Raw genomic sequence first — 57,671 nt, 5'->3', positions numbered from 1 at the left:
AGATGATCGTGCCCACCGCCGCGCTGATCCAGGTTGCGGCCAGGGCGGTCCATGCGGTCGACTCGATGCCGGGAACCAGTCGGATAGCGACATACATGATCAGGGCCTGTCCGACCAACGCGGTAAGCAGCACCGCCAGCCAGCCCACCCGGGCGGAGATCTCCACCAAGGCCGGGCGGAGCACGAGGCCGACGATGCCGGCCACTGCTGCCACGGCGGCATAGGCCCACCAACTGCTTGCGGAGAACCCCGGCAGCAGCGCGCCGGTGACGATCAAGGCTACAGTCGAACCGCCCCAGGCAACGGCCAGCCTCGCGAGGTCTGCGATTCGGACGCCGCGGGCGCGGGTATCGCGCGTCGGCATTGTCCCAGTATGGCCGGACAGGCCTGTCCGGCACTCATCCTCACGGGGTGAGAATGACGGTGGGAAGGATCAATCCGCCAGCGGAGGCGTCCGGTCCGCGATTGCTGCGGGAGGCTCTCGGCGACGCGACGCGAGGCGGCTGCGGAGACGGCAGCGCACGGCTGCCGCGCTCTCGCCGGGACGGGTTAGTCGTCCTCGCCCTTGTCCCACGCCTCGTTGCGCGCTTTGACCTTTTCGAGCGCGTGTTCGGCTTCCTCGCGGGTCTTGTACGGTCCGATCAGCTGGCTCCAGTCGGACATCGCGTCTTCCTCGATCTCGTGAGTGTTGACGTTGTACCAGTATTCGGGCATTGGTGCTCCTTCGTGCCCCGGAGAGTCTCCGGGCTCTAGTCCCGGCTGAAGTTGCGGAAGATAGTCCGGCATGGTTCAGCTTGTTCTACAGGCTCAATTCTTCCGGGCTGCGTTTTACGGGCTCTGATTTCCGGGCTTGTGTTTTCTGGGCTGCGTTTTACGGGCTCTCTTTTCTGGGCTTTGCCCGCAGGCTTATATGATCAATCTATGCCTTCTCTAGCCTCAACTGCACCCATCGGCACGCTTGTCCCGGGGACAGTGAGCCCGCAACTTCCAGTACCGCCGTCCATCCCGCGTCCGGAGTATGTGGGCAAGCCGGGTCCTGCAAAGTTCACGGGATCCGAGGTCAAGTCGCCGGAGACCATCGAGAAGATCCGGATCGCCGCCAAAATCGCGGCACAGGCCATCGTTGAGGTCGGCAAGCACATCGCCCCCGGCGTCACCACCGACCAGCTGGACCGGGTAGGCCACGAGTTCCTCCTGGACCACAAGGCGTATCCCTCCACCCTTGGCTACCGCGGCTTTCCGAAGTCACTATGCTCCTCGCTCAATGAGGTCATCTGCCACGGGATCCCCGACAGCACGGTGGTCCAGGACGGCGACATCCTCAATATCGACATCACGGCGTTCATCGGCGGTGTGCATGGCGACACCAACTACACCTTCGTGGTCGGCGATGTCGACGAGGAATCCCGCCTCCTCGTCGAGCGCACCCAGGAATCGCTGAACCGCGCTATCCGGGCAGTAGCCCCGGGACGCGAAATCAACGTGATCGGCCGGACCATCGAGTCCTACGCAAAACGCTTCGGCTACGGCGTGGTCCGCGACTTCACCGGACACGGCGTGGGCGAAGCTTTCCACACGGGGCTGATCATTCCGCACTACGATGCCGCCCCCGCATACAACACCGTCATGGAAACGGGTATGGTGTTCACGATCGAGCCGATGCTGACCCTGGGCACCGTTGACTGGGACATGTGGGCCGACGACTGGACCGTTGTGACCCGCGACCACAAGCGCACCGCACAGTTCGAGCACACCCTGCTCGTCACGGAGTCCGGCGCTGAGATCCTCACCCTGTCCTGACCCCTGCTCCACACGGCACTTCCCCGGAAGATCCACATCTTCACCCGCCGGCCCTGGCCGGTCCCCTAGCCCGCCCCTGCCACGAACGGAATGATATTGGCCAAGAAGGACGAGAAGTCGAAAAAGAACGCCCCCCTGATCGGCATTGACATCGGCGGGACCGGTATCAAGGGCGGGATCGTGGACCTGAAGAAGGGCAAACTGATCGGCGACCGCGTGCGCTTCCCCACGCCGCAGCCCTCCACCCCCGAGTCCGTGGCCGAAGTCGTCGCGCAGGTCGTCGCGGAGCTCACCGCCCGTCCCGACGCGCCCGACGGCGGCAGCCCCGTGGGCGTCACCTTCCCGGGCATCATCCAGCACGGTGTGGTTCACTCGGCCGCGAATGTGGACAAGTCGTGGCTGGAGGCCGACATCGACGCCATGCTCACGGCGCGTCTCGGGCGCCCCGTCGAGGTCATCAACGACGCCGACGCCGCCGGCCTCGCCGAGGCCCGCTTCGGCGCGGGCGAAGGGGTCGCCGGCACCGTGCTGGTGATCACGCTGGGCACCGGCATCGGTTCGGCCTTCATCTTCGACGGCAAGCTGGTTCCCAACGCCGAACTCGGTCACCTGGAGATCGACGGCTTCGACGCCGAGACCAAGGCCTCCGCCGTGGCCCGTGAGCGCGACGGCCTCAGCTGGGAACAGTACAGCGTGCTGCTGCAGCGCTACTTCTCCCACGTGGAGTTCCTGTTCTCCCCTGAGCTGTTCATCGTCGGCGGCGGCATCTCCAAGCGTGCCGACGAGTACCTGCCGCACATGAAGCTGCGCACGCCGATCGTCCCGGCCGAGTTGAAGAACGACGCCGGCATCGTGGGCGCAGCCATCGAGATTGCGCTGAAGCACAAGCTGGCCAAGTAGCACATCGCCAGATAGCCAAAATGAGCTATCACTCCGGGTCGTTCTGAACGCTGGGAACGACCCGTAGTGATAGCTCATTTTTGGTGGAGCCGGTGGTGGCTGCGGCTTCCCCTCCGCTGCCACCACCGGAGTCTGTGGCGGGTGTTAGGACCTGGTGAGGTGGACGCCAACACCGGGCCAGGAATTTACGACGGCAAGTTTACGACGGCGCTTGGAGCGGGCTCTTCTTCGGGTTCTTGCCGTCCCGGCCCTTGGACTCGGCCTCATGGCGAAGCAGGGAAATCGCGGCTTCGAAATCCTCCAGCGATTCGAAGGCCTGGTAGACGCTGGCGAACCGCAGGTAGGCAACCTCGTCGAGGCGCTGCAGCGGTTCCAGGATTGCCAGCCCGACTTCGTGGGCTTCGATTTCGGCGGCGCCGGAGCCGCGGATTGCCTCCTCGACCTCCTGCGCCAGCATGGCGAGGTCGTCTTCGGTGACCGGACGGCCCTGACAGGCTTTGCGGACGCCATTGATGACCTTGCTGCGGCTGAAGGGCTCGCCGACGCCGGAGCGTTTGATGACGGTCAGGCTGGTGGTTTCCACCGTGGTGAAGCGGCGGCCGCATTCGGGGCACTGCCGGCGGCGTCGGATGGCGGAGCCGTCGTCGGCGATCCGGCTGTCCACCACGCGCGAATCAGGGTTACGGCAGAACGGGCAATACACGTCGATTCCTCCCCGGTCGCAAGCCTGAACGGAGCACAGCGCCGTGTGCCTCCGCCATCAGTTTACGACTAGATATAGCTGAATAACAAGCCTGTAATTACTACATGTAGTGGTCTGGGCCGGTGGTTACCGGGCGGCGAAGCGCGCCGTGACTGCCTCGCCGTGGGCCGGCAGGTCTTCTGCGCCGGAGAGGCTGACGATGTGCCCGCTGACCTGCTCCAGCGCGGAGCGGGAGTAGTTGATCACCTGGATGGCCCGCAGGAAGGTGGTCACATTCAGTCCGGAGGAGAAAGCCGCCGTGCCGCTGGTCGGCAGCACGTGGTTGGAGCCGGCGCAGTAGTCTCCAAGGCTGACGGGGCTGTAGTCCCCCACGAAGATCGCCCCGGCGCTGCGGATCCGGGCCGCCACGCGGGCGGCATCCGCGGTCATGATTTCAAGGTGTTCCGCGGCGTACGCGTCGCAGGCGGCAATGCCCTGCTCCAGGTCCTCCACCAGAACGACGCCGGACTGCGGGCCGGAGAGGGCCTCTAGGACGCGGCTGGAGTGCTTGGTGGCAGCGGCCTGGCGTTCGAGTTCCACGCGGACCTCGGCCGCAAGGGCCTCGGAGTCGGTGAACAGGACCGATGCCGCCTTGGGGTCGTGTTCGGCCTGGCTGATGAGGTCCGCCGCCACGAGGGCCGGACTGGCGGTGGAGTCGGCGAGGATCGCGATCTCAGTGGTGCCGGCCTCGGAATCGATCCCCACGACCCCCTTGACCAGCCGCTTGGCGGTGGCCACGAAAATGTTTCCCGGACCGGTCACGACGTCCACGGGATCGATCCCGGGAAGGTCACCGGCGTCGGACGCCCCGGCGGGGATGCCATAGGCAAAGGTGGCGATGGCCTGTGCCCCGCCGATTGCGTAGACCTCCTCGATGCCCAGCAGGCAGGCCGCGGCCAGGATCGTGGGGTGCGGCAGGCCGTCGAAGTTCTTTTGCGGCGGCGAGGCCAGCGCAATGGATTCGACGCCGGCTGCCAGGGCCGGGACGACGTTCATGATCACCGAGGACGGGTAGACCGCCAGTCCGCCGGGGACGTAGAGCCCCACGCGCGCCACCGGCACCCAGTTCTGGCTGACGACGGCGCCTTCGCCGAGTTCGACGTCGACGTTTGCCGGGCGCTGGGCATCCGCGAAGCTGCGGGCCCGCCGGATGGATTCCTCGAGTGCAGCGCGCACGGCAGGGTCCAACCCTTCCAAAGCCGCGCGGAGTGCCTCGGCCGGGACACGGGGGTGGATCTGCTCGACGCCGTCGAACGAGCGTGCGAGCTCCCGGAGCGCGGCGAAGCCGCGCGTGCGGACGGCGGAGATGATGTCCAGGACCTTGTCCTCGGCGTCGGCCATGGTGCCGGCCTGGGCCCGGGGTACGGCGGCACGGAGCCCGGCGAGGGACAGTTGCCGGCCGCGCACGTCCACCGTGCGGAAGTTGAGGGCGGCGGGAATCGGGGTCACAGGGCTGTCAGGAGTTAGGCTCACCCGATCATTTTACGTGCCCCGCCGCGGCGCTCCGACGCTGTGACGCGTCCCGGGCGCGCGGCCGCCGGCCTGAAACCTGGCCGGGCGCCGGGCTTGGGGTTCAGGAGCGGGCTTTGCCGCCGGAGCCCGGAAAGAGGCTGTTCAGGAAGATGGCCAGGGCGATCGCCGCCGGCCAGATGGCGAGGACCGCGTAGGAGCGCAGTGAGAAGGCGACGCTGGCGCTGGCCGAAGTATCGGCCGCTGCTCCCCACCACTGGGCGCTGAGCAGACCGGTTCCCCACGCGAGGAGCGAGCCGGCAGCCCCGGCCAGTACCACCAGGACTACGGTGCCGGGCGCCGGCTGTGCATGTTTGGAGCCGGCGACGAACGACCCGGCAATGCAGCCGGCGAGCAGGCACAGCCCTGCCAGCACGAGGTCCCGGGGCAGCCAGGTTGCCGTATTGGTGCCGGTGGCGAGGTCCGGGTTCCTGGTCAGCAGGTTCAGTCCCGACGGCGCCAGAAGCCACCACAGCAACCCCAGGGGAATGCCGGCCGCCGCGATGACCGCCGCTTTCCGCCACGGGGTTCCGGCGTGTCCTGGCCGCCGCACGGGTTTCATCTCGGGGGGCAAGGGCAGGGGCCGGTCCGGGTGCGCGGGCTCCCCGGTGTGCTGAACGGGGCCGTCTACTGCGGGCTGTGTCATGCAACAAACGGTAACAAGGATTCCCCGGCCCGGCACATGACGCCGCGTGGCAGCACATGACGAGGGAGGTAAACAAATGTCCCGCTCGATCGCAGGCGGAATACGCTGGCAGTAGGAACCATGACATATGTGCAGCAGGGAGTTGGATCGCAGTGGCCACAGATGACGGAATCTTCGAGGGGACATTCAAGGAAATGTTCCGCCGGCATGCGGCCGGCGTGGCGATTATCACCGCCAACTACAACGGCGTCCCCTTCGGATTCACCGCGACCTCCGTGGCTTCGCTGTCCGCCAAGCCGCCGCGCTTCACGTTCAACATGGCCAGGACCTCAAGATCGTGGCCGGCCGTGGCGAACACGAGCTTCATTGGGGTCCACATGCTCGGGCTGGAGAACCAGGAACTCGCCGACCGCTTCGCCCGGGCCGGCAACCGGTTCGACGGCGACCACTGGGAGCTAGGGCCCCACGAGGTCCCCGTGCTCAAGGGCGTCACCGGCTGGCTGATCGGGAAGGTCCAGATGCGGCTCTCGTTCGAGAACAACGCCGTCGTGGTGGTCGAGGTAGTGGAGGGCCAGGTCGGGGACGACGGCGCTCCCCTGCTCTACCACGCGGGTGCGTACAGCCAGCCCGTACCGCTCGACTACGAGATTTGAAGCCCGTGGCGGTCAGCCCGCCGGTCCGGCGAGCTGACCGCGCCGGTTGGCCAGGCTAGATTTCCGCGCTAATTGTCCAGGCACGTCGGGCCGAGCAGCACCTTGAGGTCGCCAAACAGGGACGGACTTGGGTTGACGCGCAGGTGCACCGGCAGGCCCATGACCTCCACCCGGGTGTCACCTTGCAGGTGCAGCCGGACCTCGGAGTTTCCGCGGTGGGTGCGCAGTACGTCTCCCAGCTCAGTGACGACCGCCTCGGTGGCCTTATGCGTGGCCATGGTGATCACCACGGGTCCGTTCTGGCTGTCGCTGAGGTCCGGCACGGAAAGTTCCATGCAGTTCAAGGTGACGGCACCGTCGTCGCGCCGTTGCAGGCGGCCCTTGACCACCACGATCAGGTCCTCCGCCAGCACCGAGGCGATAGGCCCGTAGACCTGGCCGAAGAACATGACCTCCATGGAACCGGCGAGGTCCTCGATTTCGGCGCGGGCGTAGGCGTTGCCGCTGGCCTTGGCGATCCGGCGGCTCAGCGAAGTGATCATGCCCGCGATGGTCACGATCGCGCCGTCCTGCGGGCCGTCCTCGGCGATGATCGACGTGATGGACCGGTCAGCATGCTGGCTCAGGAGCCCTTCGAGCCCCTGCAGCGGGTGGTCGGAGACATACAGGCCGAGCATGTCCCGCTCAAAGGCCAGTTTGTCCTTCTTCTCCCATTCGGGAAGATCAGGGATTTCCGTGCTGAGGGAGGCCTCGGGCTCCTGGTCCTCAAAGCCGGCGAAGAGGTCGAACTGGCCGATCGCCTCGTTGCGCTTGAGGGTGATGACGGAGTCGATCGCTTCTTCGTGGATCATGGCCAGGGCCCGGCGATGGTGGCCCAGCGAGTCGAAAGCGCCGGCCTTGATCAGCGACTCGATGGTGCGCTTGTTGCACACCACCGCCGGGACCTTCATGAGGTAATCCTTGAACGAGGAGTACGCGCCTTCCTTCTCGCGCGCCGCCACCATGGCCTCGACGGCGTTCACGCCGACGTTGCGGATGGCGCCCATGCCGAAGCGGATGTCGTTGCCGACCGGGGTGAAGTTGAGGGCCGACTCGTTGACATCCGGCGGCAGCACGGTGATGCCCATGCGGCGGCATTCGTTGAGGTAGATCGCCGACTTGTCCTTGTCGTCGCCCACGGACGTGAGCAGGGCGGCCATGTACTCCGGCGCGTAGTGCGCCTTCAGGTACGCGGTCCAGTAGGAAATGACGCCGTAGGCGGCCGAGTGCGCCTTGTTGAAGGCGTAGTCGGAGAAGGGCAGCAGGATGTCCCAGAGTGTCTTGACCGCGGCCATGGAATACCCGTTGTCCTGCATGCCCTGGGAGAAACCGGCGAACTGCTTGTCCAGCTCGGATTTCTTCTTCTTGCCCATGGCGCGGCGCAGGATGTCGGCTTGGCCGAGGGTGTAGCCGGCGAGCTTCTGCGCCACGGCCATGACCTGCTCCTGGTACACGATCAGGCCGTAGGTGCCGCCGAGGATTTCGGAGAGCGGCTCTTCAAGTTCCGGGTGGATCGGAATGACTTCCTGGATCTTGTTCTTGCGCAACGCGTAGTCCGTGTGCGCGTTCGCTCCCATGGGACCAGGCCGGTAGAGGGCCAGCACCGCGGAGATGTCTTCGAAGTTGTCAGGCTTCATCAGTTTGAGCAGGGACCGCATGGGTCCGCCGTCGAGCTGGAAGACGCCCAGCGTGTCGCCCCGGGCCAGCAGCTCGTAGGACGCCGTGTCATCCAGCGCCAGCGTTTCGAGGTCGAGATCGATGCCCCGGTTCATCTTGATGTTTTCCAGGGCGTCGGAAATGATCGTCAGGTTCCGCAGGCCCAGGAAGTCCATCTTGATCAGGCCGAGGCCTTCAGACGTCGGATAGTCGAACTGGGTGATGACCTGGCCGTCCTGGAAGCGGCGCATGATCGGAATCACGTCGATGATGGGGTCCGAGGACATGATGACACCGGCCGCGTGCACGCCCCATTGCCGCTTCAAGCCCTCAATGCCCAGTGCCGTCTCGAAAACCTTGGCGGCTTCGGGGTCGGTGCTGATCAGCTGGCGGAAGTCGCCGGCTTCGCTGTAGCGCTTGGCCTCGGGGTTCTGAATGTCGGCCAGCGGAATATCCTTGGCCATCACGGCCGGCGGCAGTGCCTTCGTCAGCTGCTCGCCCATGCTGAACGGGTAGCCCAGCACGCGCGAGGAGTCCTTGAGGGCCTGCTTGGTCTTGATGGTGCCGTAGGTGACGATCATCGCCACGCGTTCGTCGCCGTATTTCCGCGTGACGTAGTCGATCACTTCGGAACGGCGCCGGTCATCGAAGTCGACGTCGAAGTCAGGCATGGAAACGCGGTCCGGGTTGAGGAAGCGTTCGAAAATCAGGCCATGGTGCAGCGGGTCGAGGTCGGTGATGCGCATGGCATACGCCACCATGGAGCCCGCGCCGGAGCCACGTCCCGGACCCACCCGGATGCCGTTGTTCTTGGCCCAGTTGATGAAGTCAGCCACCACGAGGAAGTAGCCCGGGAAGCCCATCGAGGTGATGACTTCCAGCTCATAGTCAGCCTGCTTGCGGACTTTGTCCGGGATGCCCTGGGGATAGCGGTACTGCAGTCCCTTGTCGACTTCCTTGACCAGCCAGGACGTTTCGTCCTCGCCCTCCGGGCAGGGGAAGCGTGGCATGTAGTTGGCGCCCGTGTTGAACGACACTTCGCAGCGCTCGGCGATCAGGAGCGTGTTGTCGCACGCCTCCGGATGGTCGCGGAACAGCTCCCGCATTTCCTGCGGGGACTTCAGGTAGTAGCCGCTGCCGGAGAAGGCAAAGCGGGAACCCCCGTTGTCGTAGGTCGGCTCCAGGAGCGTGGAACCGGACTGGATCGCCAGCAGGGCCTCGTGCGCCTTCGCGTCGTGCTCGTGCGTGTAGTGGAGGTCGTTCGTGGCCACGAGCGGCAGGTTCAGTTCCTTGGCCAGGCGCAGCAGATCGCCAGTGACCCGCCGCTCGATGTCCAGGCCGTGGTCCATGAGCTCGCAGAAGTAGTTCTCAGCGCCGAAGATGTCGCGGAACTCGGCCGCGGCCTCCACGGCCTCCCGGTACTGCCCCAGCCGGAGCCTCGTCTGGACTTCGCCGGACGGGCAGCCGGTGGTGGCGATCAGGCCTTCGGAGTAAGTGTTCAGCAGTTCCCGGTCCAGCCGAGGCCACTTGCCGAAAACCGAGTCCAGGGAAGCGATCGAGGAGGCCCGGAAGAGGTTCCGCATGCCCACATTGTTGTAGCTGAGCAGGGTCATGTGCGTGTACGAGCCGCCGCCGGAAATGTCGTCCTTGCGCTGGTGCTCCTCGCCCCACCGCACGCGGCTCTTGTCCGTGCGGGCGGTCCCGGGAGTCACATACGCCTCGACGCCGATAATGGGCCTGATGCCCTTGTCCGTCGCCCGTTTCCAGAAGTCGAAGGCGCCGAACAGGTAGCCGTGGTCCGTCGTGGCCAGGGCCGGCATGCCGAGCCGCTCGGTTTCGTCGAACAGTTCACCGAGCCGGGCGGCGCCGTCCAGCATCGAGTACTCGGTGTGGTTGTGGAGATGGACAAACGAGTCGTTGCTGGAAGTCACCGCACCATTCTAGTGCCGTGCCGCGGCGGCGGCGTGCAGCCACGACGGCGGGGCTCAGGCCTGCCCGGACTCCAGGACCTCGAGGGCATACTTCAGATCCTGCGGGTACTCGCTGGTCACGGTGACCCGCTCCCCCGTCCGCGGGTGATCGAAGGACAGTGACCGGGCGTGCAGCCATTGCCGGGTCAGTCCCAGGGTGGCGGCCAGCCGCGGGTCCGCGCCATAGGTGAGGTCGCCGGCGCAGGGGTGGCGCAACGCGGAGAAGTGCACGCGGATCTGGTGGGTGCGGCCCGTTTCGAGGTGCACCTCCACGAGCGAGGCTTTCCCGAAGGCTTCCAGGACCTCGTAGTGGGTGACGGAGTCACGGCCGTCCTCGATCACGGCGAACCGCCAGTCGTGGCCGGGGTGGCGGCCGATGGGGGCGTCAATGGTGCCCGCCAGCGGGTCCGGCAGGCCCTGGACGACGGCGTGGTATACCTTGTCCACGGTTCGTTCTTTGAAGGCCCGTTTGAGGACGGTGTACGCGTTTTCGGTCTTGGCCACCACCATGACGCCGGACGTGCCGACGTCGAGCCGGTGGACGATCCCGGCGCGTTCGGGGGCGCCCGACGTCGAAATCCGGTAGCCGAGTCCGGCGAGGCCTCCCACCACCGTGGGGCCTACCCAACCGGGCGAGGGGTGGGCCGCCACGCCGACCGGTTTGTCAATGACAACGAACTCGTCATCGTCCAGCAGGATCTTTAGGCCGTCCACTACTTCCTCCACGATTTCCAGGGGGTCCCGGCGGTCCGGCACCACGACGTCGAGCACGGTGCCGGCGGTGAGCTTGAGGGATTTCCCGACCCTCTTGGCGTTACTGCTGACATTGCCTTCGGCGATGAGGACAGCAGCCTGGGAGCGGGAGATGTCCATCATTTTGGACAAGCCTGCGTCCACCCGGGCGCCTGCCAGGTCCTCCGGGACGGTGAATTGCCGGTATCCTGCAGGCTCAGAACCGGGCTCCCCGGCCGGGCTCTCGAGGCTAGACATCTCCGGGTCAGACATCCTTGGCCACCGCATCCTTCGTGTGGCGCGAGCCGTCCAGCGAAATCCCGCGCAGCGTGAGCAGACAGATGATCACGACGGCGGAGACGACGGCGGAATCGGCGATGTTGAAGATCGCGAAGTTCGGCAGCTGGATGAAGTCCACCACATGGCCCATCGCGAAAGACGGCTCGCGGAAAAGCCGGTCCGTCAGGTTGCCCAGTGCACCGCCGAGCAGCAGCCCGAGCGCCAGCGCCCACCAGAGCGAGCCAAGCTTGCGCAGCTGCATCAGGATCGCGACGGACACCGCCGCCATGATGATCGTAAACACCCAGGTGACGTTTTCGCCGATCGAGAACGCCGCCCCGGAGTTGCGGATGTAGAACCAGTGCAGCAGCGGCGGAAACACGGGGATCCGCTCGCCCTCTGTCATGGTGGTGGTGACCCAGAGCTTGGTCAGCTGGTCAAACACGTACGCGAACACCGCGAAGGCAGCGAACAGGACAAACAGCTTCGCCCGGCGCGGCCGGGTATGCACGGCCTGTGCGGCTTCAGTGGGCTGTGCGGCCTCAGTGGGCTGTGCGGCCTCAGCGGGCTGCGTGGCGTCTGGTGATGGTGCGTCAGTCATAGGGCTTTCGTTCGGGAGCCAGTACGGAGACCGGGGTATGGGCCCCGGCATGCCGGCACCGGAACCGGTGGCGGCACCGTACAGGAAGAAACAGTGCAGGAATGAAACAGTGCAGCAAAATGAAAAGCCGGCGGCCGAGGAGTCCTCAGCCACCGACTTTCAGAATACTTGGCTTTTGCCTTAGTTCGCTTCGCCAACCTCAGCGGCGGCAACGGAGCCGCGGGCATCGAGGTCACGCAGCTGGCCCTCGATGTAGGCCTTCAGGCGTGAGCGGTAGTCCCGCTCGAAGCCGCGCAGCTGTTCGACCTTGCGCTCCAGCACGGAGCGCTGCTGCTCGAGGGCACCCAGGATCTTGCGGGACTTTTCCTGAGCATCGTTGACGAGGCTGCTGGCCTCGATCTGTGCTTCAGCGATGATCTTGTCCCGCTGCTGCTCGCCGTCGGCGATGTGCTTGTCGTGCATCTGCTGCGCCATGGCGAGCAGGCCGGCGGCCGACTCGGAAGCCGGGGTGACCGCGCTGCGGGCCGGTTCGACTGCCTGGGCTGCCTGGGCGGCCTTGGCGGCCTGCTCGGCTTCCTTCTTCTTGGCGGCTTCAGCGGCCGCCTTTGCCTTGGCCTCGGCCTCGGCCTTGGCGGCGTCTTCCTTTTCGGCCTTGACGGGCGCCGGGACCTTTTCCACCACGGGGGCGGCGGCTGCGGAGCTGGCAGGCGTGCCGGCGCCGAGTTCGGCGAGCTTCTTGCGGAGCTCGTCGTTCTCCTGGTTCAGGCGCCGGAGTTCGACGACGATCTCGTCCAGGAAGTCATCTACCTCGTCCTGGTCGTAGCCTTCGCGGAACTTGGTCGGCTGAAAGCGCTTGTTGACAACGTCTTCTGGCGTCAAAGCCATCTGGTCACCTCGTTGGTCTAGTTAGTCAGTAGGCCTTCCGGCCGTCAAAACTACGGTACCTAAATATGGTCTGGTTCCTCTAATTCAACACCGCAGTGTCAAACCGGAGTTTCTAGCAGTTCGGGCCTTGGCCCGGGTCAGTCGCCTGCGTGGCCGCGGCGGCTGTTTATGCTGCGGTCGGCCGGGCCTACACCAGGCTCTTCACGATCCCCATCGCCAGGCTCACGACAACGAACAGCAGCAGGAACCCGATGTCGAGCGAAACACCGCCCAGCCGGAGCGGCGGGATGAGCCGGCGCAGGAGCCCGAGGGGCTTGTCCGTGACCGAATACACGGCGTGGGCAGCGACGAGCGCCATACCGCGCGGCCGCCAGTTCCGGGCGAACATCTGTACCCAGTCGTAAACCAGGCGGATGATCAGGGCCACGAAGAAAAGCAACAGTGCGATATAGACGAGCCCGAAAACAATTCCCATGAGCTAACTCATATCTCCATGTTCATTCCGGATACCGCAGTGTCCTAAGGAAAGTACCGCTTCTATTTCAACACGAATAATTCCGCACGGATGCCAGGCGGGTGTCCCCGCCTGGCATCCGTGCGGAATTACCGTCTCTAGCTTTGGTTGAAGAAACTGGCCTGCGTCTCGCTGACCTTCTTGTCATCGCCAATGACTTCGATGTACGACGGCGAGAGCAGGAAGACCTTGTTCGTCACCCGTTCGATGCTGCCGCGGAGGCCGAAAACAAGGCCGGCGGAGAAGTCCACGAGGCGCTTGGCATCGGCTTCGCCCATGTCGGTGACGTTCATGATGACGGGGATGCCGTCGCGGAAGCTTTCGCCGATGAGTTTGGCGTCGTTGTAAGACCGCGGATGGATCGTGGTGATCTGCCGGAGGCCGGTGGTCTCTTCGCGGCTCGATGCCGCACGCTTGATGGGTGTCACAGGTGCGCGATATTCCTCTTCAGCGGCGTAAGGCTCTTCCCGGGGGACCTCGCGGACGGGCGCGGGCGCACGTCGTTCCTCGCGGTCCTGCTCCATGGATTCGTCCTCATCCTTGTGCGGTGTGGGGTGCTCAGACTCGTAGTGTTCGTCGCCGTCGGCGAGCCCAAGATAGATCATTGTCTTGCGCAGAGCGCCAGCCATGCTCGACTCCTAATCTTGTCCGTAAGCGGGCCGCTTAATGACTAGACAGCCTTGGAATCCCCGCCGATACCTTCCAATACGTCGAACTTACCGCAGGCCCGGACGCGGACCGAGAATATCGGAGCCAATGCGCAGGTGTGTCGCCCCGAACCGGATCGCCTGCTCGAGGTCCTGGCTCATGCCGGCGGAAATTCCCGCGGCTTCCGGAAATTGTTCGCTCAACCGCCCGGAAATGCCGGCCAGTTTCTCGAAGGCGGCTGCCGGGTCCGCACCGAGCGGGGCCACGGCCATGACGCCCGCGAGCCGGAGTCCCGCGGCGCCGGCCAGCTGTTCGGCCAGTGCGGGAACGTCGTCGGGGGCTGCGCCGCCGCGGTGCACGCCGGCGTCGTCCTCAAGACTGACCTGGATGAAGCACTCCAGGGGCGGCCGCCCTGTGCGATCGCTTTCGACCGCCATCGCCTTGGCCAGGGCCGTGGCCAGGCCGGCCCGGTCCACGGAGTGCACGGCCCCGGCGTATCTCACCACGGACTTGGCCTTGTTGCTTTGGAGCTGGCCGATGAAGTGCCAGTTCAGGCCGAGGTCCTCCAGTTGCGCTGCCTTCCCCGCGGCTTCCTGATCCCGGTTTTCCCCGACGTCGGTGACCCCCAGCGAAGCAAGCCGCCGGACGTCCTGGGCCGGGTGGAACTTGGTGACGACAATCAGGCGGGGCGGCGTCGACTGCCGGCCCGCGGCCGCGACGGCGGCGTCGATCCTGCGGCGGACGGCCGAAAGGTTGGCCTCAAGCTGAAGCAGCCGGGGACCCTCCAGCACGTCGTCACGGTTCTCCCCCGATATTTCCCCCGGACGGCCAGCCGGCCCTGCGACCTGGCCCTCGACCGGCTCAGTCATGGCCCTGCGCTCTCTTTCCGTGTGTCGTGTCCGTCCACACCAGTCCGGCGAAGCGGCCGGTGTGGGGGTTACGGCGGTAGGAAAAAAGGTTCCCGTCCTCAAGGGTGCAGCCCCCGGAGTATTCCACCGCGACGTCCGCTGCCTCCAGCTGGCTCCGGACGCCTGCCGGCAGGTCCAGGCCCGGCGTGCCGGTGGAGGTGGTGCACCACGTGGCGGGGACGGCCGCGGCAACGTCGGAGCGCAGACCGTCGGGGACCTCGTAGCAGCGGCCGCAGACGGACGGGCCGATCCAGGCGCTGATGCTGTCCGCGCCGAGCTCACGCAGGCGTGCGACGGCGGCCGGCACCACTCCGGCGGCCACCCCGGGGCGCCCGGCGTGGACTACCCCAAGGGCGGGGGCGCCGGCCGGGCCGTCGCCGACCAGTACCACCGGCACGCAGTCCGCCACCATGACCGCCAGCGGCTCGGTCAGGGAGACCATGGCGTCGGCGGTGGGGGCGGCCGGTTCGTCCGCTGCGGTGTCCGATTTGCTGTCCGCTGCCGCGGGGCGGGCATCGCCCGTGGCGGTGCCGCCGCTGATGGTGGCGACGTCAGCGCCGTGGACCTGGTTCATGTACCGGAAGACGCGCCCGCCGAGTCCCGCGGCCGCCTCGAGCTCCTTGCGCCGGCGGCGGACCGCGCGGGGGTCGTCGCCAACGTGAAGTGCCAGGTTCCCGGCTCCGGCGTCGGTGAAGGCCACCCACACGCCGGGCCGGACTTCAGCCTGCCAGGAAAACAATCAGACCACCGCCGTCAACATGTCAGGAATTCTTGCGTTCATACGATCCACCGTAACCCGGCGAAAAGCAGCATGGCACCGCCGTACGGCAGTGCCATGCTGAAGCCGAACGATTTACTTGAGGAAGTCGGGGACATCCAGGTCATCGGAGTGGCGGCCGGACAGATCCGGCTCCACGACGGCCGGGAGGTCGACGTCGAAGCCTGAGTCGGCCGGTACCGCGGAGGGACGCTGCTGGCCCCAGCCGCCGTAGCCGGAAGCGCCCACGGTGGCGTGCAGCGGCTGGACCTGGGCGGAGGCGGGTGCCTGCGCCGGAGCCGGGGCCGCGGACGTGGGACGCTGCGGCGCGGCCGGCAGGGACTGGTCCATGGACGGCGAGGTGGCCTTGACGTCGTCGAAGCCGGCGGCGATGACGGTGACGCGTGCCTCGTCGCCGAGGGCGTCATCGATCACGGCGCCGAAGATGATGTTGGCCTCGGGGTGGGCGACTTCCTGGACCAGGCGGGCTGCTTCGTTGATTTCGAAGAGGCCGAGGTCCGAGCCGCCCTGGATGGACAGCAGGACGCCGTGGGCACCGTCGATCGATGCTTCGAGCAGCGGGGAGGCGATGGCGAGCTCCGCGGCCTTGACGGCCCGGTCCTCGCCACGGGCCGAACCGATGCCCATGAGCGCGGAACCGGCGCCCTGCATGACGGACTTGACGTCGGCGAAGTCGAGGTTGATCAGGCCCGGGGTGGTGATGAGGTCGGTGATGCCCTGGACACCGGAGAGCAGGACCTGGTCGGCGGAGCGGAACGCGTCCAGGACGGAGACGTTGCGGTCGCTGATGGAGAGCAGACGGTCGTTCGGGATCACGATGAGCGTGTCGACTTCGTCGCGCAGGGCGTCGATCCCGGCTTCGGCGGAGCCGGCCCGGCGGCGGCCTTCGAAGGTGAACGGACGCGTCACGACGCCGATGGTCAGGGCGCCGAGGGAACGGGCAATCCGGGCTACGACGGGCGCGCCGCCGGTGCCGGTGCCGCCGCCCTCGCCGGCGGTAACGAAGACCATGTCTGCGCCCCGGATGACCTCTTCGATCTCATCGGCGTGGTCCTCAGCAGCCTGCCGGCCAACCTCAGGGTTCGCGCCAGCACCGAGTCCACGGGTCAGTTCACGCCCGACGTCGAGTTTGACGTCGGCATCGCTCATCAACAATGCCTGGGCATCGGTGTTGATGGCGATGAATTCGACGCCGCGAAGACCGACCTCGATCATGCGGTTGACTGCGTTCACGCCACCGCCGCCGATGCCGACGACCTTGATGACGGCCAAGTAATTCTGCGGAGCTGCCACGTTACGTGTCCCTTGTTCGTGTACTAATGCGAAAACTGATCGAGCGGTGCTTGAAGCTTTGAACCTTAACCTTCGAGTTGAAGGTTATAGTTATGTCAAGTAACTCATGTCTGTGACGGTATTTCCTATGCCGGGGACATTCAATAACCGGGGCCGCGTGTCGCGGTAATACCGGGCAAATAGCCCCTGTATGTAGTCCTGCCGGGTGCTGGACGTCTCCTGGGCGTCCCTTCGGCCGGATTCCCGCCGTCACCGGAACCGTGCCGGGCAGCCGGGACCGCGGCCGGACTTGCCCGAACGGACCCCGGACTGGTCCCGCACCGCGGCGGAAGCGATGGCTGGCTATCGCGTGACGGGGTGCCGGGGGACGCTGACATCGTAGACCTTCACGGGATTCGCAGGGTCTGCCGGGACCTTCAGGAGGGCTGCGAGGACCCGCGCTTTCAGCTCCTTCTCCCCCGCGTTGCCCCAGACAATCGTCTGCCCGTCGACGAGTCTGAGCTCGACCGCGTCGGCGGAGGGGGCGGAGGCGTTGGAGAGCCGTGCGAGGACATCCGCCGGCAGTGCTCCCAGCACCGCGGTGATGGCCTGGAACAGGTCCTTGGGCAAGGTGCCGCTGCCGCCGTCGATCACCGGGAGCGAGACCGAGGTTGGATCCTTGGTGGTGCTGAGCTGGACGCCGTCCACGTCCACCAGCTGGAACGTGTCGCCCTGCTTGACCAGGGCCACCGGAATGCGCTCGGTGACGTGCACCTGCAGGGTGGAGGGCGGCAAGGCCTTCACCCTGACGTCCTTGATCTGGACCAGCGGCTTCAGGAGTGCGACGACGTCGTTCTCGCTGATCTGCGGCAGTGGCTTGCCCTGGAGCGGCGCCAGGGCGGCCTGGACCTGATCTGCACCCAACAGCCTGGTGCCCTCGACGGTGACCGTCCGCAGGGCAAGCACGGGCGAATAGACGGCGGTCGCGACGATCCCGGCGATGAGCACGGCGATGATGCCAATGGTGCTGAGCAGGATGCGTTTGCGCCGTTTGCCCTTGGGCTCCGGGAAGGACAGCACCTTGCCTGAGCCGGTGTCCGGCATGCCCTGCGGGCTCTGGGGGGACTGCGGGTTCTGAGGATTCCTAGGGTTCTGCGGCTTCGGCGCGTATCCGCCCGCCGTGTCGCCGGCGCTCTTGGACGCCGAAATGACGTCAGTGCCGGCCCCGCCGGACGGCGGCCGGGAACCGGGTCCGGAGGCATTCGGCCCGGAGGCATTGGTCCCGCCCCGGTAGGTGGGGCGCCTCGTGCTAGCCACCGGCGGCCTCGACCGTCAGGGCATCGACGATCTGCGGCCCGTAGGCCGTGACGTCACCCGCGCCGGCCGTGAGCACGATGTCCCCCGGCGCAGCGGCCGCCAGCACCGCCTGCACGGCTTCCGCGCCGGGGCCGACGAGGCTGCCGCCGGAGCCCAGGTGTTCGGCGATCAGCCCGCTGGTGACGCCGGGAATGGGATCTTCCCGGGCCGGATAGATGTCCAGGACCAGGGCCGTGTCCGCCGTGTTGAGCGCCTCGGCGAATTCGCGGGCGAATTCGCGGGTCCGGGAAAACAAGTGGGGCTGGAAGAGCACGTGGACTTTGTGCTGCCCGGCCACGGACCGAGCGGCGGACAAGGCTGCGCGGACTTCCGTCGGGTGATGGGCGTAGTCGTCGTAGACGCGGATGCCGCGCCCCTCCCCTTTGAACTCGAAGCGGCGCGAGGCGCCGGAAAAGTGCGCGAGTGCCCCGGCAGCGGTTTCCGGCGCGACGCCGAGTTCGATCGCCACCGCGAACGCTGCGGCGGCGTTGAGCGCGTTGTGCCGGCCCGGAACCTGGAGTTCGACGTCGAAGGTGCCCGCCGCCGTCGTAATTCCGATCCGGCCCGGTCCGGTCTCGTGCAGCCGGACAGCGGCGTCCGCCGCCGTCCCGTACAGGACCACACGGGTGTTGCCGCGGGCCGCTGTGCGTTCGGCGAGGGCTCTGGCGCCGGGGTCATCCGCGCAGGCCACCAGCACGCCGTCCGCGGGCAGCAGGGCCGTGAAGCTGTCGAAGGAGGCATAGACGGCGTCCGCGGTGCCGTAGAAGTCCAGGTGGTCCGGCTCGACGTTGGTCACCACGGCGATCGCCGGGCGGTAGTTCAGGAAGGAACCGTCGGACTCGTCCGCTTCGGCCACGAAGATCCGTGAGGTGCCGTGCGCCGCGTTGACGCCGAGGGCCGGAACGTTCGCGCCAATGGCGAAGGACGGGTCCAGTCCGGCACCCTGCAGCAGCACGGTGATCATGGAGGTCGTGGTGGACTTTCCGTGGGTCCCGGCGACCGCCACCACGGTGTCGTCCGCCATGGTGGCGGCCAGGGCCTCGGAGCGGTGCAGCACGGGGATCCCGGCGGCTCGGGCGGCGACGAGTTCCGGATTGTCGGGCCGGATCGCTGAGCCCGCGACCACTGTCTGGGCGTCGCCAAGGTTGCCGGGCGCGTAACCGACGGCGATCCGGGCACCGGCGGCTGCGAGGTCGGTCATGACCGGGAGCGCCTTCGCGTCGGAGCCGCTCACCGGGATGCGGCGGGCCACCATGATGCGGGCGACGGCGGACATGCCGACGCCACCGATGCCGATGAAGTGCACGCGGCCGAGCGATGCCAGGGAACGCGTGCCGTGTTGGGGCTGGGTCATAGCTTTACCGCTTCCTGCTGTGCTGGTTCCTGCTGTGCTGATTCGACGTCGCAACCTCGAGGACGAGATCGGCCATGCGCCGGTCTGCGTCCCGGATGCCGAGGCTTTCGGAACTGGCGGCCATCCGGGCCAGCCTGTCCTTGTCCAGCAGCAGGGGGATGATGTTGTCGCGGATCCAGTCAGCGGAGAATGCTTTGTCGTCCACGATCAAGGCGCCTCCGGCGGCCACCAGGTCCGCGGCGTTCAGTGCCTGCTCGCCGTTTCCGATGGGCAGCGGGATAAAGACGGCGGGGACTCCCACGGCGGCGACCTCGCATACCGTGGCGGCGCCGGCCCGGGCCAGCAGCAGGTCCGCCGCAGCGTACACGGTTTCCATGCCGTCCACGTATTCGACCTGCCGGTAGCCGGCAGCCTCGAGCGGTTTGCCGTCGGCGTCGTGCACCGACTTGCCGCGACCGGTGATGTGCAGGGTCTGCACGCCGGCCTCGGCGAGGGCCCCGACCGCCGCGGCGAGGGACCGGTTGATGCTCTGGGCCCCTGAGGAGCCGCCCGTGACGATCAGCGTCGGTTTGTCCGGGTCCAGCCCGAGCGCCTGCCGCGCCCCCGCCCGCGCAGCAGCGCGGTCCAGGCCCGAGATCTCCGGGCGCATCGGCATGCCCACGTGGCGGGCGCGGCCGAGTTTGGTCGCGGCGAAGGCAACCGCCACGTGGCCTCCAAGCCGGGCGCCGACCCGGTTCGCGAGGCCGGGGCGGGTGTTCGCCTCATGGACCACGATCGGGATCTTCCGGCGCCGGGCCGCCAGGTACATCGGCGTGCACACGTAACCGCCGACGCCTACCAGGACGTCAGCCCCGGCCTCGTCCAGGATGGTGCCCGCCTGCTTCACGGCGCCGGCCATCCGGCCTGGAAGGCGGAGCAGGTCCACGGAGGGCCTGCGCGGGAGCGGGACCCGGCTGATCGTGGCCAGATCCAACCCGGCTGCCGGGACCAGCCGTGCTTCCATCCCGCCGGGGGTGCCGACGGCCAGGAGCTGCACGCCCGGCCGGGACTGACGGAGGGCGCCGGCGATGGCCAGCAGCGGGCTGATATGACCGGCGGTTCCGCCGCCGGCAAGGACCACGGACAAAGGCGACTCAGTGTTCATGAAGGGCTGTTACGCTTTCGTGCGGTTCTTGGGGACGGGTGTCTTGGGGACGGGTGTCCTGGGGGCGGTGTTCTTGGGAGAAGGGTTCTTGGGTGCACTCGGCGCCGGGTTCCTGGTGCTGCTTGGCTTAGCGTTCGCGGGTGGTTTTCCGGCGGCCGTCGCGGCCGGACGCGCGGCGCCCTGGCTGGATGCCTTGGTGGCCACCCGGGTGGCGCGGGCGCGCCGCACCGAATTTGCGAAGGCGGCCGGGCCGAACCTGAGCATCTTCTTGGGCTGCATGCCCGGGTCCATCTGGGCCCGGGCCAGGGAGAGGACGACACCGATGGCGCACAGCGACATCAGCAGGGCCGAGCCGCCGTAGGAGATGAATGGCAACGGAACACCGATCACCGGCGCCAGCCCCGTGACCACGGCCATGTTGACGCTCGCCTGGCCCAGGAGCCAGACCATGATGGCGCCGGCCAGGACGCGGTGGAAAATATCGTGCTGTGCGACGACCACGCGGTAGATGGCGGTGCCGAGGATGGCGAAGAGGACCAGGACGACGAGTGTCCCGACCAGTCCGAGTTCCTCACCGATGATCGCGAAGATGAAGTCGTTGTGGGCTTCAGGAATCCAGCTGTACTTCTGCCGGCTCTGGCCGAGTCCGACGCCGAACCAGCCGCCGGAGGCGAGCCCGTACAGGCCGTTGGTCGACTGGTAGTTTAGGTCGGAGCCGTCGGCGCAGGTCTGGCCGGTCCATGACAGGATGCGGCACATGCGGTTCGGGTTGGTAACGGCAAGGATCGTCGTGCAAACGGCCAGCACCGCACCGGCAATCGCGAAGAGGTAGAGCCGGACGCCGGCGAAGAACAGCGCGGCCGCCACGATGATCATCACGATCATCGCCGTGCCGAGGTCGTTTCCAGCGAGGATGAGCCCGAGGACCACCGCAGCCCCCGGAACCGCGACGGGAATGAGGGCATGGCGCCACTCGTGGAGGAGCTTGGCCTTGCGGTCTAGCACCGTGGCCATCCAGAGCGCCAGCGCGAGTTTGGCTGCTTCGGAGGGCTGGAAGGTGAACGGGCCGACGTCGATCCAGTTCTGGTTGCCCAGGGCGCTGCGGCCCACCAAGAGGACCAGACCCAGCAGGGCAATGGCCAGGAACATGACCGGCCACGCGAAGCGCCTGAGCCAGACGACGTTGACGCGCGAGAGGACAAACATCGCAAAGACGCCGATCGCGGCGAATCCGCCCTGCTTGAGCGCGGCGGAGTAGGGTGACTCCCCCGCCGCGATGGCTTCGACGCTGGAGGCGGAGAGGACCATCATGATGCCGATCGCCGTCAGTGCCAGGGTGGAGCCGAGGATCAGGTAGTACGTGGATCCGTTGCGGGACTTGCCGTTGCCTTCCAGCGCGGACCAGAATCGGCGGTACCAGGCCCGCACCCTCGCTGCGGGAGTGACGGCGGCCACCGGGAGGGCGCTGCTGCCGGCGGATTTGCCACTGGCGGCCCCGCCGGCAGCGGGCCGAACCGCCGTCGTACGTGTGGGCGTGCTGACCATTGTTACTCCTCGCTGGTCTGAGCCTGCCCTTCCACGAGCTCGCGGACAGCTTCGATGAAGGCATCGCCACGGTGAGCATAGGAAGAGAACTGATCCATGGAAGCAGCCGCCGGGGCCAGCAGCACAGTGTCACCGGAGGCGGCCAGCTGCGCCGCCGCGGCAACGGCCTGGGCCATCACAGTCTCGCTGAAAATCGGCGAAGGGCCTGCGTCGGCTTTGGCCGTTCCGGCAGTCTGCACGTCTTCAGTCTCGCCCTTCGTCGGCACGATCACGGGTACATCCGGCGCGTGTCGCTTCAGTGCGGACTGCAGATCGCTGGAGTCCGCACCGATCAGGACAACGGCTTTGAGCCGGTTGGCGTGCTCCTGGATCAGGGAGTCGTAGTTCACGCCCTTGGAGAGGCCTCCGGCGATCCACACCACGTTGTGGAATGCGGACAGCGACGCGGCGGCGGCGTGCGGGTTGGTGGCTTTGGAATCATTGATCCAGAGCACACCCTCGTGGCGGGCCACGAGCTGGATCCGGTGGTCTCCCGGGAGGTAGTTCAGCAGGCCCTTGCGGACCGCCTGCGGCTCCACCCCGTAGGCACGGACCAGGGCTGCTGCCGCCAGCGCATTGGCCACCATGTGACGCGGAGCCACCGGGCCGAGGTCGGTGGTGGAGGCAAGTTCGGCTGCGCTGTCTTTACGTTCGGCGATGAACGCGCGGTCCACCAGGAGCCCTTCGACGACGCCGAGCATGCTGACGGCCGGCGTCAGCGTGGTGAAGCCCACGGCCCGGCAGCCCTCCACAACATCGGCATCCTCGACCATGCGTTCGGTCTCGATCTGCTCGGCATTGTAGATGCAGACTTTCTGCGTGTTCTCGTAGACCTTGGCTTTGTCCGCCAGGTAGGAGGCGTAGGAACCGTGCCAGTCCACGTGGTCTTCGGCGACGTTGAGGCACACGCTGGCCACCGGCGACACCGAGTGGCTCCAGTGCAGCTGGAAGCTGGAGAGTTCGACAGCAAAGACGTCGTAGTCCACGGGGTCGCGGAGAGCGTCCAGGATGGGCGTCCCGACGTTGCCGACGGCGATCGCCTTGAGCCCGGCAGCCTGGAGCATGGACTCGGTCAAGCCGACCGTCGTCGTCTTGCCGTTGGTGCCGGTGATTGTCAGCCAGTCGGCCGTCTTGCGGCCCTTGCGTTCGCGGAGCCGCCAGGCGAGTTCGACGTCGCCCCACACCGGGATGTGGGCCCGCGCCGCGGCGGCGAGCAGGGCCTGGTCCGGGCGCCAGCCCGGCGAGGTGACCACCAGGTCCGGCTTCTGCCCGTCGATCTTCGGAACGGACTCCACTGCCTCCTCGCCCAGCAGGACGTCGGCCGCGCCGACGATCCGCAGGGTGTCGGCCTGGGCCAGCGCCTTGGGGCTCGTGGCGGCGTCAACCACCACCACCCGGGCGCCGAGCTCGATCAGGGTGTCTGCGGCGGCGAAGCCGGAGACGCCGATCCCGGTGACCACCACGCGCAGGCCGGCCCAGTCGGAGTCCCAGGTAGTGAGTTCCTGCAGCCTGGGTGAAGTGGTGAGCGGGACGGGGATAGGACCGGTCACAGGAGCACCACCCATTCAGCGTAGAAGATGCCAAGGCCGGCGGCGACAAACAGGCCGCACAGGATCCAGAACCGGACCACCACGGTGACTTCGGCCCAGCCCTTGAGTTCGAAGTGGTGCTGCAGCGGTGCCATCTTGAAGAAGCGTTTGCCCTTGGTGAGTTTGAAGTAGCCCACCTGGATGATGACCGAGAGCGTGATGAGGACGAAGAGCCCGCCGATGAAGGCCAGCAGCAGCTCGGTCCGGGACAGGATGGCGAAGGCTGCGACGGCGCCGCCAATGGCCAGGGACCCGGTGTCGCCCATGAAGATCTTCGCCGGGGAGGTGTTCCACCAGAGGAATCCGACCATTGCCGCGCTGAGGATGGCTGCCAGCAGGGCCAGGTCCATGGGGTCGCGGACCGAGTAGCAGCCGCCGCCGGCCTGCCGCGGGGAGCCGCAGGCCTGGTTGCTCTGCCAGATGCCCATGAGCGTGTATGCCCCGAACACCATGACCGAGGCGCCGGCGGCCAGGCCGTCGAGGCCGTCGGTGAGGTTCACGCCGTTGGTTGCGGCGGTGACGATCAGGTTGGACCACAGGACAAAGAGGATGGCGCCCATTACCGTGCCGGCGAAGGCCAGATTGAGCCACGGGATGTCGCGCACCAGCGAGATCTGGGTGGAAGCCGGCGTCAGGCCGGCGGCATTCGGGAAGTTCAGCGCCAGGATGGCAAAAATAATGCCGACCGCCGCCTGGAGGATCAGCTTGGCCTTGGCGTTCAGTCCGAGGCTGCGCTGCTTGGTGATCTTGATGAAGTCATCCAGAAACCCGACCAGGCCCATGCCCACCATGAGGAACAGCAGCAGCAGCCCGGAAGCGCTCGGCCCCGGGGAGTGCGGGTTCATCATCCACATGACCAGGTGCGTCAGCCCGTAGCTGACGAGGACCGCCAGGACCACGACGGCGCCGCCCATGGTAGGCGTGCCGCGCTTGGTGTGGTGCGAGGTGGGTCCGTCGTCCCGGATGAACTGTCCGTAGCCCTTGCGGACCAGGAACCGGATAAACAGCGGGGTGCCCGCGAACGCGAGGAGCAGCGCCATTCCAGCGCCCATCAGCAGTGCAATCACAGCTGTGCCCTCCCTTCGGTGGCGGTTGCGGCAGGTCCCTCAGCAGATCGCTCGGGAGAGGTCCTGGGGGCTTGTGGAGGCAATGCTATCCGATCCCCCAGGTGGCGCAGCCCGATGCCGTTCGAGGACTTGAACAGGACCAGGTCACCCGGTTGGAGCTCGGCCTGGAGAAGGTCGTAGGCCTCGTCCGCAGTCGCAGCGAAAACGCATTCATCGCCCCAGGAGCCTTCGTTGACGGCGGAGACATAGAGCGAGCGGGCTTCCCGGCCCACCACCACGAGACGGGAAATGTTGAGCCGCACCACCTGGGTGCCGACCGTCATGTGCTCGCGGATGGAGTCCGGGCCAAGCTCCAGCATGGCGCCCAGGACCGCCCAGGTGCGGCGGCCGCGGCCCAGCTCGGCCAGCGTCCGCAGCGCTGCGCGCATGGACTCCGGGTTCGCGTTGTAGGCATCGTTGATGACGGTCACGCCGTCGGGGCGCTCCGTGCGTTCCATCCGCCACCGGCTGGCGGCGGTCTGGGCCCTGAGGGAGGCGGCGATCTGCGCGCCGGGGATGCCGGCGGCGTGCGCCGCGGCCGCAGCCGCGAGGAGGTTGGCGATGTGATGGGCACCAATCAGCTTGGCGCTGACGTGGTACTGGGTGATCGCCTGCTGTGTTGTGCCGTGCTCTGCTGGTTCTTGCGGGGCGCTGTCGCCGGGCAGGTAGAGCTCAAACTCGGGGTGGCCTTCGGCATTCAGCTCGATGCCCTCGGCCCTGACCACATCGGACGGGGCCACGTCCGGCTGGCTGCCGTTGTCCCGGCCTATGCCGGCGGGGCGGGAGGTGTAGCCGAGCACACGAGCCCGGGTCCGGGCGGCCATCGCGGCGACGCGGGCGTCGTCGAGGTTCAGCACGGCTGTGCCTTCGGCAGGGAGCGCCTCCACGAGTTCGCCCTTGGCGACGGCGATGTTGTCGATGCCGCCGAATTCTCCGGCGTGGGCGGAGCCGACGCCGAGGACCACGCCAATCTCCGGCCGGACCATGTCCGCGAGGTACCGAATGTGGCCGATGCCCGTGGCGCCCATCTCGATGACGAGGTAGCGGGTGCCGAAATCGGCCTTGAAAACGGTGAGGGGCACGCCCACCTCGCCGTTGTAGGACCCCTGCGGCGCAACGGTGGCGCCGTCGGCATCGGACGCGGCGAAGATGCCGGCCAGCAGGTCCTTCGTGGTGGTCTTGCCGGCCGATCCCGTGATGCCAATCACAGTGAACGCGGCGCCGGCGGTTGCGCGGTGGGCGCGGATCCGGCGGACGGATTCAGCGGCCAGGGCGCCCATGGCAAGGACAGCGTCCTCGACGACGACTGCCGGGTAGTTTGTCCCGGCGGCGTCGGCGACCTCGCGCTCCACGAGCGCGAGGACGGCGCCCCGGTCGAAGGCGGCGCCGACAAAGTCGTGCCCGTCGGCGCTCTCCCCGGGCTTGGCCACATAGAGGGAACCCGCCGTGGCCTCGCGGGAGTCGGTCACCACGGAGGCGGGGGTAAGGCCCGGTTCCGCGGCCAGCCGGCCGTTGGTTATGTCGGCGATTTCCGCCGCTGTAAGTGCAATCATCTCGGTTTAGGACTCTATCCGGTGGTCTTCAAGAACGGTGAATCCCCGTGCTGTCAAGGCGTTCCGGAGCTCCACCCGGTCATCCAGGGCCAGGTTGACGCCCTTGACCTCTTGCCAGACTTCGTGGCCCCGGCCGGCGACGAGGATGGTGTCCCCGGCTCCGGCGAGCTCCACGGCCTTCAGGATGGCGGCGTCGCGCGGGAAAACCTCCAGGACGGTGCAGTCCAGGCCTTCGCTGTCCTTGGCCTTCAGGGCGCCGGCGAGGACGTCCTGGCGGATGGCCGCCGCGTCCTCGTCGTGAGGGTCGTCGTCGCTGACAATCACGGTGTCGGCCAGCCGGGCCGCGATGGCCCCCATGGCGGGCCGCTTGCTTTGGTCACGCTGCCCGGTGGCGCCGAAGACGATGATCACTTTGGACCCCGGTTCCGGGGACCGGACGGCCTCGAGGGCACGTTCCAGGGCGTCGGGGTTGTGGGCGAAGTCCACCACGGCCGCCGGGGCCGTGGACACGAGCTGCATCCGGCCGGGCACGGCCACCGTGAAGGGGTCGCCGGCGTCGAGGGCGGCCTGCACGGCGGCGGGCTCGTGGCCACCGGCGAGCACCATGACGGTGGCCAGGGCTGCGTTGGCGACGTTGAAGCTTCCTGGCAGGCCGGTGTGGACGCGCAGCTCGGTGCCGTCGCGGTGGCGGAGGACGAAGTCGGAGCCGAGTCCCCGCGGCGTGGTCCGGACCACGGTCCAATCGGCGGTCCAGCCGGCGTCCGCGGGACCGCTTGCAGTACCGCCGGTCGGGCCGCCGGTCGGGGCCGTGCTGGTGGCGAGGGTTGTCACGGGGATGCCTGCGGCGGCGGCAAGCCTGCGGCCCCACTCATCGTCCACGGTCACGACGGCGGCGTGGGCGCGTTCCGGGGTGAACAGCGTGGCCTTCGTCTGGAAGTACTCCTCCATGGTCCCGTGCAGGTCCAGATGGTCCTGGGTGAGGTTGGTGAACCCGGCGACGTCGAACACCACGGCGTCCACGCGGTGGAAGGAGATCGCGTGCGAGGACACTTCCATGGACGCGGCATCGAGCCCGCGCTCACGCATCAGGGCGAGCAGGGCGTGCACATCCGTGGATTCCGGGGTGGTGAGCAGGCTCGGGATCGGCTCGCCGCCGGCCAGGATCTCGATCGTCCCGATCAGTCCGGTCCGCTTGCCCAGTGCCCGCAGGAGGGCATTGATGAAGTACGTCGTGGTGGTCTTGCCGTTGGTGCCCGTCACCCCGAAGAGGGCCGGCGCGCCGGCGCCGTCGGCCCGGCTCCGGTAGATCAGCGCCGACAGCGGGCCGACCACGGTGCGCGGCTCGGCGGCGAGCAGCACGGGGACGGGGATGTCGTTGGAGAGCGCCAGCAGGCGCGCCCCGGCGTCGTCCGTCAGCACCGCCACGGCACCGGCGTCGACGGCGCCGGCCACAAAGTCGGCACCGTGCCGCGTGGCGCCTGGCAGGGCAACGTACAGGTCTCCAGGGCGGACCGCCCGGGAGTTCAGGGAGATCCCGGTGACCGGGACGGCGCTGGATGCCCCGGGAACGACGACGCCGATCGCCTCACCGATGGCTGCCAGCGGCACTGCGGCAACAGCAGTGGGCCGGAAGCCCGGGGGGGCGTCGTGGCCGGACGGCGCGGAAGCGTCGGGGGCGGTGAGCTCAGACAAGTGGATCTCCGTTGTGGTGCTAGTGGATCGGGCGCTTTTTGGATCGGGCACTGTTGGATCGGGCACTGCGCACGGAGACGAGCTCCGCCCCGCAGGCACTGTGGTGTGGCGCCGGACGGGGACGTCCGGGTGCCGGGTGGAACAGGGGCTACTTGGCGTACTGCGGCAGGCGGGCGGGTTCGCCGGTGGAGGGCTGGACGTTGAACGTGCGCAGCGTCTGGCTCATCACCGAACGGAACACCGGTCCGTTGGTGATTCCGTAGATGCTTCCCTTGGGCCGTTGCAGGACCACCTCCACAATAAACCGCGGATCGTCCATGGGCGCCATTCCGATGATGGAGGCGGTGAAGCCGCAAAAGCCCGATTTGCCGTCGTCGCAGGGCGATTCAGACGTACCCGTTTTGGCGCCCACCCGATACCCGTCGATGGCGGCTTCCTTGATCTCACCTTCGGTCACGGCGCTCTCCAGGATGTCGCGGACCTGCTTTGCGGTGTCCTTCGAGACGACCTGCTGCGGGTCCTTGGCAGGGACTCTTTCCTCGGTCCCGTCCGGGTCGATGTAGCTGTCGATCAGCCTCGGCTGGAGCATCACGCCGTCGTTGGCGATGCTTTGATAGGCCCGGACGGTCTGGAGGGTGGATTGGGCGACGCCCTGGCCGAAGAGGACGGTGTACTCCTGGCGGCCATCCCACTGGTCGGCCGGGGTCAGGATGCCCTTGGACTCCGCCGGCAGGCCGATGTCCGGCGCCTCGCCGATGCCGAACTTCCGCAGCCAGTCATAGCGCTGGTCCTTGCTCAGGCGCTGGCCCACCATCACGGTGCCGGTATTCATGGAATAGCCGACGATTCCGGCCAGGGTGCGTTGCTCGGTGCCGTGCTCGAACGCGTCGCTGAAGGTCTGCCCGTCCACGGTGTAGGTCGGCGGAATCGTGAAGGTATCGAGCGGGCTGGACTTGCCTTCCTGGATCACGGCCGCGGCGGTGATCATCTTCTCCACGGAACCGGGCTCGTATGCGGCGGTGACGGCCCGGACGCCGCGGTCCTGGGGGCCGACCTTGCCGGGGTCGTTGGGATCGGGGGCGTCGGTGTCCGCCATGGCAATGATGTTGCCGGTCTTGACGTCGGAGACAACGATGACGCCCCACTCGGCGCCGAGTTTGTCCTTCTGGCTTTGGATCGCCTGCTGGGAGAAGTACTGCAGGTCCGAGTTCAGCGTGAGCTTGATGTCCTTGCCGTTGACCGCGGGCGTCAACTGGTCCACGCCGACGGGAATACGCAGGCCGTCCGCACCGATTTCGAAGACGCGCTTGCCGGGCGTGCCTTTGAGGATATCGTCCTGGGTCTGCTCGAGCCCGGCCTGTCCGGTGGTGCCGTCCTGGAGGAACCCGACGATCCCGCCGGCCACGGAGCCGTTGGGGTAGACCCGCTTGCTGGTGCCTTCGGCGACAATGCCGGGAATCTGCAGCTTCGATATCTTGTCTTCGACATCGGGTTTCAAGTCCTTGGCCACAATGTAGTAGCGCCTGGTGCCGGTGAGGGCATCGCGCAGGGCATCGCGGTCCATGCCCAGCACGGACGCGAGTTCGGAGATGCCCTGGTCCCGGGTGACTGTGACGAGTTCGTCCTTGCCGTTGACCGTTTGGAGCCGGCGGAAGGAATCGGTCTTGGTGTTGACGGTCTGGTCCACCACGATGTTGTAGCGGATGACGCTGCTGGCCAGGACTGTGCCGGACGAATCGAGGATGCTGCCGCGCTCGGCGGGCAGCTCAACGGAGGTGAGGCGGTTATTGAGGGCGGCCTCGGCCATGCCCCCGACATCGAGCCCCTGGACCATGAACAGCTTCCCGCCGACCACCAGCAGCAGCGTCAGCATGATGCCGAGTCCCATGCGGAGCCGCCGGGTGGCGTTTGGGGCTTTCGCCTTGCTTGCCTTGCCGGAGTTCTGCGCCACGTTGAATCCTTGCTGCTTGCCTTGCTGGTGGTCAGTGAACGTTACTGTCCGGGAACCTTCTGTGCGGGGGCCGGAACCGAGCCTCCGTGGAGTTCCACGGCCGGAGCCGGTGCGGCGGGTGCGGCCGCCCCACCCGCCGGTGCCTGAGCTGCGCCAGCCGGGACTCCATCGGCCGTCTTGGTGTCAGCCGGGGCTCCATCGGCCGTCTTGGTGTCAGCCGGGCTTCCGTCCGTCGTCTTGGTGTCAGCCGGTTTGCGCTGGGCGAGGGGTTCCTTGTCCGAGACCGGCGGAACGACCGTGGGCTGCCCGGCAACCGCCGGTGCGGCGATGACGGCACCGGTGGCATCGCCCTTGACGGCCGGCTTGGCCTTGCCGGTGACGCTGAGGGTGGAGAGGTCGATCTGGCCCTTCGCAAGGGAAGCCACCATGCCCAGCTCGGTGGCCTTGGCCGCGAGGTTTTGCGGGGCGTCGAAGTTCTGCACCTGCTGGGTCAGGTCCTGGTTCTGCTTCGTCAGGGTGGTCTGCTCACTGCGGAGCTGGACCAGCTGGTACTGGGCGGAGGAGACGGAGATGTTCAGGACCAGCACGGCCATAAGAGCAATCGCCAGGAAGCCGAAACAGAGCACCACGAACGGCGCACGGCGCTTGCGGGGTGAGGAGCGGACCACCGACAGCGGAGTGCGCGACTTCCGGGTCTGGTCTTGGCCGGGTCGGAGGCCCGGCAGGGCGCGGGCGGTGGCGCCCTGGGCAACGGGGTAGCTGTTGACGGCGGCGTTGCTCATGCTGCTCTCCTGGCTTTGATGCGTTCGACGGCGCGCAACCGGGCGGAAGCTGCGCGTGGGTTTTCAGCGATTTCAGCGGGGGTGGGCACCTCGGTGCCCTTCGTGAGGGTCTTTAGTTCGGCTTTGTGCTCTTCGAGCTCAACCGGGAAGCCGAGCGGGGCAGAGGACTTCGAACCGGATTGGAAGAACCCCTTGACGATCTTGTCCTCCAGCGAGTGGTAAGACATGACGACGACCCTGCCACCCAGGGCGATGGCGTTGATGGCAGCCGGGATGGCGCGCTCCAGGACATCCAGTTCCTCGTTGACCTCGATCCGGAGCGCCTGGAAGGTGCGCTTTGCGGGGTGGCCGCCGGTCTTGGCTGCACCGGAAGGCACCACGGACCGGATCTGTTCGACCAGTTCACCGGTGGTGGTGAAGGGCTTCTCGGCGCGCGCGGCCACGATCCTGTTCGCAATGCGGCCGGCAAACTTTTCTTCGCCCCATTTCCGGATGATCCGGACGAGGTCTTCTTCGCTGTAGTTATTGACGACGTCAGCGGCGGTCTGGCCGCGGCTGGTGTCCATCCGCATGTCCAGGGGTGCGTCGAACGAGTAGGCGAAACCACGCTCCCGCTCGTCCAGTTGAAGGGAAGAGACGCCCAGGTCCATGAGCACACCGTGGACCTCCTCGAAGCCCAGATCCTCAAGGACGTCAGGGATTTCGTCGTAGACGGCGTGAACGAGGTCGGTCCGGTCCGCGAAAGGCGCCAAGCGCTCCCCCGCCAGAGCCAGGGCTTCCTCGTCACGGTCAATGCCGATCAGGTGGAGGTCCGGGAAGCGCTGCAGGAGGGCCTCGGAGTGTCCGCCCATGCCAAGCGTCGCATCGATCACCACCGGGGTCTCGCCGCGGCTCCGGGCAGCTTCGATGCCGGGGGCCAACAAATTGATGCACCGGTCCTTGAGGACCGGCACATGGCGTTCGGACGTAGGCTTCGCCTGGTCGGGGTCAGTCATACCTTCGTCCTTTCGTTGACCTTCTTGGTTGCGCGTTGCTAGTTGCTCGTTGCCAATTGCGGCTCTTACACAACGTTCCTTGGTCCAGATCCCCATCCGCGCCTACCCTGCGCCGGCCTGGCTCCGGGGAAGTGAGCCAGGACAACAACCGGATGGGCGGCTGGAGATCTCGATCAAGGAACGTTGTGAACTGCGGGTCTGTTGGGGGTTCAGAGAATCCCCGGGATGGCGTCGTCGGTTTCCGAGAAGGCGGTTTCCTTTTCGGCCAGGTACTCACTCCATGCCTGGGCGTCCCAGATCTCCGCACGGGATCCTGCGCCGATGACGGCGAGTTCCCGGCCAAGACCTGCATACTCCCGGAGCGCCGGCGGAATCGTCACGCGCCCCTGCTTGTCAGGTACCTCGTCCGAGGCTCCAGAGAGGAAAACACGGATGTAGTCACGTGCCTGCTTGGAGGAAATTGGAGCCTCCCGCATCTGCTCGTGAACCCGGCCGAATTCCGCCTCACTGAAGACGTAGATGCAACGTTCCTGGCCCCTTGTGAGAACCAGCCCGCTGGCAAGTTCCTCACGGAACTTCGCGGGGAGGATAATTCGACCTTTTTCGTCCAGACGTGGCGAATGTGTGCCGAGAAACACGGCCCACCGCCCGTCTGTTCTAGGAAGCCCAACGTCCCCTGTGCTGCCACTACCCTCTTACGCCCTCCACATTACTCCACATCGCTCCACAGTCAACGACACGCCCGGGATGTTTGCACAAATATGCGGATGTTTATCCCCTTTCTTCCCAGCATTTGCAGGGAAACAAGATTGGTGGGGGAAAGTGGAGGAATTTTGCTCCGAGTACCTCCGTCGGCGGTGGAGATTAAGGCCACAGGCCTGGCTCCGGCCCGAAACAATTCCCGGGCGCCCGTTTTGCATCCCGGCCACCCGGAAATTGCCGCTTTAAATGGCGAAAGACCCGCCGAAGCGGGTCTTTCGCCGTCCGCCCGCAGACCGGTGGCGGAAAGTGGAGGGCCTACGCAGCCCTCTTGGAGCAGTTCAGGATTCTCCCCGGTGCCGTTCGTCCCAGCGCTGCTCGAGATTGCTCATGAACGAGCTCCTGGGTTTGCCCTTCTTGCCGGCGCCCCTGCCCTTGCCAACACCCGTACTACGCATCGTGGCGTAGTACACACCGGCGCCCATGACCACAAATCCCACTACGCCGACGAGGATGATTTGCGTCCAGACTCCCGTCAGCAACAACAGGACGCCCGCGAGAGTCGCGAGCACTCCGATGACGAGGTGACGGGTGGACCAAGAGCGGCCCGAGACGGATCCCATCGAACTGGCGAATTTGGGATCGTCCTCATTCAGCTGCTTCTCAAGTTGCTCAAGCAACTTCTGTTCGTGCTCCGAGAGCGGCATCACGACCTCCTCAAGTCTGCCAACGTCGGGACTTGACGTGGCCATTGCCCTAAACCCCTAACGCCCGGGATTCCGAAGTGGTTCCCGTTCACCGCCATTGGTGAAAGGGGCGACTCAAAAGTCCCGTGCCGGCCTCAGGCGGCGAGGTCGTCACCCCAACGATCGATCCAGTCGTCCTAAACCCTAGGTATTAATAAGGATAGATTGTTGCGGCCCGTTCTGAAAGACAGTCTTAAGGCCCTGTCCGCGCTCTCAGGGCCATGGGCGTTAGTGCAGCGACGGGCCGGATGGCTCATTCGGTCGCGCCACCGGGATCAAGAAGCCGTGCGGGTAGAACCGACTTGTTGCCGAATTTCCGGGTGACCGCGTCGAGGGCTTGTTCGGCGGCGCGCCAGTTGTCGTCGCGGCGGTCCAGGCTGAGCTGCAGGGGCGCGTGTGCGGCCTCTTCCAGCTGTTCCGCCCGGATGCCGATGAGCCGGACTGTCATGGGCCGCTCGCCTACTGATTGCAGGAGCTGGACCGCCACGGCGTAGAGCAGCTGGGCGCTGTCGATCGGGGTGTTCACGGTGCGGCTGCGGGTAATGGTGGAAAAATCCGCGTAGCGCAGCTTCAGCGCCACGGTGCGAGCGTGCATGCCGGCGCCACGGAGGCGTTCCGCCGTCCGGTGCGAAAGCCGCAGCAGTTCGCGGTGGAGCAGGACTTCGTCGGCGGTGTCCGTGGCGAACGTCTCTTCAGCCCCGATGCTCTTTTCCAGCCGGACCGGTGTCACGGGCCGCGGATCGATGCCCCAGGAGAGCCGGTAAACATGCTCGCCCGAGGCTCCCAGCAGCTTCCGCAGCGTGGGCAGGGGTGCCGCCGCGACGTCGGCCACGGTCCGGATACCCTTCCGGGCAAGGACCTCGACGGTCTTGCCGCCGACTCCCCAGAGCGCACTGACCGGAAGGCTGTGCAGGTACGGGACGGTGTCTTCGGGCCTGATCAGCAGCAGCCCGTCCGGTTTGCAGCGGGTGGACGCGATTTTGGCCACAAACTTGCTGGCGGCGATGCCCACCGAGGCCGTGATTCCCAATTCCCGGGACACACGGGCGCGGATCAGTTCGCCGATCTCCCGGGGCGGCCCGAGGCGACGGATGGCTCCCCCAACGTCCAGGAACGCCTCGTCCACGCTGAGCGGCTCCACGAGGTCGGTGATGGAACCGAAGATGGCCATGATCTGGCCGGACACCTCGTAGTAGAGCTTGTGGCGGGGCTCGATGATGACCGCCGAGGGGCACATGCGTGCCGCAACCGCCATGGGCATCGCTGACCTGACGCCGAACGCCCGGGCCTCATAGGAGGCGGAGAGCACCACGGACCGGTCCGCCGGATAGCCGACAATCACGGGCTTTCCCTTCAGCCCGGGACGGCTGCGCAGCTCCACCGAGACGAAGAATGCGTCCATGTCAACGTGCATGATGCTGCTGCGTCGGAGGTCTCGCAGTGATTCGTCGCTAAGACGCGTCCGGGGTTGCAAATTGGCGTGCGCAGTTGGATGCACTCCGCCCCCTGCTCCCTGGTGTTTGTCTGCGTCCGGCCCCACGTCTTCAATCCTATGCCCGGGGACTGACTAAACTGGAGGCTGATTCCGCGTCGACACCAGGAGGAAAGTCCCTGTGAAGGTATTTGGACAGCGCAAACGTGCCACGGCAGCCATCGCGGCGGCGGGCACGTTACTGGCCTTGGCCGCATGCACACCTGCCAGCACCGGGACCCCGGCGTCGTCGACGTCGAGCTCTGCGGCCTCGCCGCAGTCCTCAACTACGGCTCCGCCCAGCCCCTCCGCGGAGCCTGGCACCTCGGCCACGGTCGGCGCGCTGGTTCCCGGCTTCCCGCAGACGCTCCTACCGCTCATGCCCGCAGCCAAGGTGGTGTCCAGCAGCTTCGATAAGACCACCGTGCCGGCCACCGTGGCACTCGTCGGAAGCATTACGGCGCCGGCCGCCGACGTCCTGGCCTTCTACACCAAGGGGCTGGAGGCGCAGGGCTTCAAGGCCGTCCCCGGTGAAACCGTGGGCACGCTGCCTTCCAAGGACTTCCTTCGCGGCGATAACGAGACCGTGAACATCTCCGTCATGGAAACGGGTGGCGTGTCCACGTTCACCATTGGCGCGAACGTCGCTGCCGAGTCCGTCAAGTGACCCTCGCCGAACAGCTGCGACTCGAGCAGACGGCCTTCGTGGCCGCCGTCGCCGGCAAGCTCACGGATTTCCTGACCAGCCGGCAAGCGGTTATGTCCTCGATCTCGCAGGACATCGATCCGCTCATGGGCTCGATCTCCAATCTGGTCACGGGCGGCAAGCGCCTCCGGGCCCTCATGTGCTACTGGGGTTGGCGCGGCGCCGGCGGGGAGGCCGGCGCGGCCGAGGTGGTGACGGCGGGCTCGGCCCTGGAACTGTTCCAGGCCGCGGCCCTGATCCACGATGACATCATTGACCGCTCCGATACCCGGCGTGGCGGCCCCAGCGTCCACCGCCGGTTCAGCGAACTGCACGAGACCCAGGGCTGGGCGCTGGACAGTGAGCGGTTCGGCCATGCCGCCGCCATCCTGACCGGCGATCTCTGCCTGTCCTTCAGCGAGGAATCGTTCACGGAAATCGGACACCGCGCCGCGTCCGGCAGCCCCGCGCGGCTGATCTTCAACCTCATGCGCGCCGAAGTGATGGCCGGGCAGTACCTGGACATCCTCGAAGAGGTCGCCGGGCCGCGGCGGGACCGCGCCGGCGCGGTCAGCCGGGCCCAGTCCATCATTCGGTTCAAGTCGGCCAAGTACTCCACGGAGCACCCGCTCGCGCTGGGGGGCGCCCTTGCCGGTGCCGGCGACGAGCTGCTGCGCGGCTATTCAGCTTTTGCCCTGCCGCTCGGCGAAGCGTTCCAGTTGCGCGACGACGTCCTTGGCGTCTTCGGCGACCCTGTCACCACCGGCAAACCCGCCGGTGACGATCTGCGCGAAGGCAAGCGCACAGTCCTGGTCGCGTTCGCGCTGGACCGGGCCTCGCCGGCCGAATCGGAGTTCATCGATGCCAAGCTCGGCAACCCCGAGCTCAGCGATGCCGACATTGCGGAGATCCGGCGGATCATCGTGGACTGCGGTGCACTACAGGCCACGGAAGTACTCATTGAGGAGTTCGGGAAGGCGGCCTTTGCCGCCCTGGACCTCCTGCCGCTGGAGGAGCTGCCCAAGACCGCGCTCCGCAAGCTGGCGGAAGCCACGGTCAGCCGCGCCGCCTGACCCGGGTCCCGCCCCCGGACTCCGGCCCGGGAAGACGCGAAACGGGCCGTGCACAGCGACATGCGCTGCACACGGCCCGCAGCTGCCGCGACACTATGTGTTAAATACGCGTTAATTACATGTTAAACACGACTGTCGGTGATGAAGACGACCGGCTTCTTGAGGCTGCCGGTGCGATCAGTTCACGACCGCCAGGGTGCCCCTACCAGGCCAGGGACTGGGCCCGGCGGCGGATTTCTGTCTTGCGGCCCTCACGGAGGGCATCGATCGGCCGGCCCCGCAGGGATTCATCCGGAGTGAAGAGCCAGCTGATCAGTTCCTCGTCCGAGTATCCGGCGTCCGAGAGGACAACAATGGTGCCCTTCAGGCTCTCCACTGCGTGGCCGTCCTGGATGAAAGCCGCCGGTACGGACCGGATGCGCCGGTCGCCGATTCTCACGGCCGCCAGCGCACGCTCGTCCAGAAGTGCGTGGACCTTGGTAATAGATACGTTCAGAAGCTGTGCGACATCGGGCAGGGGCAGCCATTCGCCCACGAGGCTTTCTACATTACTCACGGATAAAGATTGCCACGGCGGGGGCCCCGCCGCCTAGTCGGGGTCCGGGTAAATCCCAGCCCGTCATAGCCAGCCGGCCATGCCGGGAATGCCGGGAATGCCGCTCCGCTCCACCCGAAGTCCCGCCGGGACTCCCCGCAAGTCCGCCGGGACTCCCCGGACACTCCGGCCGGAGCAACGGGATCCGTACAAGGGACTGGCAAAGGGCTCCCAGGGGTCTCCGACCCATCTCCGTGCGGAGGCCGACGTGCCGACACGGCGAAAATCGCTTTGCGGAATACCAAACAGTTCTTGTGCTAATTGCCAATTCATGAGACATTCACATAGATCACATTTGTAACAGAAATAACTTTTGTCACACTGGTAACACCAGTTGTACCGGCCTGACCGCAGCGTTGCCGCTGAGAAGAGGATCTTTCCAATGACAACCTCACGTGCGCCACAGCACCACCCGAGGCCCAGCCTGCCGCTGATCGCGGCGACGGCGGCGCTTCCCGCCGTCGTGCTTTCCTCTCTGGCGATCGCCCAGCCTGCGGCTGCCGAACCCCGTGCGCGTGCCGTCCCGGCAACCCTGGCGGCCGCCATGCGTGCACAGGCGAAAGCTGAGGTGGCCACGTCGCTCAAGGCGGCAGTGATCCCCGCCGCTTCCGTCCCGGTCACCCTGCCCAGTGCCCTGCGGCCGGCGCAGTCGGCGGTTCCCGCCCAGTACACGATCGCCCGCGGCGACACCATCAGCGCCATTGCCGGCCGCTACGGCCTGGACACCTACGCCGTGCTCAAGCTGAACAACCTGCAGGCCAACACCCTCATTTACCCCGGGCAGAAGATCAAGCTCACGGGTTCGACGGCGGCCGCACCGGCCACTTCAGAGCCGGCCACTTCAGAGCCGGCCGCTTCCGCCTCAGTGACGTCGGCCCAGGCCAGCGTCTACGTCGTGAAGTCCGGCGATACCCTGAGCGCCATCGCCGCCCGCCACGGCGTTGGACTGTCCGAGGTCTTCAAGTGGAACGGGCTCGGCATGGGCTCCATCATCTATCCCGGCCAGAAGGTCAAGGTTAGCGGCGGTTCCAGCACGCAGGCGCCGTCCGCTCCCGCGGCACCGGCCCCGGCCGCCCCGTCGACGCCCGCAACGGCGCCGGCCAGCTCCGGTTCCTACACCATCAAGTCCGGCGACACCCTCTCCGGCATCGCGGCTCGCAACGGCGTCCGGCTCTCCGACGTCCTGTCCGCCAACCGGCTGACGATGTCGAGCATCATCTACCCGGGCCAGAAGCTCGTCATCCCCGGCGCGTCCACCATCTCCCCGGCTTCGACGACGCCTGCCGCAACCCAGCCCGCCGCAACGACGCCGCTCGTGCCCAGCACGTTCCTCGGATTCACGTACCCGGCTGCGGTGGTCAGCTCGGCCAACCAGAACAAGGCGCTGCTCAACGCTTCGCCGGTCCCCACCCGCGAACAGATGAAGTCGATCGTGGCGGACACGGCACGGCGCATGGGCGTCGACGCCAGCCTGGCCCTGGCCTTCGCCTACCAGGAATCAGGCTTCAACCAGCGCGCCGTGTCCCCGGCCAACGCGATCGGCACCATGCAGGTCATCCCGTCCTCGGGCGAGTGGGCCTCGGAGCTGGTGGGCCGCAAGCTGAACCTGCTGGATCCGTACGACAACGCCACGGCAGGCGTTGCGATCATCCGTCAGCTGGTGCGCACCAGCTCTGATCTGGACAATGCGATCGCCGGCTATTACCAGGGCCAGTACTCGGTCAGCCAGAACGGCATGTACGACGACACCAAGGCCTATGTCGCCGCCATCAACGCCAACCGGACGTTGTTCAGCTAAATACAGGCTCCCGCACGGCGGACCTCTTCGCTACGGGCCCGGATCGCATGTTGGTCCGGGCCCGTTTCTGTCCAGCGACTAGGATTGTATGGTGCAGGAATACGTGTCGGACGCTCTCGTCGGGAACCTGGTGGACAACCGCTACCGGGTTCAATCCAAGCTTGCCCGCGGCGGGATGTCCACCGTGTACGTCGCCACAGACCAGCGCCTCGAGCGCGATGTCGCCCTGAAGGTGCTCCATCCCCACCTGGCCGACGATCCGCAGTTCCTGGACCGGCTGGGACGCGAAGCCAAAGCCGCCGCCCGGCTCTCCCACCCCCATGTGGTCGGCGTTCTGGACCAGGGCGAAGACGGCCCCCTTGCCTACCTCGTCATGGAGTACATCAAGGGCCACACCCTGCGGGACGTCCTCAACGAGAAGGGCGCCCTCTCACCGCGGCTGGCCCTGGCGCTGATCGACCCTGTGGTCGAGGGGCTGGGCGCCGCGCACGCCGCCGGCATGATCCACCGCGACATCAAGCCGGAAAACGTCCTGATCGCCGACGACGGGCGGATCAAGCTCGGCGACTTCGGCCTGGCACGCGCCATCTCGACATCCACCAGCACCGGCGCCTTGATCGGGACTGTCGCCTACCTCTCCCCCGAGCTCGTACTGGGCAAACAGGCGGACGCCCGCAGCGATATCTACTCCGTCGGGATCATGCTCTACGAAATGGTCACCGGCCGGCAGCCGTTCGACGGCGAGGTGCCCATCCAGGTCGCTTACCAGCACGTCAATTCCACCGTGGAGGCACCGTCCGTCCAGGTGCCGGGGCTGGCCGCAGAGATCGACGAACTCGTCCAGTGGTGCACAGACCGGGACCCGGACAAGCGCCCCGTCGACGGGAACGCGCTGTTGTCCGAACTCCGGCACATCAGAACCAACCTCAGCGACGCCGAACTCGACCTCCAACCGCCGGCGGCCGTCCGCAGCCCGCTGCCGGCCGTCGCCGCCCCGCCGAGCCGGCCGCCCGCCGGTGCCATCCCGGCGTCGGCCGTCCAGGACACTGCTTACGTGAAGCCCCCCACCGACATGCCCACCGAGGTGTACGGCGGCCTCCAGCAGCCCACCGAGATGATCTCCCGCAGCGGCAGCCCGACCACCGTGATGACCAACGGACCGCGGCGTCCCGCCTACGGGCCGTTGTCCACCCCGGAAGACTTGCCCGCTCCGGAAGAAGGGGCTTATCAGGGCGCGGCAGGGTACGACGAACCCGGCGACGTCGGCACCGCCACCAGCAAGCGCGCCCAGCGCAAACTGGACCGGGACGAGGAGAAGGCGCGCCAGCGCGCTGCGGCCACGCCCACCAAGACCCTGCATGAGGGGAACCGACGACGCCGCGGGCTGCTATGGATTGTCCTCCTTGTGGTCGCGGCGCTCCTCGCCGCCGTCGCGGGCTGGTTCTTCGGCATGGGCCCCGGCTCGCCCGGAACGATTCCCCCGTTAACCAACAAGACTGTGGCGGAGGCCCAGGACCTGCTCCGCACGGCCGGGTTCCAATCCACCGTCAAGGATGTGTTCGACGACAACGTCTCGCCGGGCCTGGTGGTCGCCTCCGAGCCCAAGGCAGGCGAGGTCATCCGGAAATTCCAGCCAGTGTCACTTGCCGTGTCCAAGGGCCCGGAACTGTTCCCGCTGCCGGACCTCACGGGGAAGACCCTGGACGACGCCAAGACCGCCCTCAACGGCGCCGAAATGGCCCTGGGCCCGATCACCGAGACGTTCGATGAGACGGCGCCGGCCGGGACTGTCCTGGCCCAGGCGCCGCGCAGCGGCAATCCCGTCAGGCACGGGACTCTGGTGAGCCTGACGGTCTCGAAGGGCCCGCAGCCCATTCCGGTTCCGGATGTCCGCGGCCAGGAGCAGGATGCCGCTGTGAAGGCCCTTGAAGCCGCCGGGCTGAAAGCCGTCGTTGCCCCCGAGCCGGTCAATGACCGGACCGTCCCGAAGGGTGCGGTGGTGGCCCAGGATCCTGCCTCCGGCAACCTGACCAAGGGCGGATCCGTGACGCTGACGATTTCCAAGGGACCGAAGCTCGTCCAGGTACCGAGCTTCATCGGGAAGCAAGCCTCGGACGCCCAGAAAGCCCTTGAAGACCTCGGCTTCAAGGTCCAGATCGACAACATCCTGGGCGGATTCTTCGGAACGGTCCGCGCCCAGGATCCGGTGAACACGGCCGTCCCGGAAGGTTCGGTCATCACGCTCACTGTGGTCTGACCGGATCCGGCAGCACACACACACAAAAGCTCCGCCCGGCTGGACCAGCCGGGCGGAGCTTTCTTGTCAGGACTTTAGGCTTTTGTCAGGACTTCAGACAGTGCAGCGGGTCAGCGCTTGGAGAGCGCACCGGCCACGAGGAACGCCATTTCGAGCGACTGCATGTGGTTCAGGCGCGGATCGCAGACCGATTCGTAGCGGTCCAGGAAGGCCTCCTGATCGATCGGGTCGGCCCCGCCGAGGCATTCGGCGACGTCGTCGCCCGTCATCTCCACGTGCAGGCCGCCGGGAACGGTGCCGAGCGCGTGGTGGACCTCGAAGAATCCGCGGACTTCGTCGATGACGTCGTCGAAATTGCGGGTCTTGTAGCCGTTGGGCGAGGTGACCGTGTTGCCGTGCATGGGGTCGGTGACCCACAGGACCTGTGCGCCGGACGCGGTGACGCGCTCGACGATCGGCGGCAGCTTCTCGCGGATGTTGCCGGCGCCCATGCGGGTGATGAAGGTGAGCCGGCCGGGCTCGCGCTCCGGGTCCAGCTTGTCGATCAGGCGCAGGGCGTCGTCGCCGCTGGTCGACGGGCCGAGCTTCACGCCGATGGGGTTGCGGACGCGGGAGAGGAAGTCGACGTGCGCGTGGTCCAGTTCGCGGGTGCGCTCCCCAATCCACAGGAAGTGCGCCGAGGTGTCGTAGGGCAGCCCGGTGCGCGAGTCGATGCGGGTCAGGGCGCGCTCGTAGTCCAGCAGCAGGGCCTCGTGGCTCGCGTAGAACTCCACCCGCTTGAGTGCCTCGAAGTCGGCGCCGCAGGAGGCCATGAACTTGATGGCGCGGTCGATGTCCCGGGCCAGCGACTCGTAGCGGGCGTGCGCCGGATTTTCGGTGAAGCCCTTGTTCCACTGGTGCACCAGGCGCAGGTCCGCGAAGCCGCCCTGCGTGAACGCACGGATCAGGTTCAGGGTGGAGGCGGAGGTGTGGTAGGCCTTGAGCATCCGGCTGGCATCATGCGCGCGGGACTCAGGGGTGAAGTCGTAGCCGTTGACGATGTCGCCACGGTAGGCCGGCAGGGTGACGCCGTCGCGTGTTTCGTCGTTGGAGGAGCGGGGCTTGGCGAACTGGCCCGCCATGCGGCCCATCTTGATAACCGGCATGGCCGCACCGTAGGTGAGGACAACAGCCATCTGCAGGATGGTCCGGACGCGGGCACTGATCTTGTCCGCCGTCGCCGCTTCGAAGGTCTCGGCGCAGTCGCCGCCCTGGAGCAGGAACGCCTTACCCTGCGCGGCGGCAGCGAGGCGTTCGCGAAGAATGTCCACTTCGCCCGCGAACACGAGGGGAGGGAGGACGGAAAGTTCCTTGACGGACGCTTCGAAGACAGCCGGGTCCGACCACGTGGGCTGCTGCGAGGCCGGGAGTTCCCGCCAGTTGTCCAGTCCGGGATAGTTGGCGGCTCCGCTCTGGGCGGTGCTGGTCAGCGGGGAAACTGGTTTCTCAGATAGCTCGGTCACCATCTAAGGATAGTTGTCCCGTGGCTGTTCGGCGGTCCCGCCTGTCATTGACAGCCTGGTTTCCGTCATATGGCAAGCGGGTGGGACTCAGGAGCCCCCGGGAACCTCCGGACCGTCCTCCCCTGCCGCCGTCGGCTCGACGTCGTCCGGGGATGATTCCTGCACTGATTCCGGGGCTGCCGCCTGGCCCGCGCCTGGCGCTTGGTCCGGGACCACGTCCTGCGCTTTGCCCGCCAGCCGGAGTTTCACGACGGCGGCGTACTCGTCCACGTATTCCTGGCCGGACAGCCGCATGAGTTCATACATGATCTCGTCGGTCACCGAACGCTGGATCAGCCGGTCATCCTCCATCCCGTAGTAGCGGCTGAAGTCGAGCGGTTCGCCGAAGATCATGCCGATACGGCGGATGTTGGGCACGCGCTTGCCGATCGGCTGGACTTTGTCTGTTCCGATCATCGCCACCGGAATGACCGGGACCCGGGCTTGCAGCGCGAGGCGGGCAACGCCCACTTTGCCGCGGTACAGCCGCGCGTCGGGGCTCCGCGTCCCTTCGGGATAGATGCCCAGGAGCGAGCCGTTCTTGAGCACGTCCATGCCGGCATCCAGGGACTGCGCGGACGCGACGCCCCCGGACCGGTCCATGGGGAGCTGGTTGGTGAGCCGGAAGAAGGCCGCGGTGAGCCTGCCCTTGATCCCGGTGCCGGTGAAGTATTCGGATTTCGCGAGGAACACCACCGGCCGCGGCACCATGACCGGCATGAAGATGGAGTCGGAGAATGAGAGGTGGTTCGAGGCCAGGATCGCGGCGCCCTCGGCCGGGACGTTGTCGAGGCCCTTGACCCAGGGCCGGAACAGCAGCTTCAACACCGGTCCCAGGACAAACGTCTTCATGAACCAATAAAACACTCGGTAACCTCTCCGGAAGGCGTCTGGCGGGGCCTCCCGAATCCGGTTCGGCCAGGACTTCAATGGACACCTTACTCTAGTGAGTTTTGTCGCCAAGGGTGACACGATGGGCTCATGAGCGAAAGCAGCACGTCCACGGCGCCGGCCGCTTTCAGCTACCCCGGCCACGGCCCCAACGCCCGGATCGGCGTGGCCATCTGCCACGGATTCACCGGAAGCCCCCTCAGCGTCCTGCCTTGGGCCCGGCACCTGGCGGCCCAAGGGTTCGCGGTCTCGGTTCCGCTGCTGCCTGGCCATGGCACCCACTGGCGGGACCTCGCCCGGAAGGGCTGGCAGGACTGGTACACGAGCTTCGAAACCGCCTACCTGGACCTGGCCGCCCGAACCAGTGACTGCTACGTCGCCGGGCTGTCCATGGGCGGCACCATCGCCCTGCGCACGGCCGCCCGCCACAGCGTGGCCGGCGTGGCGGCGGTCAACCCCGGCCTGAGCTTCTACGACCGCAGAGTCAGGATTGTCGGACTCCTCAAGTACTTCCAGCGGACCACGACGCCGATCCAGGAAGAGAATCCCACGGCATCCACCACCGACGACGGCGACTACTCCCTGACGCCGCTGGCGGCGGTCCACCAGCTCCGCCGGCTTTTCTCCGCGACGTTCCGGGACCTGCCGTCCGTCCAGGCCCCGACCTTGGTCTTCAAGTCCGACATCGACGCCGTCGTCCCGCCGTCGTCCCTGGAACTGCTGCGCAGGCGCTTGGGATCCCGGGACTTCAGGGTCGTCCGCCTCCCGCACAGCGGACATGTTGCGACCCTGGACGCCGATGCGCCGCTAATCTTTGAAGAATCAGTCCGATTCTTTCTTCTGCACGCCCGCTCCACCACGCCACCCACCGCCCCCTCGGAGACCCCATGAGCATCCTCCCGGACCACTCGCCGTTCAGCAGCCCGTTCACGGGAACCGGCCCCCGGACCGGCGTCGTGGTGTCCCACGGCTTCACCGGCAGCCCGCACAGCGTGCGGGAGTGGGCGCTGTCCCTGGCAGGTGCCGGATTCGCCGTCCGGATGCCGCTGCTGCCGGGCCACGGAACGAGCTGGCAGGAGCTGGCCCGGACCCGCTGGCAGGACTGGCACGCGGCCCTGGATGCCGCCTACCTTGAGCTGGCGGAGGAATGCGACGTCGTGGTCGTGGCGGGACTGTCCATGGGTGGCGCGCTGGCGCTGAGGATCGCCGCCACACGCCCCGTGGCAGGAGTCGTGGCGGTCAATCCCGGCCTGGTCATCGATGACCCGCGAGCCCCGCTGGCCGGCATCTTGAAGTACGTCCTCAAGAGCACGCCCGCAATCGCCAATGACATCCTCAAACCGGACACGGATGAAGGCGCGTACCCGCGGACGCCGGTGGCCGCCGCACACGAGCTCAACAAGATGTTCAAGGACACCGTGCGACTGCTGCCGCGCATCACCGCTCCCGTCCGGGTTTACCGTTCCACGGTGGACCATGTGGTGTCCGAGTCCAGCATGGCAGCCCTGCGCCATGGGCTGACCAACGCCCAGCTCGAGGTGATCCGGCTGGAAAACAGCTACCACGTGGCCACCATGGACAACGACGCGCCCGAGATCTTCCGTGGCACGGCCGAGTTCGTCCGGTCCGTGACACCCCCGGCCGGTACGGACGCCGCCCGCGCCAGCCGGAAGGACACGGCCAATGACTAAACCCGACCCCAGCGTGCCGGACCCGGAGACCCCGGACCCCGAGACCCCGGCCCCGGACCCTGCAGACACCGGTTCCCCCGGCCGTGGAGCTTCGAAGGAAAGCGGTGCATCGGGTTCAAGTGGTCCAGTAGGCGGACCTGACGCCGCGGGCGCCCACTCCGCCGGTCCCCTGCCGCCGCACGGGACCGATGCCCATGAGTCCCGGCCCCCAGAGTCGCCGGACTCCCCCGCCGCAGGTGCACTGTCCGCCGACGACGACGCCGTGTGGCTGGACCTCGTCGCCCGGCTTGAAGGGGTCGGGGAAGGCGGGCCCGAGAGCCTCGGAGGCGACACGCATGACGGCGGCGGACCGTCCTTCGGCGGAACGGACGGCACCGGCGGCAGCACCGGCACCGGCACCGGGGCCAGGACGTTCCGTGATTTTGACCCGTTGGGCCTCGCCGGCACCGCGCCGATCGAGCTCTCCGCCGCGGAACGGCTCGCACCTTCCCCCGGCCAGCCGACGGGCGGCATCGAGGTGCCGGAGGCCGCGTCCGGCCCCCGGGACTATGAGCCCGAGGACGACGACGGCGCGTTTGTCCCGGAGGAGCCCCCCAGCCTGGCCGGGTCTGATCCGATGACGGTCCTGGCGTGGCTTGGCGCCGTGGGCGGCCCGATTGCGCTCGTGCTCTCGGCGATGTTCTGGCGTTCGGCCCCGATGCTGGCGATCCTTGGCATGGTGGTCGCGTTCGCGGCCTCGGTGGTGTTCCTGATCATGAAGCTGCCGGGCGAAAAGGACGACCACGACGACGGGGCGCGCGTCTAGCCCGCGCGGTCCGGTATTGCCGATGCTTTCACGCCGGCGCCTTCACTGCCGATGCTTTCACTGCCGATGCTTTCACTGCGTTTAGGTGTGCATCCGGCTGCTGACCCTGGAGAGGTCCGCGGCGCCGATGAGTCCGGCATTGGGTCCGAGGGCCGCAAGGTCGATCTCCGCTGCGGGCCGGAAACCGCGGCCCGTGAGGTTCCGCGCGAAGGCCTTCCGGGCCGGGCCGACGAGGAGCTCACCGGCGTCGCACAGTCCGCCGCCGATCACGAACTTCCCGGGATCCAGGGCCGCGGCAAGGTTTGCCAGGCCCAGGCCCAGCCACTCCCCGACGTCCTCGATGAGTTCTCGCGACGTCGGATCGCCGGCCTTGGCCAGCTCCGTGACAATCGCGCCCGTGATGCGCGAGACGTCCCCGTCCACGGCCTTGAGCAGCTCCTGGGCTACCGGTGAATTCGCGGCGGCCAGCTCCCGTGCCTCGCGGCCCAGCGCATTGCCTGAGGCGTATTGCTCCCAGCAGCCCCGGTTGCCGCACTCGCAGCGGTGGCCGCCCGGCATGATGATCTGGTGGCCGAACTCCCCCGCCACACCGAACCGGCCCCGTTCCAGGCGCCCGTCCATCACCATGGCGCCGCCGATCCCGGTACCCAGGGTGATGCAGACCAGCCGGTTCTGCCCCTGACCGGCGCCGAAGCGCCATTCCGCCCAGGCGGCGGCGTCGGCGTCGTTGGTCAGCAGGACGGGGCGCCGCAACAGCCGCTGCAGGTTGTCTCGCAGCGGTTCGTTGCGCCATGCCAGATGCGGGCTGAAGAGAACCGTCGCGCCGTCGAGGTCCATCCAGCCGGCGGCGCCGATTCCGACCGACCAGATCCGGTGCCCGGCACCCAGTTCTTCGACAAGTTCGACAATGACCTGCTCCACCGCGCGCGGGTCGTTGCCCGGGGTGGAGCGTTTCGCCTGGCTGAGGATCCGGCCCTCGGCATCGACGACGCCGGCGGCAACCTTGGTACCACCGATGTCGACGCCGATTGCCAGGCCCTTGCGGCCCAGCCGCAGCTGCGAACGGAAGTCGTGGGTGGCCGCAGTGGCCGCCGCTCCGGCCAGGGCCTTGCTGCGCCAGGCGGCGGTCCGGCGGCGCAGGCCGGGCTGCCGGCCGGGTGTTGGTGTCTGCATGATTCCCCATTCTATTCGCCGGCACCGGGGCAGCCGCGGATGCCGGACGCACCACCCCGGCGCCGGTCTCCCCGACGCTCCTGACTGGCGGAATGACGGACCCGACCGTAAAGTTACTCGCCAGTAGGTGTCGCAGAACACACCTTCGCGGGACCGCATACTAGGCTTAGGCCTACCCGTTGCGGGCCTATGGATACCAAAGGAGCTGTCGTGCGAGAAATCATTGTCCCGCCCCTGGTGAACGTCGATCCGGACACCAACGTCACTGATCTCGTGGTGCGCCAGGCGGCCAAGGCCTCGAACCCTGCGCTGTTCTCGCGGCTCGACGCAGCGGGTCAGTGGCAGGATGTCCGCGCCACGGATTTCCTGGCCGACGTCTCAGCCCTCGCCAAGGGCCTCATGGCCAGCGGCGTGGCTGCCGGGGACCGGGTGGGCATCATGTCCCGCACCCGCTACGAATGGGCCCTGATCGACTTCGCCATCTGGTTCGCCGGCGCCGTCTCCGTCCCGATCTACGAGACCTCCTCGCCCTCACAGGTAGCCTGGAACCTCGGCGACTCCGGTGCCGTGGCCGCTTTCGGCGAATCCGCGCACCATGAGGACATCATCCGGCAGGCGGCCACCTCCGAAGGCCTTGCCGCCCTGCAGCACGTCTGGCAGCTTGAGGGCGACGGCCTGGACGAGGTCCGTGCGGCCGGAACCGGGATCAGCGACGCCGAGCTCGAGGAGCGGCGCAGCCAGGCGTCGCTGAACGACGTCGCCACGATCATCTACACCTCCGGCACCACGGGCCGGCCCAAGGGCTGCGAGCTGACCCACGGCAACTTCGTGGAACTGTCCGAGAACGCCCTGGCCACGTCGCTGGGCACGATCGTCCACGAGCAGGCCAGGACCATCATGTTCCTGCCGCTGGCCCACGTCTTCGCCCGCTTCATCTCCGTGCTCGCGGTCGCCGCCGGCGTCACGGTGGCGCACACACCGGACATCAAGAACCTGCTGCCGGACCTGCAGAGCTACAAGCCGACCTTTATCCTCGCCGTCCCGCGCGTCTTCGAAAAGGTCTTCAACTCGGCCCTGACCAAGGCCGAGGACGGCGGCAAGGGCGCCGTCTTCCACCGCGCCGCGGACACCGCGATCGAATACTCCCGGGCCCGGCAGGCCGGCAAGGTGGGCCTTGCCCTGAAGCTCAAGCACGCCTTGTTCGACAAGCTCGTGTACGCCAAGCTCCGGAACGCCATGGGCGGCCAGGTCTCGCACGCGGTGTCCGGCGGAGGCCCGCTCGGCGAACGCCTGGGCCACTTCTTCCAGGGCATCGGCCTGCAGATCCTGGAAGGCTACGGGCTGACCGAAACCACCGCGCCGGTCACCGTGAACACCCCGGACCTGATCAAGATCGGCACCGTGGGTGCTCCTATTCCGGGGAACGCCGTCAGGATCGCGGACGACGGCGAGATCCTCGCCAAGGGCGTGTGCGTCATGCGCGGCTACTACAAGCGCGACGACCTGTCAGCCGACGCTTTCGACAACGGCTGGTTCCGCACCGGGGACATCGGCCAGTTGGATGAGCAGGGGTTCCTGACCATCACCGGGCGCAAGAAGGAAATCATCGTCACTGCGGGCGGCAAGAACGTGGTCCCGGCCCTGCTGGAGGACCAGATCCGGGCGGACGCCCTGGTCTCCCAGGTGCTGGTGGTGGGCGACAACCGTCCGTTCATCGGCGCCTTGGTCACGCTCGATGAGGAAGCCCTCCCCGGCTGGCTGGGCCGCCACGGGCTCCCGGCGTCGACGTCGATCGCAGAGGCGGCCGAGAACCCGGCCGTCAAGGCCGCGGTCCAGGAGCTCATCAACCACGCCAACCAGTCGGTGTCCCAGGCCGAGGCGATCAAGTCCTTCCGGATCGTGCCGGCCGACTTCACCGAAGCCTCCGGCCATCTGACCCCCTCCATGAAGGTCAAGCGGGCCCAGGTGCTCAAGGACTTCGAGACCGTGATCGAGGAAATGTACAACGCCAAGCGTCCCACGCTCGCCTGAGCAGCACACGCGACACAAAAACGAAGGGTCCTTCCAGCTCCTGCCGGAAGGACCCTTCGTTGTTACCGCTATTCGACGACGAGCAGCAGGTCTCCGCCCTGGACCTGCTCCACCGCGCCGACGGCGAGGCGTGAGACGGTGCCGCCCACCGGCGTCGTGATGGAGGCTTCCATCTTCATGGCCTCGATCGTGGCGACGGTGTCCCCGGCCTTGACCGTGTCACCGGCCTTGACGGTCAGCGTGACGGCGCCGGCGAACGGCGCGGCCACCTGGCCCGGCTGGGTGGCGTCGGCGCGTTCGGCGGCCTTGACGTTGCTCACCACGGAACGGTCGCGGACCACGACGGGCCGGGACTGGCCGTTGAGCGTGCACATGACGGTGCGCATGCCCTTCTCGTCGGGCTCGGAAACGGCCTCAAGGGAGGCGATCAGCCGGACGCCCTTCTCGAGCTCGATTTCGTGTTCCGCACCGCGCTGCAGTCCGAAGAGGTAGTCGCGGGTATCCAGCACCGAAAGGTTGCCGTAGGACTCCACACTCTTCAGGTAGTCCTTGGTGGGACCGGCGAAGAGCAGGCGGTTGAGCGTGCGCTGTCGGGTCTTGGAGTCGCCCTGCAGCGCAGCGCTGTCCTCGGCGCTGAGCTCGACGTCGCGGACTTTCACGGTGCGGCCCTGCAGGGCCTTCGTGCGGAAAGGCTCCGGCCAGCCGCCGGGCGGGTCGCCGAGTTCGCCGGAGAGGAAGCCGATCACGGAATCCGGGACATCGTACTTCTGCGGGTTCTCGTTGAAGTCCGCGGGATCGGCGTTGAGGCCCACGAGGTGCAGGGCGAGGTCACCCACCACCTTGGACGACGGCGTCACCTTGACCAGGCGGCCCAGGATGCGGTCCGCCGCGGTGTACATGTCCTCGATCGCCTCGAAACGCTCGCCAAGGCCCAGTGCCATCGCCTGCTGGCGCAGGTTGGACAACTGTCCGCCGGGGATCTCGTGCTGGTAGACCCGGCCCGTGGGGCCCGGCAGTCCGGATTCGAACGGTGCGTAGACCCGGCGGACGGCTTCCCAGTACGGCTCCAGGGCGCACACGTTCGCCAGGCTCAGGCCGGTGTCGCGCGGCGTGTGGGCGAGTGCGGCGACGAGGGCGGAGGCCGAGGGCTGGCTGGTGGTGCCGGCGAGCGAGGCCGATGCCACGTCCACGGCGTCCACGCCGGCGTCCACGGCCGCGAGGAGCGTGGCCAGCTGGCCGCCTGCGGTGTCGTGGGTGTGCAGGTGGACCGGGAGGTCGAACCGTTCCCGCAGGGCCGTCACAAGGCGGGCCGCGGCGGCAGGGCGCAGCAGCCCGGCCATGTCCTTGATCGCGAGGATGTGCGCCCCGGCGTCGACGATTTTCTGCGCCAGCTCCAGGTAGTAGTCCAGGGTGTAGAGGGTCTCCTCCGGGTCCAGCATGTCCGCGGTGTAGCAGAGGGCGACCTCGGCGACCGCGGTGCCGGTCTCGCGGACGGCGCGGATGGCGGGGGCCATCTGGTTGACGTCGTTGAGGGCGTCAAAGATCCGGAAGATGTCGATGCCTGTGGCGGCGGCCTCGTTGACGAACGCCACCGTGACCTCTTCCGGGTAGGGCGTGTAGCCCACGGTGTTGCGGCCGCGGAGCAGCATCTGCAGGCAGAGGTTCGGCAGTGCCTTGCGCAGGGCGGCGAGCCGGTCCCACGGGTCTTCGCCGAGGAAGCGCAGGGCGACGTCGTAGGTCGCACCGCCCCAGGCCTCGACCGACAACAGCTCCGGGAGCAGCTTGGACACGGCCGGCCCGGCCGCGACGAGGTCCCGTGTGCGCACCCTGGTGGCGAGCAGGGACTGGTGCGCGTCGCGGAAGGTGGTATCCGTGACGGCAACGGCGTCCTGGGCGCGCAGGGCCCTGGCGAAGCCTTCCGGGCCCAGCTCCAGGAGCCGCTGGCGAGACCCTGGCCGGGCTGCGGCGTCACCGAGGGCCGGAAGCTTGTCCGCCGGATTCGTGTGGACTGTCAGTTCGCCGTTGGGCTTGTTGACCGTGACGTCCGCGAGCCAGGTCAGCAGCTTGGTGCCGCGGTCTGCGGAGACCCGCGCCTTCAGCAGCTGGGGCCGTTCGTCGATGAACGAGGTGGCCACATCCCCGGCGACAAAGTCGGGATCGTCCAGGACGGCCTGCAGGAAGGAGATGTTGGTGGACACGCCGCGGATGCGGAATTCGGCAAGGGCGCGGCGGGCGCGGGCGACGGCGGCAGGGTAGTCGCGGCCGCGGCAGGTCAGCTTGACCAGCATGGAGTCGAAGTGCGGGCTGATCTCGGCACCCGAGTAGACGGTGCCGCCGTCGAGCCGGACACCGGCACCGCCGGCAGAACGGTAGCCGGTGATCTTGCCGACGTCGGGCCGGAAACCGTTGGCCGGGTCCTCGGTGGTGATGCGGCACTGCAGCGCCGCGCCCTTGAGCTGGACGGTGTCCTGCGAGAGGCCCAGGTCCGCGAGGGTCTCGCCGGCGGCGATGCGCAGCTGTGCCTGAACGAGGTCGACGTCGGTGACCTCCTCCGTGACCGTGTGCTCGACCTGGATGCGCGGGTTCATTTCGATGAACACGTGCTGGCCGGCGCGCTCCCCGACGGTATCGACAAGGAACTCGACCGTGCCGGCGTTGACGTAGTTCAGTGCCTTCGCGAACTTCACGGCGTCGCGGTACAGCGCCTGCCGGATCCCTTCGTCGAGGTTCGGGGCCGGTGCGATCTCAACCACTTTCTGGTGGCGGCGCTGGATGGAACAGTCGCGCTCGAAGAGGTGCATGATGTTGCCCTCGGCATCGGCCAGGATCTGGACCTCGATGTGGCGGGGGCGCAGGACGGCCTGCTCGAGAAACATGGTGGGGTCACCGAACGCGGCATCGGCTTCGCGCATGGCGGCCTGCAGGGCCTCCGGGAGAGCGTCGCGGGTGTCGACGCGGCGCATGCCGCGCCCGCCACCGCCGGCGACGGCCTTGGCGAAGATCGGGAAGCCGATTTCATCCGCAGCGGCGATCAATTCGTCCAGGTCTTTCGAGGGCTGGCTCGACTTGAGCACGGGAACACCGGCCTTGCGGGCGGCCTCGAGGGCGGCGACCTTGTTGCCCGCAAGTTCCAGGACCTCCGCCGGCGGCCCGACGAACGTGATGCCGGCCTCCTTGGCGGCCCGGGCCAGGCGCGGGTTCTCGGAGAGGAAGCCGTAGCCGGGGTAGATGGCGTCCGCACCGGACTCCTTGGCTACGCGCACCACCTCGTCAACGTCAAGGTACGCCCGGACCGGGTGCCCCTCCTCGCCGATCAGATACGCCTCGTCGGCCTTCTGGCGGTGAATCGAGTTACGGTCCTCGTTGGGAAACACGGCGACAGTCTTGGCACCCAGCTCGTAGCCCGCGCGGAAAGCGCGAATCGCGATTTCCCCGCGGTTGGCCACCAGAATCTTAGAAAACATACTTCTCCTGCTTCATCGCGGGCGTATCGGTAAGTGCTCACAGTGTCTAAGACCCGTGCGGGCAAACACAAATCATTGTGGCCACCGTCACAGCATTATCCGTCACGGACGCGGCGTTGGGCAGGGCCTGCGGCTTTTCGCTTGTCTCCCGCCCCGTCCGGATTGCGGGGTTCTGCGTCCTCGTCGCCGGATGAAACGGGTTTCGTCGGAGCATCAACATATGATGAGTGGGTGCGTTGCGCATGCACGCCCCGGCTCCGGAGAACGCGGGAGCCGGCACCACCCCGTCTCGGCAACCGGCGTTAGGTATTGGTTTTTCAAGTGCAAGTAGTGAGCATCAGCAGCCTCAAAGGCGGTGTCGGCAAGACATCCGTGACCACCGGACTGGCGTCGGCGGCATTGGCCGCAGGCATCCCGACCCTCGTCGTCGACCTTGACCCGCACGCTGACGCCAGCACGGCCCTGGGCGTCAGCCCGGACGATCAGCTCGATATCGGCAGGATGCTGCGCTCTCCGCGGCGCGCGCGCCTGGCGGACAACGTGGTTCCCAGCGGCTGGGTGGAACATGCCAGAATCAACGGCAGTTCCGCCGGTGCCCTGCAGGCCGGCGCTGCACGGTCCGCTTCCTCACCCTCCATTCTGGATGTCGCCGTGGGCTCGGCCTACACCGGTATATACGACCGGCCCGACCTCGGCCGCCGCGACCTCCGCAGGCTCTCCGCTGTCCTGGCCGGCGCCGAGAACTATGAGCTCATTTTGGTGGACTGCCCGCCGTCGCTGAACGGCCTCACCCGGATGGCGTGGTCAGCGAGTGACAAGGTGACTCTGGTGGCCGAACCCGGGCTCTTTTCGGTAGCCGGCACGGAGCGCACCATGCGCGCCATCCAACTGTTCCGGCAGGAATTCGCCCCCAAGCTGTCCCCCGCCGGCATCGTGGCCAACCGGGTGCGCAGCGGCTCGGCCGAGCACGCCTTCCGGCTGTCCGAGATGGAGTCCATGTTCGGCGAGCTGCTGCTGACTCCGCACATCCCGGAGCAGGCCAACTGGCAGCAGATCCAGGGCGCCGCCCACTCGATCCACCACTGGCCCGGAGACTCGGCCAAGAACGCGGCGGGACTCTTCGATACCCTGCTGCAGAACCTCCTGCACCCCAATGGCCTGGCCACCGCCGGCTCGGTCCGCAACCGCAGCCAGCGCTGAACAGCGCTGAACACGGCAGCGACGACGCTCCGGAACCAAAAACCACAGCAGACAGAACTGAGGCCGCCTTCCCGCAGGGAAGGCGGCCTCAGTTCTGTAAGAGTTCGCTAGCCGATCTTTCGCGCCGCGCGGCGCTTGCTCAGTTCGTCGTCGGGAAAGGATTGGTCCGCGGCGTGTTCGCTGGGAAGGGCAGCGAGGCTGCCTTCTACCTCGCGCCAAACACGGCCGACGGCGATGCCGAACACCCCCTGGCCGCCCTGGACGAGATCAATCACTTCGTCGGCCGAGGTGCACTCGTAGACACTTGCGCCGTCGCTCATCAGAGTGATTTGTGCAAGGTCCTCGACACCGCGTTCACGGAGGTGCTCTACGGCGGTGCGGATCTGCTGCAGTGAGACGCCGGTGTCCAGGAGCCGCTTGACGACCTTGAGGACCAGAATGTCGCGGAAACCGTAGAGTCGCTGCGAACCGGAGCCGGCCGCGCCGCGGACGGCGGGCTCAACAAGTCCCGTGCGTGCCCAGTAGTCGAGCTGGCGGTAGGTGATGCCGGCGGCCTTGCAGGCGGTGGGGCCGCGGTAGCCCGCGTCCTCGTCCAGAACGGGAAGATCCTCGGTGAACAGCAGGCCTTGGGCACCGCTGGCGGGCACAGCAACGCCAGCCGTCGCGGCCTGCTTGAGCTCGCCTGCTTCGCCTTTCGGACTCACGTGGACCCTCCTTGTCGTGAGTTCCCCTGAGTAAGTTGCATCGGCAGCAATATATGTGAACAGCTGCATGACCCAGGATGATGATTCCATCCGTGTAATTCAGCCGGGGCTGCACTTTCCAGTGTGACTTGCGCGGCTACCGTATGCAATGGGAACTTGTACCTTCGACGTTAGGCCTGCCGGGGCCCAAGGTCAAAGACGTTAGGGGTATTCCGCGGGCGTGTCGAAAGTTTCATTCTCGGCTTTAACGTTCTGCGTCTTCACAGCGGCCCCAGACGCCTCAAAAACCCCATCCGTCACAGGCGTTTCAGCAGTCTCAGCCGCCGCACTGGCCCCTGCCGTGGCGGGCGTTCAGCCGCCGAAGTCTTCGGGTTCGACGTCGTCGAGGAATTCGCGGAAGCGCCGCAGTTCCCCTTCTTCATCCACGGCGGGACCGGGATGCGTGTCCTCGCCCTCGTCGTGTTCGGTGATCCGGACGCCGGCCTCGTCCATGACGGCGTCGGCGCACCAGATCCGGCACTTGGCGCGCAGGGCCAGGGCCAACGCATCCGAGGCGCGGGAGCTCACGGTAGTTCCGTTCTCGAACTGCAGCTGTCCGTAGAAGATGTTGTCCTCCACCGCCACGATGTTGACGCTGACGATGGTGTGTCCCAAGGCTTCGACGACGTCTACCAGGAGGTCGTGGGTCATCGGCCGGGGCGGGACAACCCCCTGCTGGGCCAGCGCGATGGCACTGGCTTCCGGGGTTCCGATCCAGATCGGAACGTGGCGCTCACCATGGATTTCCTTGAGCAGGACAAGCGGCTGGTTGGACGGCAGCTCAATCCGCACGCCCACAATCTCCACCTCAATCATCAGATGTCCATCCTTGAGATGCGGTCGTGGACCAGCGCCTGGTGCAGTGACAGGCAGAGGTCGCTGATTTCCCGGGCTGCCTCGGCGGCCCGGGCGTGGGAGGCTGCGTCTTTGCGAGAGGTCAGGGTGGCCACTGCGCGTTCCACCAGCCCGAATTCGCGGTCGGCGGCGGCCTGGAAGGGGCGGAGGTGCCGGGGTTCCAGGCCGTGGCTCTCCAGCTGGACGCAGGCCCGCGCCACTTGGAGGGCGTGCTCGTCGAACTTTCCGTTAACGTGCCCGATCAGCCCGTAGCTCAGGAGCGATTCCAGGAGCGGGACGCTCGCCCCGGATTCGGCCCGGAGCTGTTCCTCGCTGAGCCGGCGGGCACGGCTCTGGAGCTCGCTGGCGAGTTCCTCGGAGACGATCCGCGGGGAGAGCGTGACGCCGGCCGGCAGGTTCTCCGGCCGTTCGCCGCGGTCGATCGCGTCCAGGTAGTCCTTGATGACCTTCAGCGGCAGGTACTGGTCGCGCTGGAGGGACAGGACGAAACGCAGCCGTTCGACGTCGTTCTCGGAATACTGCCGGTAGCCGGCAGGCGTCCGTTGCGGGTTGATGAGCCCCTTTTCCTCAAGGAACCGGATTTTTGACGCCGTCATGCTGGGGAAGTCGTCGCTCAGCTGAGCCAGGACTTCCCCGATGTTCAGAACCTGGGGTCCGCGCCGATCCGCATGTGCCGTGGCCACAGGCAGCTACCCCGGAATCAGACGTTGCCTGCTGCGCGGGCAGGGCTCAGGTAGAAGGTGAGGCGGAACTTTCCGATCTGGACCTCGTTGCCGGACTTCAGTTCCACGGCGTCGACGCGGTCGTGGTTCACGTAGGTGCCGTTGAGGCTACCGGTGTCCACTACCTCGAAGCTGCGCGCGGTGCGGCGGAACTCAACGTGCCTGCGGGACACGGTGACGTCGTCGAGGAAGATGTCGGCGTCCGGGTGGCGGCCCGCCGTCGTGACGTCGGAGTCCAGCAGGAAACGCGCGCCGGCGTTCGGACCGCTGTGGGCCACGAGCAGGGCCGATCCGAAGGGCAGGGCCTCGACCGCGGCCCGTTCCTCGGCGGAGAGTTTCGGGGTGAAGGTGGGTTCGTCGCGCACCGGAGTGAGGTTGATCGACGTGGTCTCCGAAGCTTTTACTCCACCCGTGCCGTAACCGTCACCGGTGTCGTTCCGTTCGTGCCCAAACATTGAGTCCTCCTCATTCGTTGCAGGTGTCCCCCCTGCAAACAACGCATGCCGTCCGGGAAAGCCTCGCAGTCCCGGTAATCAGCCTTCCGGCGGGGGCGGGGCTGTGTCTTGTCGTCCCAACAACACTCCCCCGCGACCCGGCCCGAACGACCTATGTCTTTAGCCTACCTGCTGTTCATACTCGGATGCACTGAGCAGCGACTCAACCGCGTCGGCCTCCGCGAGCTTGATTTCGATCAGCCAGCCCTCTCCGTATGGATCGGAGTTGATGAGTGCGGAATCGGTGTCCAGGGACTCGTTCCGGGCCACGACCTCACCCGTCACCGGGGCGTAGATGTCGCTGACGCTCTTGGTGGATTCGACCTCGCCGACGACGTCGTTGGCCTTGATGGTTGTCCCGACTTCGGGCATCTGGGCGTACACGACATCCCCGAGGGCATCCTGGGCAAAATCGGTGATGCCGACTCGCACAACCCCGTCGGCGTTGGGGGCCGAAACCCATTCGTGTTCTGCGGTGTAGGACAGTTCTTCGGGAATGATGCTCATGACGGGCCTTTCATCGGGTCAATCACCTATGGCGGCGGCAGCAGTTCGTTCTATCCGCCGCTGAAAGTATAGGCCGATCCGGAAGTGTCGGGGCAACAGAAAACCCCCCGTTACCAGCCATGTCCGGGAACGGCGGGGCAACTGTTTGTACGCGCTGCTAGGGGAGGAAGTACCCCGCGAGGTCGGCGATGAGCTGGGCGGATCCGGAGGACCGGTTGAACAGTGCCACCTTGCCGTCCGGGCCGAGCGCCACGGAGACCAGGTTCGGTACCGTCTGTCCGGCGGAGAAGTTCAGGTTGGACGCGTTGGGCAGCCCGGAACCGTTCGGGTAGGCGGTGATGAAGCCGAAGGACGTGGGCGAGGTGACGGTGAGGTTGAAGACGGCTGCCAGGGCACCGGTGGTGACGCCGTTGGCGCCGGCGACCTGGACGGATACCGCTGTATTGGCCGCGACGGGTGCGGTGTTCCGGGTATCCAGGATCCGGGTGGGGCCGGCCGCCTTGAAGGCGCCGGTCACTGTCGGGGTGCCGGGCAGGTAGTAGCCGGCGACGTCGGCGATCAGCTGGGACGTGCCCGAGGAACTGTTGAAGAG

General features: G+C 67.0%; 51 protein-coding genes (1 of these 51 running past the window's edge). 12 read left to right on the top strand and 39 right to left on the bottom strand.

Annotated elements, in window-relative coordinates; translation table 11 throughout:
- Together BLR03_RS17555 and BLR03_RS24100 are read right to left on the bottom strand one after the other, a co-directional pair.
- Nucleotides 1–364, bottom strand: the start of a protein-coding gene (locus BLR03_RS17555) for a phage holin family protein (protein WP_091255156.1). 1,670 nt of this gene lie to the left of the window's left edge; the window shows 364 of its 2,034 coding nt (coding positions 1–364); it begins with the start codon at nucleotides 362–364; its stop codon lies off the left edge, out of view.
- 185 nt (nucleotides 365–549) lie between these two features.
- Nucleotides 550–714: an SPOR domain-containing protein gene (locus tag BLR03_RS24100; RefSeq protein WP_116767494.1), complete on the bottom strand. Its 165-nt coding sequence runs from the start codon at nucleotides 712–714 to the stop codon at nucleotides 550–552.
- 207 nt (nucleotides 715–921) lie between these two features.
- Here BLR03_RS24100 and map point away from each other — a divergent pair, with 207 nt between their 5' ends.
- Nucleotides 922–1,800, top strand: a complete 879-nt coding sequence (gene map / locus BLR03_RS17550; RefSeq protein ID WP_091255154.1) for a type I methionyl aminopeptidase — start codon at nucleotides 922–924, stop codon at nucleotides 1,798–1,800.
- A gap of 96 nt (nucleotides 1,801–1,896) precedes the next feature.
- The gene (gene ppgK, locus BLR03_RS17545) at nucleotides 1,897–2,700 is read left to right on the top strand and encodes a polyphosphate--glucose phosphotransferase (protein ID WP_091255152.1); all 804 of its coding nucleotides are present in this window, start codon (nucleotides 1,897–1,899) and stop codon (nucleotides 2,698–2,700) included.
- Nucleotides 2,701–2,899: 199 nt separating this feature from the next.
- On the opposite strand, the gene nrdR is transcribed toward ppgK, so the two are convergent.
- The 3 genes from nrdR to BLR03_RS17530 all read right to left on the bottom strand — a co-directional run bounded on the left by nrdR (nucleotide 2,900) and on the right by BLR03_RS17530 (nucleotide 5,597).
- Nucleotides 2,900–3,403, bottom strand: coding sequence for a transcriptional regulator NrdR (gene nrdR, locus BLR03_RS17540; RefSeq protein WP_091255145.1), 504 nt, complete (start codon nucleotides 3,401–3,403; stop codon nucleotides 2,900–2,902).
- Nucleotides 3,404–3,529: 126 nt separating this feature from the next.
- Entirely contained in the window at nucleotides 3,530–4,915 is a 1,386-nt protein-coding gene (gene hisD / locus BLR03_RS17535) for a histidinol dehydrogenase (protein ID WP_091255144.1), read from the bottom strand.
- Nucleotides 4,916–5,015: 100 nt separating this feature from the next.
- On the bottom strand, nucleotides 5,016–5,597 hold the full coding sequence (locus BLR03_RS17530) for a hypothetical protein (RefSeq protein WP_091255143.1): 582 nt from the start codon (nucleotides 5,595–5,597) through the stop codon (nucleotides 5,016–5,018).
- 194 nt (nucleotides 5,598–5,791) lie between these two features.
- On the opposite strand from BLR03_RS17530, the gene BLR03_RS17525 reads away from it, so the two are divergent.
- Nucleotides 5,792–6,250, top strand: coding sequence for a flavin reductase family protein (locus tag BLR03_RS17525; RefSeq protein ID WP_091255185.1), 459 nt, complete (start codon nucleotides 5,792–5,794; stop codon nucleotides 6,248–6,250).
- Between the two features lie 68 nt (nucleotides 6,251–6,318).
- On the opposite strand, the gene dnaE is transcribed toward BLR03_RS17525, so the two are convergent.
- The 23 genes from dnaE to dinB all read right to left on the bottom strand — a co-directional run bounded on the left by dnaE (nucleotide 6,319) and on the right by dinB (nucleotide 34,497).
- Nucleotides 6,319–9,876 carry a DNA polymerase III subunit alpha gene (gene dnaE, locus BLR03_RS17520; protein ID WP_091255142.1) on the bottom strand — a complete coding sequence of 1,186 codons (3,558 nt, stop codon included), beginning with the start codon at nucleotides 9,874–9,876 and terminating at the stop codon, nucleotides 6,319–6,321.
- A 54-nt stretch (nucleotides 9,877–9,930) separates the two neighbouring features.
- Nucleotides 9,931–10,905, bottom strand: a complete 975-nt coding sequence (locus BLR03_RS17515) for an RluA family pseudouridine synthase (protein ID WP_302846600.1) — start codon at nucleotides 10,903–10,905, stop codon at nucleotides 9,931–9,933.
- Nucleotides 10,906–10,912: 7 nt separating this feature from the next.
- Nucleotides 10,913–11,527: a signal peptidase II gene (gene lspA / locus BLR03_RS17510; protein WP_091255140.1), complete on the bottom strand. Its 615-nt coding sequence runs from the start codon at nucleotides 11,525–11,527 to the stop codon at nucleotides 10,913–10,915.
- A gap of 180 nt (nucleotides 11,528–11,707) precedes the next feature.
- Entirely contained in the window at nucleotides 11,708–12,412 is a 705-nt protein-coding gene (locus tag BLR03_RS17505) for a DivIVA domain-containing protein (protein ID WP_091255137.1), read from the bottom strand.
- 187 nt (nucleotides 12,413–12,599) lie between these two features.
- Nucleotides 12,600–12,887, bottom strand: a complete 288-nt coding sequence (locus tag BLR03_RS17500; RefSeq protein ID WP_091255135.1) for a YggT family protein — start codon at nucleotides 12,885–12,887, stop codon at nucleotides 12,600–12,602.
- Between the two features lie 137 nt (nucleotides 12,888–13,024).
- Nucleotides 13,025–13,555, bottom strand: coding sequence for a cell division protein SepF (locus BLR03_RS17495; RefSeq protein WP_091255134.1), 531 nt, complete (start codon nucleotides 13,553–13,555; stop codon nucleotides 13,025–13,027).
- 87 nt (nucleotides 13,556–13,642) lie between these two features.
- The gene (locus BLR03_RS17490; protein WP_091255133.1) at nucleotides 13,643–14,443 is read right to left on the bottom strand and encodes a YggS family pyridoxal phosphate-dependent enzyme; all 801 of its coding nucleotides are present in this window, start codon (nucleotides 14,441–14,443) and stop codon (nucleotides 13,643–13,645) included.
- Nucleotides 14,436–15,221 (bottom strand): laccase domain-containing protein, encoded by a 786-nt coding sequence (locus BLR03_RS17485; protein WP_091255131.1) that lies wholly within the window; start codon nucleotides 15,219–15,221, stop codon nucleotides 14,436–14,438. Before BLR03_RS17485 ends, BLR03_RS17490 begins: the two co-directional genes overlap by 8 nt.
- Before the next feature lie 114 nt (nucleotides 15,222–15,335).
- Nucleotides 15,336–16,553, bottom strand: a complete 1,218-nt coding sequence (gene ftsZ / locus BLR03_RS17480; RefSeq protein ID WP_091255129.1) for a cell division protein FtsZ — start codon at nucleotides 16,551–16,553, stop codon at nucleotides 15,336–15,338.
- A 342-nt stretch (nucleotides 16,554–16,895) separates the two neighbouring features.
- On the bottom strand, nucleotides 16,896–17,849 hold the full coding sequence (locus BLR03_RS17475) for a cell division protein FtsQ/DivIB (protein ID WP_091255128.1): 954 nt from the start codon (nucleotides 17,847–17,849) through the stop codon (nucleotides 16,896–16,898).
- The gene (murC, locus tag BLR03_RS17470) at nucleotides 17,842–19,242 is read right to left on the bottom strand and encodes a UDP-N-acetylmuramate--L-alanine ligase (RefSeq protein WP_091255127.1); all 1,401 of its coding nucleotides are present in this window, start codon (nucleotides 19,240–19,242) and stop codon (nucleotides 17,842–17,844) included. Before murC ends, BLR03_RS17475 begins: the two co-directional genes overlap by 8 nt.
- A gap of 4 nt (nucleotides 19,243–19,246) precedes the next feature.
- Nucleotides 19,247–20,386, bottom strand: coding sequence for an undecaprenyldiphospho-muramoylpentapeptide beta-N-acetylglucosaminyltransferase (murG, locus tag BLR03_RS17465; RefSeq protein ID WP_091255125.1), 1,140 nt, complete (start codon nucleotides 20,384–20,386; stop codon nucleotides 19,247–19,249).
- 9 nt (nucleotides 20,387–20,395) lie between these two features.
- Nucleotides 20,396–21,931 (bottom strand): putative lipid II flippase FtsW, encoded by a 1,536-nt coding sequence (gene ftsW / locus BLR03_RS17460; RefSeq protein WP_091255124.1) that lies wholly within the window; start codon nucleotides 21,929–21,931, stop codon nucleotides 20,396–20,398.
- Between the two features lie 2 nt (nucleotides 21,932–21,933).
- Nucleotides 21,934–23,535, bottom strand: coding sequence for a UDP-N-acetylmuramoyl-L-alanine--D-glutamate ligase (gene murD, locus BLR03_RS17455; RefSeq protein WP_091255123.1), 1,602 nt, complete (start codon nucleotides 23,533–23,535; stop codon nucleotides 21,934–21,936).
- Entirely contained in the window at nucleotides 23,517–24,626 is a 1,110-nt protein-coding gene (mraY, locus tag BLR03_RS17450; protein ID WP_091255122.1) for a phospho-N-acetylmuramoyl-pentapeptide-transferase, read from the bottom strand. Before mraY ends, murD begins: the two co-directional genes overlap by 19 nt.
- On the bottom strand, nucleotides 24,623–26,218 hold the full coding sequence (gene murF / locus BLR03_RS17445) for a UDP-N-acetylmuramoyl-tripeptide--D-alanyl-D-alanine ligase (RefSeq protein ID WP_091255121.1): 1,596 nt from the start codon (nucleotides 26,216–26,218) through the stop codon (nucleotides 24,623–24,625). Before murF ends, mraY begins: the two co-directional genes overlap by 4 nt.
- Nucleotides 26,219–26,224: 6 nt before the next feature.
- Nucleotides 26,225–27,910 (bottom strand): UDP-N-acetylmuramoyl-L-alanyl-D-glutamate--2,6-diaminopimelate ligase, encoded by a 1,686-nt coding sequence (locus BLR03_RS17440; RefSeq protein WP_091255120.1) that lies wholly within the window; start codon nucleotides 27,908–27,910, stop codon nucleotides 26,225–26,227.
- A 148-nt stretch (nucleotides 27,911–28,058) separates the two neighbouring features.
- Nucleotides 28,059–29,861 carry a peptidoglycan D,D-transpeptidase FtsI family protein gene (locus BLR03_RS17435; protein ID WP_091255119.1) on the bottom strand — a complete coding sequence of 601 codons (1,803 nt, stop codon included), beginning with the start codon at nucleotides 29,859–29,861 and terminating at the stop codon, nucleotides 28,059–28,061.
- A 41-nt stretch (nucleotides 29,862–29,902) separates the two neighbouring features.
- Nucleotides 29,903–30,643: a cell division protein FtsL gene (locus BLR03_RS17430; RefSeq protein ID WP_091255118.1), complete on the bottom strand. Its 741-nt coding sequence runs from the start codon at nucleotides 30,641–30,643 to the stop codon at nucleotides 29,903–29,905.
- Nucleotides 30,640–31,638 (bottom strand): 16S rRNA (cytosine(1402)-N(4))-methyltransferase RsmH, encoded by a 999-nt coding sequence (gene rsmH, locus BLR03_RS17425; RefSeq protein WP_091255116.1) that lies wholly within the window; start codon nucleotides 31,636–31,638, stop codon nucleotides 30,640–30,642. Before rsmH ends, BLR03_RS17430 begins: the two co-directional genes overlap by 4 nt.
- A 209-nt stretch (nucleotides 31,639–31,847) precedes the next feature.
- Nucleotides 31,848–32,276, bottom strand: a complete 429-nt coding sequence (gene mraZ / locus BLR03_RS17420; RefSeq protein WP_090956633.1) for a division/cell wall cluster transcriptional repressor MraZ — start codon at nucleotides 32,274–32,276, stop codon at nucleotides 31,848–31,850.
- Nucleotides 32,277–32,678: 402 nt separating this feature from the next.
- Nucleotides 32,679–33,044, bottom strand: coding sequence for a DUF3040 domain-containing protein (locus tag BLR03_RS17415; protein WP_091255180.1), 366 nt, complete (start codon nucleotides 33,042–33,044; stop codon nucleotides 32,679–32,681).
- A gap of 292 nt (nucleotides 33,045–33,336) precedes the next feature.
- Nucleotides 33,337–34,497, bottom strand: coding sequence for a DNA polymerase IV (gene dinB / locus BLR03_RS17410; RefSeq protein ID WP_091255115.1), 1,161 nt, complete (start codon nucleotides 34,495–34,497; stop codon nucleotides 33,337–33,339).
- A 199-nt stretch (nucleotides 34,498–34,696) separates the two neighbouring features.
- Here dinB and BLR03_RS17405 point away from each other — a divergent pair, with 199 nt between their 5' ends.
- Complete coding sequence (locus BLR03_RS17405) at nucleotides 34,697–35,221, top strand: hypothetical protein (RefSeq protein ID WP_091255110.1); 525 nt, start codon at nucleotides 34,697–34,699, stop codon at nucleotides 35,219–35,221.
- On the top strand, nucleotides 35,218–36,312 hold the full coding sequence (locus tag BLR03_RS17400; protein ID WP_091255101.1) for a polyprenyl synthetase family protein: 1,095 nt from the start codon (nucleotides 35,218–35,220) through the stop codon (nucleotides 36,310–36,312). Before BLR03_RS17405 ends, BLR03_RS17400 begins: the two co-directional genes overlap by 4 nt.
- A gap of 202 nt (nucleotides 36,313–36,514) precedes the next feature.
- Here the strand turns inward: BLR03_RS17400 and BLR03_RS17395 are convergent, their stop codons facing one another.
- Complete coding sequence (locus BLR03_RS17395; RefSeq protein ID WP_091255100.1) at nucleotides 36,515–36,868, bottom strand: Rv2175c family DNA-binding protein; 354 nt, start codon at nucleotides 36,866–36,868, stop codon at nucleotides 36,515–36,517.
- Between the two features lie 421 nt (nucleotides 36,869–37,289).
- Between BLR03_RS17395 and BLR03_RS17390 the strand changes: the two genes are divergently transcribed.
- Both BLR03_RS17390 and BLR03_RS17385 read left to right on the top strand, forming a co-directional pair.
- Nucleotides 37,290–38,705, top strand: coding sequence for a lytic transglycosylase domain-containing protein (locus BLR03_RS17390; protein WP_091255099.1), 1,416 nt, complete (start codon nucleotides 37,290–37,292; stop codon nucleotides 38,703–38,705).
- An 88-nt stretch (nucleotides 38,706–38,793) separates the two neighbouring features.
- Nucleotides 38,794–40,962, top strand: coding sequence for a Stk1 family PASTA domain-containing Ser/Thr kinase (locus BLR03_RS17385; RefSeq protein WP_091255098.1), 2,169 nt, complete (start codon nucleotides 38,794–38,796; stop codon nucleotides 40,960–40,962).
- Nucleotides 40,963–41,072: 110 nt separating this feature from the next.
- On the opposite strand, the gene BLR03_RS17380 is transcribed toward BLR03_RS17385, so the two are convergent.
- Nucleotides 41,073–42,467: a class II 3-deoxy-7-phosphoheptulonate synthase gene (locus tag BLR03_RS17380; RefSeq protein WP_091255097.1), complete on the bottom strand. Its 1,395-nt coding sequence runs from the start codon at nucleotides 42,465–42,467 to the stop codon at nucleotides 41,073–41,075.
- An 84-nt stretch (nucleotides 42,468–42,551) separates the two neighbouring features.
- A complete protein-coding gene (locus BLR03_RS17375) occupies nucleotides 42,552–43,370 on the bottom strand; it encodes a lysophospholipid acyltransferase family protein (RefSeq protein WP_091255096.1) in 819 nt (272 codons plus the stop codon).
- 114 nt (nucleotides 43,371–43,484) lie between these two features.
- On the opposite strand from BLR03_RS17375, the gene BLR03_RS17370 reads away from it, so the two are divergent.
- From BLR03_RS17370 to BLR03_RS17360, 3 genes are read left to right on the top strand one after another with little or no spacing between them, the layout of a single operon-like run.
- Nucleotides 43,485–44,285, top strand: a complete 801-nt coding sequence (locus BLR03_RS17370) for an alpha/beta hydrolase (RefSeq protein ID WP_091255095.1) — start codon at nucleotides 43,485–43,487, stop codon at nucleotides 44,283–44,285.
- Nucleotides 44,282–45,085 (top strand): alpha/beta hydrolase, encoded by an 804-nt coding sequence (locus BLR03_RS17365; protein ID WP_091255094.1) that lies wholly within the window; start codon nucleotides 44,282–44,284, stop codon nucleotides 45,083–45,085. The genes BLR03_RS17370 and BLR03_RS17365 overlap by 4 nt, the downstream gene beginning before the upstream one ends.
- Nucleotides 45,078–45,890, top strand: coding sequence for a hypothetical protein (locus BLR03_RS17360; protein WP_368086981.1), 813 nt, complete (start codon nucleotides 45,078–45,080; stop codon nucleotides 45,888–45,890). Before BLR03_RS17365 ends, BLR03_RS17360 begins: the two co-directional genes overlap by 8 nt.
- Before the next feature lie 81 nt (nucleotides 45,891–45,971).
- Here the strand turns inward: BLR03_RS17360 and BLR03_RS17355 are convergent, their stop codons facing one another.
- Nucleotides 45,972–47,063 (bottom strand): ROK family glucokinase, encoded by a 1,092-nt coding sequence (locus tag BLR03_RS17355; protein ID WP_091255093.1) that lies wholly within the window; start codon nucleotides 47,061–47,063, stop codon nucleotides 45,972–45,974.
- Nucleotides 47,064–47,273: 210 nt separating this feature from the next.
- Here BLR03_RS17355 and BLR03_RS17350 point away from each other — a divergent pair, with 210 nt between their 5' ends.
- Nucleotides 47,274–49,094 (top strand): AMP-dependent synthetase/ligase, encoded by a 1,821-nt coding sequence (locus tag BLR03_RS17350; RefSeq protein ID WP_091255092.1) that lies wholly within the window; start codon nucleotides 47,274–47,276, stop codon nucleotides 49,092–49,094.
- Nucleotides 49,095–49,162: 68 nt separating this feature from the next.
- Here BLR03_RS17350 and BLR03_RS17345 read toward each other — a convergent pair whose 3' ends face one another.
- A complete protein-coding gene (locus tag BLR03_RS17345; protein ID WP_091255091.1) occupies nucleotides 49,163–52,558 on the bottom strand; it encodes a pyruvate carboxylase in 3,396 nt (1,131 codons plus the stop codon).
- Between the two features lie 321 nt (nucleotides 52,559–52,879).
- Here BLR03_RS17345 and BLR03_RS17340 point away from each other — a divergent pair, with 321 nt between their 5' ends.
- Nucleotides 52,880–53,758, top strand: coding sequence for a ParA family protein (locus BLR03_RS17340; RefSeq protein WP_091255090.1), 879 nt, complete (start codon nucleotides 52,880–52,882; stop codon nucleotides 53,756–53,758).
- Nucleotides 53,759–53,865: 107 nt separating this feature from the next.
- Here BLR03_RS17340 and BLR03_RS17335 read toward each other — a convergent pair whose 3' ends face one another.
- From BLR03_RS17335 to BLR03_RS24510, 6 genes are all read right to left on the bottom strand, one after another.
- Nucleotides 53,866–54,462, bottom strand: a complete 597-nt coding sequence (locus tag BLR03_RS17335) for a MerR family transcriptional regulator (RefSeq protein WP_018772320.1) — start codon at nucleotides 54,460–54,462, stop codon at nucleotides 53,866–53,868.
- Nucleotides 54,463–54,813: 351 nt separating this feature from the next.
- Complete coding sequence (locus tag BLR03_RS17330) at nucleotides 54,814–55,317, bottom strand: bifunctional nuclease family protein (protein WP_091255089.1); 504 nt, start codon at nucleotides 55,315–55,317, stop codon at nucleotides 54,814–54,816.
- Nucleotides 55,317–56,039, bottom strand: coding sequence for a transcriptional regulator FtsR (locus BLR03_RS17325; RefSeq protein ID WP_026266235.1), 723 nt, complete (start codon nucleotides 56,037–56,039; stop codon nucleotides 55,317–55,319). The genes BLR03_RS17330 and BLR03_RS17325 overlap by 1 nt, the downstream gene beginning before the upstream one ends.
- Nucleotides 56,040–56,056: 17 nt before the next feature.
- Nucleotides 56,057–56,533, bottom strand: coding sequence for an FHA domain-containing protein (locus BLR03_RS17320; RefSeq protein ID WP_091255088.1), 477 nt, complete (start codon nucleotides 56,531–56,533; stop codon nucleotides 56,057–56,059).
- Between the two features lie 159 nt (nucleotides 56,534–56,692).
- Nucleotides 56,693–57,079: a glycine cleavage system protein GcvH gene (gcvH, locus tag BLR03_RS17315; protein WP_091255083.1), complete on the bottom strand. Its 387-nt coding sequence runs from the start codon at nucleotides 57,077–57,079 to the stop codon at nucleotides 56,693–56,695.
- Between the two features lie 157 nt (nucleotides 57,080–57,236).
- A partial coding sequence (locus tag BLR03_RS24510) for a hypothetical protein (RefSeq protein WP_217639808.1) occupies nucleotides 57,237–57,671 on the bottom strand: 435 nt, incomplete at its 5' end.

The sequence above is a fragment of the Arthrobacter sp. ok909 genome, from assembly GCF_900104405.1.
GTDB classification, from domain to species: Bacteria; Actinomycetota; Actinomycetes; order Actinomycetales; family Micrococcaceae; genus Arthrobacter; species Arthrobacter humicola.
This window is presented reverse-complemented; position numbering and strand designations above follow the sequence as displayed.

Coding starts and splice junctions, on each gene's coding strand:
- BLR03_RS17495 (WP_091255134.1), bottom strand. CDS start 13,555: ATGGCTGGCGCTCTGCGCAAGACAATGATCTATCTTGGGCTCGCCGAC.
- BLR03_RS24100 (WP_116767494.1), bottom strand. CDS start 714: ATGCCCGAATACTGGTACAACGTCAACACTCACGAGATCGAGGAAGAC.
- BLR03_RS17330 (WP_091255089.1), bottom strand. CDS start 55,317: ATGATTGAGGTGGAGATTGTGGGCGTGCGGATTGAGCTGCCGTCCAAC.
- murD (WP_091255123.1), bottom strand. CDS start 23,535: ATGGGTGGTGCTCCTGTGACCGGTCCTATCCCCGTCCCGCTCACCACT.
- murG (WP_091255125.1), bottom strand. CDS start 20,386: ATGAACACTGAGTCGCCTTTGTCCGTGGTCCTTGCCGGCGGCGGAACC.
- dinB (WP_091255115.1), bottom strand. CDS start 34,497: ATGCACGTTGACATGGACGCATTCTTCGTCTCGGTGGAGCTGCGCAGC.
- ftsW (WP_091255124.1), bottom strand. CDS start 21,931: ATGGTCAGCACGCCCACACGTACGACGGCGGTTCGGCCCGCTGCCGGC.
- gcvH (WP_091255083.1), bottom strand. CDS start 57,079: ATGAGCATCATTCCCGAAGAACTGTCCTACACCGCAGAACACGAATGG.
- BLR03_RS17525 (WP_091255185.1), top strand. CDS start 5,792: ATGTTCCGCCGGCATGCGGCCGGCGTGGCGATTATCACCGCCAACTAC.
- BLR03_RS17355 (WP_091255093.1), bottom strand. CDS start 47,063: ATGCAGACACCAACACCCGGCCGGCAGCCCGGCCTGCGCCGCCGGACC.
- BLR03_RS17505 (WP_091255137.1), bottom strand. CDS start 12,412: ATGGCTTTGACGCCAGAAGACGTTGTCAACAAGCGCTTTCAGCCGACC.
- BLR03_RS17390 (WP_091255099.1), top strand. CDS start 37,290: ATGACAACCTCACGTGCGCCACAGCACCACCCGAGGCCCAGCCTGCCG.
- BLR03_RS17490 (WP_091255133.1), bottom strand. CDS start 14,443: ATGACTGAGCCGGTCGAGGGCCAGGTCGCAGGGCCGGCTGGCCGTCCG.
- lspA (WP_091255140.1), bottom strand. CDS start 11,527: ATGACTGACGCACCATCACCAGACGCCACGCAGCCCGCTGAGGCCGCA.
- BLR03_RS17365 (WP_091255094.1), top strand. CDS start 44,282: ATGAGCATCCTCCCGGACCACTCGCCGTTCAGCAGCCCGTTCACGGGA.
- BLR03_RS17380 (WP_091255097.1), bottom strand. CDS start 42,467: ATGGTGACCGAGCTATCTGAGAAACCAGTTTCCCCGCTGACCAGCACC.
- BLR03_RS17500 (WP_091255135.1), bottom strand. CDS start 12,887: ATGGGAATTGTTTTCGGGCTCGTCTATATCGCACTGTTGCTTTTCTTC.
- BLR03_RS17320 (WP_091255088.1), bottom strand. CDS start 56,533: ATGTTTGGGCACGAACGGAACGACACCGGTGACGGTTACGGCACGGGT.
- rsmH (WP_091255116.1), bottom strand. CDS start 31,638: ATGACTGACCCCGACCAGGCGAAGCCTACGTCCGAACGCCATGTGCCG.
- murC (WP_091255127.1), bottom strand. CDS start 19,242: ATGACCCAGCCCCAACACGGCACGCGTTCCCTGGCATCGCTCGGCCGC.
- BLR03_RS17515 (WP_302846600.1), bottom strand. CDS start 10,905: ATGTCTAGCCTCGAGAGCCCGGCCGGGGAGCCCGGTTCTGAGCCTGCA.
- BLR03_RS17370 (WP_091255095.1), top strand. CDS start 43,485: ATGAGCGAAAGCAGCACGTCCACGGCGCCGGCCGCTTTCAGCTACCCC.
- map (WP_091255154.1), top strand. CDS start 922: ATGCCTTCTCTAGCCTCAACTGCACCCATCGGCACGCTTGTCCCGGGG.
- BLR03_RS17415 (WP_091255180.1), bottom strand. CDS start 33,044: ATGCCGCTCTCGGAGCACGAACAGAAGTTGCTTGAGCAACTTGAGAAG.
- BLR03_RS17430 (WP_091255118.1), bottom strand. CDS start 30,643: ATGAGCAACGCCGCCGTCAACAGCTACCCCGTTGCCCAGGGCGCCACC.
- BLR03_RS17360 (WP_368086981.1), top strand. CDS start 45,078: ATGACTAAACCCGACCCCAGCGTGCCGGACCCGGAGACCCCGGACCCC.
- BLR03_RS17530 (WP_091255143.1), bottom strand. CDS start 5,597: ATGACACAGCCCGCAGTAGACGGCCCCGTTCAGCACACCGGGGAGCCC.
- BLR03_RS17345 (WP_091255091.1), bottom strand. CDS start 52,558: ATGTTTTCTAAGATTCTGGTGGCCAACCGCGGGGAAATCGCGATTCGC.
- BLR03_RS17385 (WP_091255098.1), top strand. CDS start 38,794: ATGGTGCAGGAATACGTGTCGGACGCTCTCGTCGGGAACCTGGTGGAC.
- murF (WP_091255121.1), bottom strand. CDS start 26,218: ATGATTGCACTTACAGCGGCGGAAATCGCCGACATAACCAACGGCCGG.